Here is a 57,671-nt window from a genome sequence, read left to right on the forward strand (position 1 = left end):
CAATATCGCGAGGTAGAGCAGTAGGTAGCTCGTCGGGCTCATAACCCGGAGGTCGCACGTTCGAGTCGTGTCCTCGCAACCAACAGAGAGAATCACAATAGTGATTCTCTTTTTGTTTTATTTTGTATCTTTGATTATGGCAAAAATCCTAAAAATATATCCGCAGAATCCTCAGGAAAATCTGATTGACGAAGCTGTAAAAACACTCCAAAACGGTGGTGTCATTATTTATCCGTCAGACACTATCTACACCATTGGTTGCGATATCTATAATCACAAAGCCATGGAAAGGTTGGCGCAGATCAAAGGAATCAAGCTAGACAAACACCAGTTTTCGATTATCTGTAATAACCTCAGCCACCTCTCCGAATTTACAAAACCGATAGAAACTTCCACATTCCGCTTCCTTAAAAATCATCTCCCCGGTGCGTTTACCTTTATTTTGGATGCCAACAGAAACCTTCCGACGACTTATAAAGGTCACAAAACCGTAGGAATCAGGGTACCAGATCATATTGTTCCGCAAATGATTGTTGAGAAACTGGGTCATCCTATTGTTTCCTCTTCCATTCACGACGATGATGAAATCCTTGAATATTCTACAGACCCCGAACTGATCGCCGAAAAATATGACAAATTGGTAGATATTGTCATCGATTCTGGTTATGGAGACAACGTCGCCTCTACCCTTGTAGACTTAACTTCTGGCGAGCCGGAGATTATCCGTCAGGGAAAAGGTATTTTATAATATTTTGATTATCTGGGCGTCTTATCCGCCTTCCGCTCCCACTCTTTTTGTTCGGCATAGCCGTTCACAAAAAGGAGTTCCGCTCAAGTCGGGACGCAGTTACAACGTCTTTTGAAACATTTGAGATCACAAACAATGAAATTTATATCCTCGCCCGCCAAGCTGATGAATGTGGAAAACACCACCGAATTCCTTAGAAACACTACACCAAAATTCATCAAAGATGCAGAATTGATTCAGTCTTTCCTTAAAGAAAAATCACCAAAATTTTTGTCAGAATTGATGGAAATCTCACCCAAACTGGCTGATGAAAACTGGGAACGCAACCAGAAATGGTCTGCCAAACCAACGGCAAAAAATTCAGCACCGGCCATGTTTGCCTTTACCGGAGAAGTTTACAGAGGTTTAGACGCCAAAACATTGGATGAAAAAGCAGTACAATACCTCGAAAAAAATTACAGAATCCTATCCGGGCTGTATGGACTTTTAAAACCTTCGGATAAAGTGATGCTTTACCGTTTGGAGATGGGAAGGCCTTTCCAGTTTGATCATTACAAAAACCTATATGCTTTCTGGACTGAAAAAGTGACAGACCAACTGAATTCTGAACTTAAAAAAAACGAACTACTCATTAACCTGGCCAGCAACGAATACGGAAAAGTAATTGACCGCAAGAAACTGAAAGCACAAGTCATTGATTTTGATTTTAAACAAATCCAACCGGACGAAAAGCTGAAAACAATCGTTGTTTATACCAAACACGCCCGAGGGCTGATGCTGCGTTTCTGCGCAAAAAATAATGTGCAAACTTTGGATGAACTCAAGGCTTTCAATGAGGAGAATTATCTTTTTGATGAGAAATTATCCACAGAATCCAAACTGGTTTTTACAAGGTAATAATGAAACTTTCTGACATCAAAATCACTATTCGAAAAGAACTTTCTGAGCTTTATTCCCCATCTGAGATTGAGGAATTGTTTTCTATTTTCTGTGGACATTTTCTTGAATTGAACAAAATCCAATGGCGACAGAACCTTGATAAGGAATTATCCGACGAAGATTCTAAAAAATTTCAGGATGCCATTTTTGAGTTAAAAAAAGGAAAACCTTTTCAGCAAATTTTGGGCGAAACAGAATTTTTTGGAATGAAGTTCTTTGTAGACGGGAATGTCTTAATTCCTCGTCCTGAAACCGAAGAATTGCTGGAATTAGCTATTGGAAAGATAAAAGATTCAAGGTTCAAGGTTCAAGAAAGGCTCCCTCTCTCCAACACTCAAATTAAAATTCTTGATATTGGGACAGGATCTGGCATTATCCCCATTGTTTTGAAGAAACATTTTCCGGATGCGGAAATTACAGCCATCGATATTTCTGAACAAGCTCTGGAAGTTGCGAAAAAGAACGCCCTCTTTCACCAGACTGAAATCAATTTTTTTAAAAAAGATTATCTACATGAACCACTGAGTGGCATCTATGACATTATCATCAGCAACCCTCCTTACATTGGGATTGAAGAAAATACGGAGATTGAAAATCAGGTGAAAGGATTTGAGCCCAACCTGGCACTTTTCTCACCTACTTCTGACGCTTTGATCTTTTACAGAAAAATTGCGAAAGACGCTGAAAAATATCTTTCTGAAAATGGAATGATATTTCTGGAAATTAATCAGAAATTAGGATTGGAAACTTTGGAACTGTTTCGTGGTTTTTCTCATTCTGAATTAATAAAAGATATTTCGGGTAACGATCGGATGATTTTTGTATGGAAATAAATAAGCGTGAAGCAGGGATGCTGAAAAAACAGTCCCAGCCTGAACCTAGCCCCGATGGGAACGGCATCCTTTTTTGTTGGGGTGAGGCGGCGGAGCGAAGCGGAGCCGACCGAGCCGCCAACAAAAAAGATACAGTGGACAGCGGGCACCAACGTGGAAAAAAACCGAAACGTTGTGCTCCTAAAATCCTTACCCAATCCTTTTGTTCACAAAAATCTGATAAGCCAAATAAATAAGGGGTAAAGCCATAACGCCCAGATAAACAGCATTCTGAACCGCCACCTGTGGATAAATTGCCACGGCATAAACCAACCCGAAAAAAGCACCGCCCAAATGTGCCGCATGCCCAATATTATCGTTCACCCTTGGATTAAGCATCATGTAAACCGAATAGCCAAAATACAAAGCCCCAAACAAATAGCCCGGGAGAAAATTGACTTCGATCTCTTTGGGAGCGAGGGCCACGGCCGCAAACAAAACCCCGGAAACACCGCCGCTTGCGCCAATAGCTGAGTAAAAAGGCACATTTTTGTACACAATAAGGCAAAACAAATTGCCCAAAACAATAGAAGCAATATAGATGATTAAAAATCCCACGACCCCGAAACCATAAATGGCAATGGGCGCAAAGAAATAAAGCGTTAACATATTGAAAAACAAGTGCATCCAGTCGCCATGCAAAAAGCCGGCAGACAGCAACCTAATGTATTCTTTTTTCCTTTGGATAGCCCCAACCTCGAATTTATATTTCTGAAACACTTCGGGTTTTTGGAAACCAATATAACTGGTGATGCAGGTAATGGCTATGATGATAATGAGGACAATATTCATTTTTAATTGTTGTTTAGTTTGATTCTTCTTCGAAGAGGTTACCGATGGTTCCGCCGTCATCATCCAGGTCATCTTTTGGATGATTTTCCGTTATGATTTCTTCTTCCTCCACAATCTCAGGCGGTTCCGGAATGGTGATATTGATATTTTTAACTTTATCTTTTGTAAGCTGATTTCCGATGGCTTTGATGCCTTTAACCGTTATAAAATCGTCTAAGTCTACCGTTTCGGGATCTTTTTGCCTGTCTTTGATTTTCGGAAAAACCAGTTCTGCTGTGGCACCGCTTTCCGTAGTCACAAACTCGATGAAAGATTTTGGGTTGTCATTGGCAAAAAAGGACTGGATATTAGGCGTAGCCTCTAGGAGGAAACGTTTAACAAAATATTTGTCTTTCTCGCCATCAAAATAGATGCAGGTAATGGGCTGCGCTGGGTTCCATTTTTGAAGGATGAGATAATCATCGTCAAAACGGTTCATCAGGTCAAACGAAATCAATTTGGCTTCGCCTTGGGAATTAATGGTCAATATCTTATCATCACCTTTAAAACTTCCGAGCAAAGTCCCGCGGCCATCAGCATTTAAACGCCTTACCGAATCATCGAACCAAATTTTCCTTGGGGCCAATGTGGAAACACCTTCTTCTTTGAGGTCTACTTTTTTCACCGCATATTTGGTGACCAGATTTCCTTTGGAATCACGGCCTTTGATAGCCAGTTCGGAGAAGTCAATATCGATTTTATTTTTCCTGACTCTAGCATTGGGTTTCAATAGAACCGAAACGACTTCGGCTTCGCCATTTGGGTTAGCGGAAAAATACAGCATCTCCGAACCTTTTTTATCAGAGGCCAGTTTATAGTCGGTATTTCTTGTAACACCCGTCACCGAGAACCGTTTCATATAGAAAGGGCCTTCGCGGCCTTCGCGGTAAATCATATTATAAACCGTACGCTTGTCATTCTTTTTCCAGATGGCTACATGCACAATATTTTTCCCTATAAAAGTCTTGCCTTCTACTTTTACCACCTTCATGGTGCCATCTTTCTGGAATGTGATAATGTCATCAATATCAGAACAGTCAAACAGGTATTCGTCTTTTTTGAGGGAGGTTCCTATAAAACCTTCTTCCCTGTTGACATAGAATTTTTCATTGGCAACGGCCACTTTTGTAGCGTCTATCGTATCGAAAATCCTCAGTTCTGTTCTTCTTTCTTTATCTTTTCCGTATTTTTTCTGGATATTGGTGTAATAATCAATAGCGTAAGGGATTAGGTGTTCCAGGTGGTATTTTACCTGTTCGATCTTGCCTTCCAAAGCCAATATGTTTTCTTTGAATTTATCAAGGTCAAAACGGGAAATCCTCTTGATACGGATCTCTGTCAGCCTCACAATATCTTCTTCGGTAACGGCTCTTAGTAGATGTGCCGTGTGTGGCTTCAATCCTTCGTCAATAGTTTTAATCACTTCTTCCCAGGATTTCACCTCTTCTATATCATGATAAATCCTGTTTTCGATAAAAATCCTTTCCAGTGAAGAAAAATGCCAACTTTCCTGAAGCTCGTGCAGTTCTATCTCTAATTCTTTTTTAAGCAAAGAAACGGTGTGGTCTGTATCATGTTTAAGGATATCGGAGACCGACAAAAACATCGGTTTGTCACCCACAATTACACAGGCATTGGGCGAGATCGGCACTTCGCAATCTGTAAAAGCATAAAGCGCATCGATGGTTTTATCCGGGGAAACGTCGGGATGAAGGTGGATGTTGATCTCCACATTATCAGACGTGTTATCTTCTATCTTCTTTATTTTGATCTTACCTCTTTCGTTAGCCTTCAGGATACTGTCTATCAGGTCGCCCGTGTTTTTTGAAAAAGGAAGTTCTGTAATGGTAAGCGTATGTTTTTCTTTCTGAGAAATCCTGGCTCTTGCCCGTATTTTCCCACCTCTTTTCCCATCATTATAACCGGCAACATCTAGCATGCCACCTGTAAGGAAGTCTGGATAGAGTTCAAATTTTTTACCTTTGAGATAAAGGATGGAAGCCGTAATAAGTTCATTGAAATTGTGAGGCATAATCTTGGTAGAAAGCCCCACGCCAATCCCTTCTACGCCTTGCGCCAGCAACAGCGGGAATTTCACAGGCAAATCAACCGGTTCGTTATTCCGTCCGTCGTAAGATTTTGTCCAGTGCGTGGTCTTTGGGTTAAAAACAACATCTAGGGCAAATGGTGTTAACCTCGCCTCGATATATCTTGCCGCCGCCGCCGAATCGCCAGTGTAGATATTGCCCCAGTTCCCCTGCGTGTCGATCAACAGTTCTTTCTGCCCTAGTTGCACCATGGCATCGGTAATAGAAGCATCACCGTGTGGGTGGTACTTCATGGTATTCCCAACAATGTTGGCTACTTTGTTATAACGACCATCTTCTAGCTCGCGCATAGAATGCATAATCCTGCGCTGAACCGGCTTGAAACCATCAAAAATAGAAGGAATCGCCCTGTCTAGGATAACGTAAGAGGCATAATCTAAAAACCAATCTTTATACAGTCCGGAGACTTTTTTCAAACTTTCTTCGTTGTGTGTACTTTCTTCCATCAATCTGTAACTGTATTATCTTGCTTTCGGTTTTCTGAATTGTTTTTAACAACTTTATTTAGTGAAAATTTCAAGTCTTCTATCTGTTTTTTGTTAAGATAAGAAATTTCGTACTTCAGGATAAGAACCTGATTTTTTTTGCTGAGGATATAAACATATAACCGTTTGAAAAGTAAAATGTTGATAATATTGTATTTGACAACCTTATACTTGGGAAACTCATCTTTAGCATCGCGTTTTGCAAGCAGATAAAGGATATGGCCATTCCTGAAGTTGAGTGCCTCACCATCGCTGTCATACTCAAAAATCGGCCGTCCCATCATATAGAGGAATGCGAATAAGACCAATGGTATAACCAATAAAATCCAAGATCTGCTGCCAAAAACATCAAACTTATTGATTTCCAATATATAAGCAATCAAACCAAGTAAAAAAACAATCCCGCCCAATGCGTAGATGAAACTGTAAAATGGTTTCTTTTCTCTGTTACTAAGTCGCATGTTAAGCCGATTCTAAAGTTTTTTTCTTATCAATTTCGCTGTCATCTTCTACTACCAGGTTATCAAGGATGAACAGTTGCCTGTCCGGTGTATTTTTCCCCATGTAGAATTCCAGCAGCTGATCAATTGTCTGATCTTTTCCCACAACAACCGGCTCCAGGCGAATATCTTTTCCGATAAAATGCTTAAATTCATCCGGAGAAATCTCTCCCAAACCTTTAAACCTTGTAATCTCCGGGTTTTTACCTAGTTCGTTAAGTGCTTTTAAACGTTCTGCATCGGAATAGCAATATCTTGTTTCTTTCTTATTTCTAACTCGGAAAAGGGGCGTTTGCAGTATATAAAGATGCCCGTTTTTTATCAAATCCGGGAAAAACTGAAGAAAAAATGTGATCATCAATAATCTGATGTGCATCCCATCCACATCGGCATCTGTTGCGATGATGACATGGTTGTAGCGCAAATCCTCCATACTTTCCTCGATATTGAGCGCCGCCTGCAACAGGTTAAATTCCTCGTTCTCATAAACCACTTTTTTGGTAAGCCCATAGCAGTTTAAAGGTTTGCCCTTCAAAGAAAAAACGGCCTGCGTTTCTACATCCCTGGATTTTGTGATAGACCCAGATGCTGAATCTCCTTCGGTGATGAAAATCATTGTTTCTGACTTTCTGGCAGCTTTTTGATCGTTATAATGATGGCGGCAATCGCGCAGTTTTTTGTTGTGCAGAGACACTTTTTTAGCGCGCTCCCTAGCCAGCTTCTGAATCCCGGAAAGTTCCTTCCTTTCCCGCTCAGAAATAAGGATTTTCCTGAGGATAGCTTCGGCCGTTTCCGGATTTTTGTGAAGGTAGTTATCCAGTTTATTTTTGAGGAAATCCAGAATAAAAGTTCGAACTGTAATGCCGCCGGGCTCAATCTCATTAGATCCTAACTTGGTCTTGGTCTGAGATTCGAAAACCGGCTCAATGACTTTAATAGAAACCGCTGCAATGATTGATTTTCTAATATCTGCCGCTTCAAAATTTTTGTTATAGAAATCCCGGATAGTTTTTACAAATGCTTCGCGAAAGGCATTAAGATGCGTCCCTCCCTGCGTTGTGTTTTGCCCGTTAACAAATGAGAAATATGTCTCGGTCTGCGAACGGTCAGAATGGGTAATTGCCACTTCTATATCCTCATCTTTTAGGTGGATAATGGGGTAAAGAATATCACTTTCCAACTCTTCTTCCAGGAGATCTTTGAGCCCGTTTTCTGAAAAGAATTTTTCTCCGTTGAAAACAATTGTTAATCCCGGGTTCAGGTAGGCATAATTACGCAACATGCGCTCCACATACTCTTTCCTAAACTTGAAATTGACAAAAATTTCGGTATCCGGCACAAAACTGATTTCGGTACCGTTACGATCTGATGAATCTGCTTCTGGAAAATTTTCTTTAATAATACCTTTTGAAAATTCCGCTACTTTTACGCGGCCTTCCCTTACAGATTTTACCCGGAAATATTCAGACAATGCGTTTACGGCTTTTGTACCAACACCATTAAGACCGACCGATTTTTTGAATGCCTTGCTGTCATACTTACCACCGGTATTCATTTTTGATACGGCATCTACCACCTTCCCCAATGGTATGCCGCGGCCAAAATCCCTTATGGTAACTTTGCCCTCATCCATTTTGATTTCGATGCGTTTGCCGGCTTTCATCACAAACTCATCGATCGAGTTATCTATGATCTCCTTTAACAGGATATAAATACCGTCATCTGCAGAAGAACCGTCGCCCAATTTCCCTATGTACATGCCCGGACGCAGGCGTATGTGCTCCTGCCAGTCCAGCGTTCGGATATTGTCTTCGGAATAGTTTGCAGAATTAACTTCACTCATATCAGTCTCAATTTGAAAATAATGATTAAAAACCAGTAACTCACAAATTTAACGAAATGGAATTTAATTTGAAAATTTTTATATTTATTTTTCAGTAATAATAAAAAACCGAGCGATTGCCCGGTGTATTTAAATCAGATTAACAGTAAGCTTAGTTACCATCTATCAATCCTCCTAATTTCCCCAAGATACTGCCTTCCTCTTTTGAGCCACTACGACCATATTGAAGAATTTTACCTGCCAAACGACTGATGGGCAAGGTCTGAATCCACACCTTTCCCGGCCCTCTAAGCTGCGCAAAGAACAAACCTTCACCTCCGAAAAGAGTATTTTTGATGCCACCAATCAACTGAATATCGTAAGATACAGATTGCGTAAATGCCACAATACAACCCGTATCGATCTTAAGAATTTCGCCAGGCTGAAGTTCTTTTTCCATCACATAACCGCCACTGTGAACAAAGCACATCCCGTCTCCTTCCAACTTTTGCATAATAAAACCTTCGCCACCAAAAAGCCCCGTTCCCAATTTTCTCTGAAACTCAATCCCAATGGAAACGCCTTTGGCAGCACAGAGAAAACTGTCTTTCTGACAAATGATTTTCTCGCCATAATCAGATAAATTGAGTGGAATAATCTTCCCGGTATAAGGCGCAGCAAAGGAAACGTGACGTTTTTGCGAACTGAAGTTTGTAAAAACCGTCATAAAAAGGCTTTCCCCGGTCAGCATCCTACGACCAGCTGTAAATAATTTGTTCATCAATCCGGAGTTGCTACCATCACCAAACATAGTTTCCATATTGATGCCGTCATTCATCATCATAAAACTCCCCGGCTCTGCAATAACAGCTTCGTTAGGATCCAGTTCTATCTCCAAACATTGCAACTCCTCGCCGTAGATTTTATAATCAATTTCGTGATTTTTCATTTTTTTAGGTTTTTATGGTTAATTCCGATTTTGAAATCTACTAAAACCAAAAGGGATATTAACTCAGTTTTTTATAAATAATCGATAATTTTTTCCAAGGCAATGCCCCGTGAAGCTTTGAGCAGCACATTGCTCTGTTGCACAGGATGTTTTACCAAATAATTAATCAGCTCATCGGTATTTTCAAAAGAGTTACCTGCTTCATTCACCATTTTGAAGTTGGGACCAACCGTAATGATTTCATCAAAACCGCTTGCTTTTGCCAAATCCAGAATATGCTGATGTTCCTGATGACTTTCTGTACCCAACTCCAGCATATCACCAATAATAATCAGTTTGCTGCCTTCAAAAGTTTTAAAATTTTCCAATGATGCCTGCATGCTGCTTGGATTGGCATTATATGTATCTAAAACCAGCGTAAAATGACCTTTTTTCTGAATCTGTGAACGCATATTGGAAGGGAAATAATTTTCCACAGCATCTTTTATCGAAGCCAAATCAATCCCAAAATAAAGACCAAGTGTGACTGCAGCACAGATATTATCATAATTATAATTCCCCGTAAGATTAGAAAAAATATTTGTTTTCTGATAGTCAACGCCTACAAAGTGAGCTTTGTAAACAGGTTGATAATGGTAATCTGATATATCTGCCCCAAATGTGATTTTGTTTGGATAATCCTCTGTTTTCTGTTTCTGAATAGGATCATTCTGATTAGCTAAGATCTTCTGCTCATGAGACATGAGATAATCGTAAAGTTCTGACTTGCCTTTGATAACACCTTCGTAACCACCGAAACCTTCCAGATGGGCTTTACCAAAATTGGTAATGTAACCAATAGTCGGTTTTGCAATTTTACACAAAAACTCTATCTCTTTCTGGTGGTTCGCGCCCATTTCTACCACGGCAATCTGATGTTGCTCTCTCACCGACAAAATTGTAAGCGGAACACCAATATGATTATTAAGATTACCTTTTGTGTACTGAACATTGTATTGCGCTGTCAAAACAGCACTAATCAATTCTTTCGTAGTAGTTTTACCATTGCTTCCTGTAAGCCCTATCACCGGAATTGATAACTTGTCTCTGTGATAAATAGCAAGATTCTGTAAGAACTCTAATGTAGATGGAACATAATAGATATTCTGTTGAGGGTCGGAAAATTTTTTATCTTCAACTATTACTGCTGATGCACCCTTTTCAATAGCTTCGGAAGCTTTCTCCGCTGCATTATAATTATAACCTGAAAATGCAAAGAAAAGATCTCCGCGCTCTATCTTTCTGCTGTCTATTACAATGCGGGAAGACTTCAAAAAAAGAGAATAAAACTCGTTAACATTCATAATTCAAAAATATTAAAATGCACCCATATAAAAACAAAAAACAGCAGAAAAATCTGCTGTTTTAATATCATTAATTTTAGATATTATCTTTTTGTACGGGCTGATTTGGTATTTTTAGCATCCTGTGCTACACGGAAGCCAATCCATCCATAACCTTTTGTCTGGTTTTTGAACCTTCTCTGTCCCGGATCTAGCCAATAAGCAGAATCTAACCAAGAACCACCTTTTACTACCCTGCTGTAATCATTAATTTGCGAGGTTGCAGGTTTTTTATCCTTTTGCAAAACCACATTACCGTTTTTATCAACAATAAACTTAGGTTTTACAGAGTTGTACATATTAAAATCTGTACTGTCACTAGGTGGCGTTCCCCCAGAATCAAGAGAAGACTGATAATCACCATCTCTATAGTTCCTGTTATCTTCTACCACTTTTCTTTCAAATTCGCCAGGGAGACCTTTGTACACCAAACGGCCATCTGCCAAAGTATCGTATTTAATCTCAGTATTGCCTACTTTTTTATAAGAGCCATCCGCATTTTTCACCGCTTCTACAACAACATTTCCTCTGTAATAGTTGAAATCGCTGAATTCCTCATCGATCATTGGTCTGTAGATATCCGCTACCCATTCTGCAACATTACCATACATTCCGTAAATCCCCAAATCATTGGAAGGATATTTTTTAACATCAGAAGTGGTAGGCGAACCATCATTCTTCCAACCTGCAACACCGGAATAATCTCCACGTCCCATTTTGAAATTATCAAGATACATCCCTTTATCACGACCTTTCTTACCCTTTAAATTGGCAATTTCTGTGTTTTTACCCAAGTAATTGTTATATTCTCGGTTTTTCTGAAGCCCAAGCGCTGCAAACTCCCACTCTACTTCAGTAGGAAGCCTGAATTTTTCTACAATGCCAGAAGTGGCATTTCTATTGGCTGCAGCAATCTTTTCATTAGATGTCTTGATGCCACTTTTTTGTTGTAATTTTTTCTTATCAATATATGTATCTAGCTCTGCATCATTGGATTTAAACTTATCCATATTGAAAGTAGAACCAGCCGTAGCCGCTTTGTCTGCGGAATAGATATCTTTTGATATCACACCTTGCCTCATTAGAGCTTTCTCATTGGCTCTTTCTGTAAGCCAATCACAATATTTTGTAGCCTGCAACCAAGAAACACCTACTACAGGATAATAATCCCATTCTGGAGATCTGAAGTATGTCTCGGAGTAATCATTTCTTGAAAGCTTATTATTCCAAACCAATGTATCCGGCAAAGCGCCTGAATAGATATGTTTAAAACTAGGATCTGACGAAGGAAAAACAAACTTCAGCCAAGTAGTATACTCTCTGTATTCTGAATTGGTAATTTCTGTATCACCAATGAAAAACGAGCTTACCTGCATTCTTCTTGGTGTATTGTTCCAATCATGCATTACATTGTCTTCTACCAACCCCATTGTAAAGGTACCACCTTCCACATAAACCATTCCTGGCCATGCTTTAGGCTTCTGTTGTTTGCCAGAGAAGAACCATCCGTCTTTTTCGTTAGGTTTCCACCCGGTTTTACTTACAAAGCCTTTTGTGCCACCACCTTTTTTGGTACCGCCACCACCACAACTCACGAGCAGTATAGACGCACCTAAAGTAATTACAGAAAACAACCTAATTTTTTTCATAATATAATATAGAAATTTTCAGAGTACAAAGAAAAGGAAATTCTTTAATTAATCAAATATTGCATCCTTTTTTTTGATTAAACGCAATTAAATTATTTTTATTATATATCATTTTTTTAAAAAAAACGTTTATTTTGTAATCTTAATAAAAATGTTGATGAAATTAAAGCTTTATACTGTTTTTTTATGCCTCCTTTCTGCATATTTTTCCGCTCAAACAATTACTTTGCAATGGGAAGGTTATAAGGAAAACGATTATGGTACGGAGAAGGTTATTTATCCATTTTTTTCAAACCATGGTTATATTGTCGATAATAATTCTGTGTATGTCACGCTAAGCTATCCTACCGAAAGCCAAATTAATATAGATAAACTGCAGTGGCAGGAACTTTCAGCCAAGGATATTAAAGATCTTAGTGTTAATTCACTATCTGCTACACCATCGGTGAGTATCAGCTACTATTTTGACGACCAGCAGAAGCAAAATGCAAGTATAAAGGCTGAAGCCCTAAAAGCTGAAAATAACAAAATCTACAAACTGGTTTCTTTTGAAATTGTAAAATCAGAAAAAAAAGTAGCGGCACTTTATAAAAAGGGATCCAATAAATCTGGCAGTACAGATAATCCACTAAAATCGGGTACTTTTTACAAAATAAGAGTTGATAAATCAGGTGTTTTCAAAATCACCAAGCAGTTTTTGCAGCAAAATGGTTTGAATCCTTCCAGCATCAATCCAAAAAATTTCCGAATCTATGGCAATGGAGGTTTGATGCTACCTGAATATAACAAAGACAATCGTTACAGCGCACTACAGCAAGATGCGATTCAGGTTGTTGGAGAAGAAGACGGGGTTTGGAATGACGGAGATTATGCCCTTTTTTATGCTCAGGGACCCAATGGTTATAACCTATTTGGATCGGGCAACCGAAGAAAGGATTACCGAAGTGATAAATCCAAAAACGTAGTCAACATCTACGACAATTATGCTTACTATTTTATCAACTTTGATATTGGCCCCGGAGACCGAATATCAGATTTAGATAATAAAGTACCCAATGAGCTTATCAAGCGGTATGATGACTATCAATACATTAATGACGAAAAATATAATCTCGTAAAGGTAGGTCGTATATGGACAGGTGATGTGATAGCGGGATCAAAAGAACTAACTTTTACTACCAAGAGCCCCATACAAGCAGATGATGTCATCAGTTTCAAAACACAGATTATTGCTTATACAGCACAGTTGGGTTCGGCAACATTGTCTTTTAATGGTAATTCTATAACAAAGAATATAGGTGCAAAAGATTCTGATTATTTGCCGTTGCAGCAGCAAGGCTCAATATCCAACGTGACAGGCAATGCCTTAAAATTCAATTACTCTATCAACACAAGTTCTAATCCTAATGCTGCATTTTATTTTGATTATGCAGAAGTCCAATATAAAGAGGATCTAACATTTAATGGCACTCAAATGAATTTTCGTTCTTTTGACATTGATGAGAATACCAACAACCTATATGGTTTCTCTTTAAACAATAGTGCGGGTGCAGAGCAAGTTTGGGATGTTTCCGATGTCACCAGACCTAAAAGAATGGTTAATAAAAATAATCAGAATAATGTATTTAATTTTGGTTATTTGGCGAGCAGCGATGTTTTCAACAATGAGTTTACAGCATTCAAGAGCTCAGCTGCGTTTGAGCCTGCTTTTGTTGGTAAGATAGTCAATCAAGATTTGGCTTCTCTTAGTAATATAGATTACCTCATCATTACGCAGCCTTCTTTTATGTCACAGGCAGAAAGATTGGCAGCTTACCATCGCTCTAACGATAGCTATAATGTTCAGGTGGTAGATGTCAACAAAATCTATAACGAATATAGCAGTGGCGGCAAAGATATTACAGCAATTAGGGATTTTATCACAAAACTTAATACTCCTGCCGGAACCCTAAAATATGTATTACTATTGGGAGATACATCGTATGATTTTAAAAACAGAATATCACCCAATACAGATATACTGCCAAGTTACCAAAGCGAATACAGTGCAGATGTAAAAAGCAGCTATGTCACCGATGATTACTTCGTTATGACTGCACCACAAACTGCTGCCGACATTTCCCAGATTTTACCAGACTTACCTATAGGACGATTACCGGCTGCGAATATTCAAGAAGCTAAAACTCTTATAGATAAAACATTAGCCTATTACAATGCGTTACCCGGGCAATCTAATCCTTTCGGAGAATGGCGTTTAAAGCTTGATTTTGTAGCGGATGATGACTTTGATGGTTCGGGACCTGGTAATATACCAGGACCATTTCACAATCTGGTAGATTACTCGATCAAGCAAACATTTGAAACCAATACCGATAAACCAGAGTACAACATTAAAAAGCTTTATCTAGATGCTTTTCCTGCGGTAACCAGTGCAGGAGGACAACGTTTTCCGCAGGTCAATCAGGCAATTAGCAATGATGTGGGTAACAGTCTTTATCTATTCTACTTTGGGCATGGTGGCGTCAATGGCTGGGCTCAGGAACGGGTATTAACCTCTGCAGAAGTTCAGGGGTTTAATAATTTCACCCCGGTTTATAGCCGTTTTCCTCTGGTATCTACCATCACCTGTGAGTTTACTCTGTGGGATGACCCTGCTACCAATTCCGTTGGAGAACAAATGATAAAACATGCAACAGGTGGTGCTGCCACAATGATTACATCCAGCCGCGCTATATCTGTGGATTACGGCAGAAAACTAACTCCTCTCTTCACTGAAAGCCTTTTTAAACTGGATCCGGTGACAAAAGATTTCGCACCATTGGGAGATGCGCATCTGGCAGCCAAAAGACAATATGCGGCCACGTATTTTCCTGGTAACCCTACCGCATCTGTTACGGATCACCTTCGGGTTAATTTTTTAGGAGACCCCGCTATGAAACTTAGCAGACCAAAAAATCTCATTACAATAGACCATGTAGATTCACCGGATCCAACTAAAATTAGAGCGCTTGATTTTGTAAAAGTGACCGGCCACATATCAAAAGTTGATGGAAGCCCTGATAATAGTTTTAACGGACGTGTTGCAATTAATATTTTTGATAAAAAAATCACAAAAACAACCCTTAACAATGATAATCTTCCCGGATTGGCCAATAAACTGACTTTTCAGGAAGAGCCGAGTGCCATAGTAAAAGCTTCTGGAAAAGTAGTAAACGGTCAGTTTTTAGTTGAATTTTATGTTCCAAAAGATATTAACTATACTGTTGGAGAGGGTCGCTTGATGGCTTATGCCGATAATTTTGAGAGCAAGGGCGCCGGATCTGGAAAAAGTAGTTTTGATGTGTTCGCAAATAAAGCCACAATAGTTGGCGACATTAATCCCAATGGTATTAATGATACAGAACCCCCTACTGTCAATCTTTATATGAACAACATCAACTTTGCAAATGGTGGCATCACAAACCAAAACCCAACATTGCTGGCATGTGTTAAAGATAATATGGGAATCAATTCCACAGGATCCGGTATTGGTCACGATATTACATTCGTTTTGGATGGTGATGTTGTGAATACGACAGCTATTAATGATTACTTTTCCTCTGGAGATGGGAACGGCTGCACCAGTAATCTGGCAGATTATCAAAAAGGTTCTGTGACATTCCCACTTAAAAACCTTAAACCCGGGGAGCACCAGTTGGTTTTTAAAGTTTGGGACATCAACAATAATTCCACCTCATCTACGTTAAACTTTATAGTAAAAGATGAATCTGAAAAAAAACTGATTGTTAACAGGCTGCTCAACTGGCCAAATCCTTTTACCAACAAGACCTACGTACAGTTTGAACATAATTGTGATGACATCCTAGATGTGAATGTTCAGATTTACACTATTACGGGGAAAATTGTGAGAACCATGTCTGCAACGGTATCCGCAGAAAAATCCCTGGAGGGATTTAGGACACCGAGACAGGCGATAGAATGGGATGGTAAAGACGATTTTGGCGATACAGTAGCTAAAGGAACTTATATTTTTAAGATCTTTGCACGCAGCCAAAACCAGGAAAAATGTACTGGAGGTGCGACTGCGGTTGAAAAAATGGTATTACTAAAATAAAAAATAAACATATTGGTAAACTTTACCTTAAAAGAAAAAAAATGAATTTCACAAAACGACTATTTTTAGGTTTGGGACTTGCTGCAGGTGCTGTAGCGTATGCCCAAAGTAATCAAACCGTACTAACCGGTGCAGTTTTCTTACGAGTATCTCCGGATGCCAGATCCGGTGGTATGGGTGATCAAGGTGTAGCTACAAGCACAGACGTTTTTTCACAATATTGGAATGCTGCAAAATATCCTTTCAGCAAAGTATCTTCGGGGGTTGGTCTTAACTACACGCCGTGGTTAAGCAAAATCACCAATGACACTTTCCTATTTTATCTGCCTTTTTACACCTTTATTGGTGATGATGAACGCTCTACTATTAGTGCGAGTATCAATTACTTCAATATGGGAGAAGTACAACTAAGCGAATTACCAATTGGAGGATCTGGGGAACCCATTAACCTGGGAACTTCTACCCCAAATGAATTCTCTGTAGATGTTGCTTATGCCTTAAAATTATCAGACAACTACTCCATGGCTGTTACCGGTAAATTTATAAGATCAGATATTGGAGGTGGTTTCAATTCCAATAGTACGTTAAAAGCGTCTAACACTTTTGCAGTAGACGTTTCTGGTTACTATATGTCTCCTAAGCATGAAAGTATCAGCGGTTACGAAGGCCGTGTAAAAGGTGGATGGTCAGTACAAAACCTGGGTCCAAGACTAGATTATACCGGAGATGAAAATTCAAGGTCTTATCTTCCTACCATCGCGAGATTAGGGATTGGATATGATTTATTAATTGATGACCAGAACCGTTTTAGCCTTAGTGGAGAAGCATCCAAACTCTTAGTTCCCGGACCAGATCAGACAACGGGAATTATCCCGAATGTAGGAGTGATGGAAGGTATCGGCAAATCCTTTAGTAACAAAAAAAGTATCATGTTCAGTGGTGCTGCAGAGTACTCCTATGATGATGCCTTTGCACTGCGTGCCGGTTATTTTGCAGAATCTCCAGAACAAGGTTCTCGCCAATATGCAACTGTGGGCGTAGGTCTTAAGTACGCATCATTTGGTTTGGATCTTTCTTACCTCATCAACACTTCCAAAATTAATACAGCACTAGACAATACACTTAGATTTGGCCTAACTTGGAATATTGGCAGCGAGACTTCCAATGCACAAGATTATTAAGCATAGATTAATTTTCGAAACATCATTTGCCAAAGCCTTCGCTTTGGCATTTTTTTTTGTTAACATTCAGCTGTTAACTTGTCAAAGACGCTTCCACAAGATTAGTTTGTGTAAATTTGCAATATGAACTATAGTTCCGAACTCAAAAAATTTTTAACAAGCCAATATATCTATTCCGGAGCAAGAATTGCGCTGGCGATAGTAATACCCAGCATTATTCTGGCGCAGTTTGGCTTGCTGAAAGAGTTTTTCCTTTTTCCGCTCGGGACAAGCTTCGTAGGACTTACGGATCAGCCAGGACCTTTTATAAGAAGGCGAAATACGCTCATCATATCAGTCATCACATTTTCGTTAATAGCCATCATCGCCAGCCTTGTTAAAGTTTCACCTATTGCTGTATATCTGGAGATTATTATTTTCGGGTTCTTTTTCTCGATGATTGGTGTATACGGATCGCGGCTCGCAACATTTGGATCATTATCCTTAGTCGTACTCAGCATCTTTATAGACGGTCATCTTACCGGTGATGATATTATTAAAAGCACCGTTATATTTTTCCTGGGATGCTCTTGGTTTTTTGCGGTGTTTATGGTAGTTTCAACATTACAACCCTACAAACTGGCGGGTCAGGTGGTGGGAGAAAATTATCTTGAATTAGCAGATTATCTGCGCATAAAAGCTAAATATTATACTAAGAATCCTGATTTTGACACCCTACTCAACCAATTGATTGCGCAGCAGATCAAAATCAAAAACCATCAGGAAGACACGCGGGAAATTGTTTTCAAAACACGGAAAATCGTTAATGAGTCTACTACGCAGAGTCGAATACTGATGTTGATGTTCCTCAATTCGATTGATTTGTATGACAAAATGCTGACCACCGAGAATGATTACAAGAGAATGCACGAGATGTTTGGCGACACTACACTTCTCGAAAAAATTCATGATTTTCTTTTGACAATGGCTAATGAGATTAGCAACCTAGGCATCGCTTTGCAAAGTGGCTCCCCGTTTAAACAAAGCGCCAATTTTGATGCATCTCTCAAAAGTATCTACGATGAGTTTTTTGATTTTCGGGCCAGTCATTTTTCGCCACAGGCTATGGAAGACTTTATGATGATGCGCCTCATCATCATGCGGGTTACAGAAATTACCGACGAGGTAAAAACTATTATGAAGGTCAATTCCCAAGATGTTAAACTGGCAAAAAGTTTATCTTCGGGCTTGGATTATTCTAAGTTTTTGCCCAAGGAGGAAAAACTGAATTACAAAATCTTTATCTCTAACTTTTCACTCAACTCCGGTCACTTCCGACACGCAATCCGCGTGACTATTGCCCTGTTGATTGGATATATCGTTTCTAAGTTTGAAATATTGGGTATAGGACATTCTTACTGGATTCTTATCACCATTATAGCCATTTTGAAACCGGCCTATGCCACAACCAAACACCGCAACCTGCTGCGGCTCTATGGAACATTGATTGGCGCGCTTGTGGCCTATGCTGTTTTATATTTTGTAAAAGAACCTGCGGTCCTTCTTGTAGTAATGCTAAGCAGCATGATAATGTGCTTTAGCCTGCTGAAGTCCAATTATTTTTGGGCCGTTCTTTTTATGACAATTTACATCTTCATGTCCTTCAACTTTCTGCGGCCGAGTAATGTCAATTTGATTTTTAAAGACCGTTTGCTGGACACCATGATTGCTGGTGCAGTCACCTTTTTGGTTGCTTATTTTATCCTGCCGGTTTGGGGACATACACAGAATATTGATCTGATGAAAAAATCATCGAGAAGCAATTTGGATTATTTCCGCTTCGTGATTGATCACTTCTTGGTGAATGACATTAAAGATGAAGAGTTCCGGCTAAAGAGAAAAAATGCCATTATAGACCTCGCTAACCTATCCGACAACTTCCAGAGAATGATCTCCGATCCCAAAAATCAGCAGCGGAAACTGGAAACCGTCCATCAATTTGTTACTACAACGCACCTGATAACGGCTTATACAGCATCGCTGTCCCAATATGCCAAATCCGGACACAGCTTTCCGGAAATTGATTTTGAAAAATGGAAAATCAAGATATCGGCAGAGATGTTGCGCACTTCAGCACTGCTCTATAAAAAGGATTTGGATGAGCAAACACGTTCACAAAGTCATATAAAACCAGAGGACCATGTGACCGACCTGCTAGAAAAACGACGCGCAGAATTGGAAAGCCAAGCACTTTCTAACGAAAAAACCTTTACCATAACCCATCTTACAGAGATCAAAAATATCAGGGAATTGCTGGAGCTAATCTACGATGTTGCCAAAGACCAGCGTAAAATTATTGAACAATACCTCTCCTATATCTCAAATCCAGAGGTTACTAAGGTTAGGGTGTAAATTGTTGTAATAATTTTGCGAAAGTTTCAAATCTCTTCTACAATCGCCAAACAGTAGTTCTCAAAAAATGAAATTTTTGCGTTGAAAAAATCCTCATTGTTATCATCATACACTCTGCTCTTTACACAAAAGCTGTTTGACAGGGCAAATGGTAATACCTCGTAATGCTTTTTGAGTGACCAATGCTTGCTGTGGTGGATTTTGTAAAGGGCCTCTTTCACACTCCATATTGCAGTCAAATAATCAACCTCTTTATGATGGTTTATGTAGCAGTCTTCATTAAGGATGAATTTGTGCCTGATTGCCTTTATTTTTTCTTTACGCTTTTCCAAATCCACACCCACTTTGTTTTTGGATACAGCTACTGCAGCCATAGGAAAAGAATGGCTTACAGAAATGTTGAAATTATTTGGAACAAGGTAGGGTTCGCCATTCTCTTTATAAAGGATTTTGTGATGAGGCAAAATGGTTTTCAGCATTTTCCGCACCATTAGTGTTTCCGCAATTTTATTTTTATGATATCCCAAAACCCTTTCTTTTTCTTCAGCTGCCAACAAAATATTGGCATCAAGCGGTTCATCTCTGTCATAATGCCAAATAAGCAATGTTACAGAATCTGAGGAAAAATCTTTGTAAAGTGGCATGTTGTCTTAAAATGCTAAAATTACAAAAATGGAGAAATCCTACAAAATTTAGCTTTGGTAAAAAAACTCCTTAAAAATGCCTTAAAAATACATTGTTAAGATTATTTTAACACAGTTGCGTAGTAAATTTGCGGCATAGAATGAGAAAGGGAATTGTTTATCTGCTAATGAGTATATTTCTGCTATTTGTAGCAGAAAACAGCCATAGCCTTGATATTCAAACTGATAATAGCAGTATGACTATCAATTTACATTTTTTTTCTTTTTCAAAAAAAATTCACCTAAATCAATCTTTTTCTAAAAATACAGCTAAGCATATTGCTGATTCTGTAGATTTTACAGAAGACAATGCTTTTGGTAGAGCCAATACTGATCTGATGTCATCAGCATTATTTGCTTTATCAGTAACCTCCGTCATTTTTTTGATTAGCAGAGCGTACTTGTGCTGTTATAATGTTGTCATTTTATTTCCCAGTTCTATTAAACGGTACCTACTCCTCAGGTCTATCCAAATCTAGAATGATGGTGTAATGTAACATATCATTTGCTTAACATATTTTACATTATTTTCCCATACCTTTGCCGAATAATTATAAAACCAATAGATTTATTTACATTTATAATATTATTCGTTCGTAATTCAATTAAAAAAAATAAATTTTATCAAAAATGAAAAGAGTCACATTTACTCTTATTCTCAGCAGTTTGCTGATCATCTTCAGTTGTAAGGAAAAGAAAGAAGAAAAAGAAGAGGCTACAGTCTATCCCTCTACCACGCCGGTACGTATGGACACTGTTATTACCAAAGACTACGTGGCCCAAATACAATCCCTTAAAAATATAGAGGTGCGTGCACAGGAAAAAGGCTTCCTTGAAAAAATATATGTGGATGAGGGGCAATATGTACATGCCGGACAAACGCTGTTTAGAATTATGCCGCAAATTTATCAGGCGGAACTGATGAAGGCACAGGCTGAAGTGGCACAGGCCAAGATAGAACTTCAAAATGCCAGCACGCTAGCCAGCAACAATATCGTATCTAAAAATGAGCGCGCGATGGCTAAAGCAAAATTGGATGCTGCCAATGCAGAGGCAAGACTGGCAGGTATTCATCTCAATTTCACCACCATCAAGGCACCTTTCTCTGGGTTTATCAACAGGTTACCTCTAAAATTGGGAAGTCTTGTGAACGAAGGCGATCTGCTTACCAGCCTATCCGACAATACGGGTGTTTACGCTTATTTTAATGTTTCGGAACCTGAGTATCTTAATTATCAAATGCATTCTTCAGAAAGGGGAAGTAATCAAGTTGCCCTCATTATGGCCAACGGAGAAGCGCTACCAGATAAAGGCACCATTACCAATATAGAAGGTGAGTTTGATAACGAAACGGGAAATATTGCCTTCCGTGCCAAGTTTCCCAACCCAAATCAATTGTTGAGAAATGGCGAAACCGGTAAAGTACAGATGACGGTACCTCTTAAAAATGCAATGATTATCCCACAAAAAGCCACTTACGAAATACAGGATCAGACTTATGTATTTGTGGTGGACAAAAACGGAAAAGCGCAATCAAGAAACGTTAAAATCGCATACGAATTGCCAGACATCTACGTGATTTCATCAGGCTTGGATTTAAATGATAAATTCCTTCTGGAAGGTGTACAAAAGGTAAAAGATGACCAAAAAGTACAAACCAAGCCACAGGATCCGAAAAAGGTACTCCAATCCCTTAAACTGGAAGCTAACTAGAAACATAACGGATATTGTAATATTGATGAATAATGAGATTCCACTCAAATTTCATCAACCAACATTTATCTTCTAACAATATAATTTTTTATGTTTAAAAAATTTATTCGCAGACCTGTTCTGTCGATCGTGATCTCACTGATCATCGTCTTTTTGGGGATTTTATCTATGCTAAAACTCCCTGTCACCCAATTTCCGTCCATCTCTCCGCCAAAAGTAAATATTGTTGCAGATTATCCCGGCGCCAATAATGAGTTGATGATCAAATCTGTAGTGATTCCCTTGGAAAGAGGCCTTAATGGTATTCCGGGGATGAAATATATGGCTTCCAGTGCCGGAAATGATGGTGAAGCTAACATTCAGGTGGTTTTTGACCTTGGCACAGATCCCAATGTAGCGGCCGTCAACGTACAAAACCGTGTATCATCGGTTGTTAACAAGCTACCGCCTCTTGTAGTGCGGGAAGGTGTTAAAATTACCCGAGAGGAGCCCAACATGCTCATGTATATCAACTTGTACAGTGATGATCCAAAAGCGGATCAGAAATTTCTCTTCAACTACGCCGATATCAATGTGATGTCTGAACTGAAGAGGATAAACGGTGTTGGCTTTGCTGACATCTTGGGAACCAGAGAATATGCAATGCGTGTATGGCTGAAACCTGACCGTATGACTGCCTATGACATTTCATCTGATGAGGTAATGCAGGCTCTTAATGAGCAAAGTATCGAAGCTTCTCCTGGTAAAACGGGAGAGAGTTCCGGTAAACGGTCTCAGTCTTTCGAATATATTTTGAAGTATCCAGGTCGTTTTAGCAATGAGAAGGATTATGGCAATATTATTCTTAAATCTAACTCAAACGGCGAATTTGTGAGGCTGAAAGATATTGCAGATATAGAGTTTGGTTCATCCATGTACGACATCTACTCTACCCTGAATGGGAAACCTTCTGCGGCAATTACTATCAAACAATCTTATGGATCTAACGCCAGCGATGTTATCAAGAATGTAAAAGGGCTGATGCAGGATCTTCAAAAAACAAGTTTTCCGAAGGGAATGCATTATGAAATCAGTTATGACGTTTCGCGCTTTTTGGATGCGTCTATAGAAAAAGTAGTGCATACACTTTTTGAAGCTTTTATCCTTGTGGCAATCGTTGTATTCCTCTTCTTGGGCGACTGGCGTTCCACACTTATACCCACTATTGCCGTACCGGTATCATTAATAGGAACATTTGCCGTGATGTCCGCTTTTGGAATTACGCTGAATCTAATTTCCCTATTTGCATTGGTAATGGCCATCGGGATTGTGGTGGATGACGCCATTGTGGTGATTGAGGCCGTCCATGCGAAGATGGAGGAAAAAAATCTCTCGCCGCTCAAGGCGACAGAAGAGGCCATGCACGAGATCAGTGGCGCAATTATCGCCATCACATTGGTAATGGCTTCGGTATTTATCCCGGTAGCATTTATGTCAGGTCCGGTAGGGGTATTTTACCGTCAGTTCTCTATTACCATGGTTTCCTCTATTATTTTATCGGGAATTGTTGCCTTAACTTTGACGCCTGCACTGTGCGCCCTGTTCTTGAGAAGTCACCATGGCAAAGAACAAAAACCGACTCCTATCAACAGATTCTTACATGGTTTCAATAACCTTTTCACAATTGGTGCTGGTAAATATCACAATTTGCTTACAAAAGTGGTTACCCGTAAAATGGTTACATTACCCTTGTTGCTGATTTTTTGTCTCGGCATATTTTTCATAAGCAACAAACTTCCTACAGGATTTATCCCTAGTGAAGACCAAGGGATGATCTATGCTATTATCCAAACACCTCCGGGATCTACATTGGAAAGGACAAACCAAGTTGCTTTGCAGCTTCAAAAAGCATCCGAAGGGATAGACGGAGTATCTTCAGTTTCATCATTGGCAGGATATGAAATCTTGACAGAAGGAACCGGCTCTAACTCGGGAACTTGTCTTATCAACTTAAAAAGCTGGGAAGACAGAAAAGAATCTGCATCAGAAATTATAGAACAACTAGAGAAAAAAGCGAAAGAAATACCTGGTGCCAATATCGAATTCTTTCAACCGCCATCCATTCCTGGCTACGGTGCTGCAGGTGGTTTTGAGTTGCGACTATTGGATAAAGCCGGTAGTGGCGACTATCACAAAATGGAAAAAGTGAGTAATGATTTTGTAAAAGAGCTCAAAAAACGTCCAGAGCTGGGTTCTGCCTTCACCTTCTACTCTGCCAGTTTTCCGCAATATATGCTTAAAATAGATAATGATCTCGCCGAGCAAAAAGGCGTAAGCATAGAAAAAGCAATGGATAACCTTTCCACATTGATAGGATCTGATTACGAAACCAGTTTCATCCGTTTTGACAGGCCATATAAAGTAATCGTACAGTCGGGCCCACAATACAGGGCCTTACCTAGCGACATCCTCAAACTTTATGTGAAAAATGACCAAGGTCAAATGGTGCCATACTCCGCATTTATGCATCTGGAAAAAGTGTACGGATTGTCTGAAATGACAAGGCATAATATGTATAATTCTGCTGAAGTAAGTGGGACACCTGCGCCGGGATACAGTTCTGGAGATGCGATAAAAGCCATTCAAGAAGTGGCTGACAAAACTCTTCCAAGAGGATTTGGTATCGACTGGGCTGGTATTTCAAAAGATGAAGTATCCCGAGGCAACGAGGCCATCTATATCTTCCTCGTATGTCTTGGTTTTGTTTACCTCATTCTTTCTGCACAATATGAAAGTTTTGTATTACCATTACCTATTATTTTCTCTTTACCTACAGGGATTTTCGGAGCCTTCCTCTGCCTTTACCTTTTAGGTTTGGAAAATAACATCTATGCCCAGGTGGCCATGGTGATGCTCATCGGGTTACTGGGGAAAAACGCGGTATTGATTGTCGAATTCGCGGTTCAGAAGAAGGCTGCCGAAGGTTTATCTACACGGGATGCCGCTCTGGAAGGTGCAGCACTGCGTTTCCGTCCGATTTTGATGACTTCGTTCGCTTTTATTGCGGGTCTTATTCCATTAGCATTGGCTACAGGGCCAGGCGCAGTAGGTAACAGAACAATTGGTACGGCAGCAGCGGGAGGAATGTTAATCGGTACAGTATTCGGGCTAATGATTATTCCGGGATTATATTACATCTTTGCTAATCTGGCCGCTAAAACCAAATTGACTTACTACGAAGAAGAACATCCATTTACAGAAAATACAGAACCATACAAGCATGATGGAAAATTTGAAGATCAATAAAAACATAATACGCACCGCATTCATTTCATTAGTATTGATTGGATGCAAAGCCCCGATGGCTACCAAAGTCCAGGATCGGATTAAGGAAACCTTGCCACAGAACTTTGAGAATAGTCAAAATAATTCTCAAAGTAACTCGGGAATTACCCCTTGGAAAGAATTTTTTACCGATAAAAACCTAGTCAATCTGATTGATGAGGCTCTTAAAAATAACCAGGACCTACTGATCACCCTTCAGCAAATTGAAATGGCAAAAAGTGATGTTCTGTATAAAAATGGACGTCTTAAACCTACAGTTGCAGCTAGACTGGGTGCCGGTATTTCAAAAAGTGGACGTTATACTTCTCAGGGAGCTGGTGATGCATCTACAGAAATGGAGCCCGGTAAAGCTGTCCCAGAGAACCTCGGAAGTTTTTCTGGAGGACTGGTCGCAGACTGGGAAGTAGATATCTGGCACAAGCTGAGAACCGAAAAGAAATCAGCCGTTGCGCACTATCTGTCTACGGTAGAAGGAAAGAATTTTGTACTGTCTAGCCTTATTGCAGAAGTGGCTGACAGTTACTATGAATTGCTCGCATTCGATAATCAGTTGGACATCATCCATCAGTATATCGACTTACAGAAGAAAGCCTTGGAAATCGCAAAAATCCAAAAGCAGGCGATGGCTGCCACGGAATTGGCGGTTAAAAAATTCGAAGCAGAACTGGCAAAATCCAATGCAACGGAATATGATCTGAAGCAGCAAATTACAGAAAAGGAAAACGAAATCAATGCGTTGCTGGGGCGTTACCCACAACCTATTGTAAGAGCCAAAGAAAGTTTTATGGGTATTGTTCCGCAAACGGTTTACACAGGGATTCCTTCCCAACTTTTAGCCAACAGACCGGATATTAAACAGGCCGAGCTGGAGCTGGAAGCGGCTAAACTGGATGTAGAAGCGGCCAGAAAAGAATTTTACCCAAGCTTGGACATCAATGCAACATTAGGACTTGAGGCTTTTAAACCTTCGTACCTAGTAAAAATGCCGGAATCTATGGCTTATAATTTGGCAGGTGAGCTGGCGGGGCCATTAATTAATAAAAGTGCCATTCAGGCTCAGTTTAAATCTGCTGATGCAAGACAAATTCAGGCACTGTATGAGTATGATAAAACAATTTTAAGCGCCTATTTGGATATTACCAATCAAATGTCGGCAATCAAAAACCTGGATCAATACTACCAGATGAAAGCCAAAGAATCCAAAGCTTTGGAAGAAGGCATCGATATTGCCAACCAACTTTTCCGAAACTCGCGTGCCGATTATCTGGAAGTGTTGATGAATCAGCGCGATGCCCTAGATGCCAAAATGGAACTGATAGATGCCAAGCAAAGACAGCTAAGCACGGTGGTAGACATTTATAAAAGCTTAGGCGGCGGCTGGAAATAAAGAAGCATTCATTTTTTCTCTCTAGAAAGAAAGGCTTAGTTTGTAAAAAACTAAGCCTTTCGCATTTAACAAGAAAAATCAATTGTAGTCGATTTAAAATAAATAACATTTATAACATGCTCAATCATAATAAGAGCTATCCTTTCTGTTTTTGTATCTTGATTATAAGTTGTAATTTTGGACTTTAATTTTCAATATATTTTAATTGTAGATATGATTACAACAACACAATACGTTCCTTACAAAGTTAAGGACATTTCCTTAGCCGAATGGGGAAGAAAAGAAATTACTTTGGCAGAAGCCGAAATGCCTGGTTTAATGGCCATCCGTGAAGAATACGGACCATCTCAGCCACTTAAAGGCGCTAGAATTGCAGGATGTCTTCACATGACCATCCAGACTGCCGTTTTGATAGAAACTCTGGTAGCTTTGGGTGCAGAAGTGACTTGGTCTTCTTGTAATATTTTCTCTACCCAAGACCATGCTGCTGCTGCTATTGCTGCTGCCGGAATCCCGGTTTATGCATGGAAAGGTCTTAATGAGGAAGAATTTGACTGGTGCATCGAGCAAACACTTTTCTTTGGAGAAGACAGAAAACCATTGAACATGATTTTGGATGATGGTGGAGATTTGACAAATATGGTTTTTGATAAATATCCTGAGTTTACTAAAGATATCAAAGGACTTTCCGAAGAAACAACAACTGGCGTTCACCGACTTTACGAAAGAATGAAAAACGGCACATTGGTCATTCCTGCCATCAATGTTAATGACTCTGTAACCAAATCTAAATTTGATAACAAGTATGGATGTAGAGAATCTGCAGTAGATGCCATCAGAAGAGCGACTGACGTGATGTTGGCAGGCAAAAGAGTGGTTGTTTGCGGATACGGCGATGTAGGTAAAGGAACTGCGGCATCTTTCCGAGGAGCTGGTTCTATTGTTACAGTTACAGAAATCGACCCTATCTGTGCGCTACAAGCGGCAATGGACGGTTATGAAGTAAAAAGACTAGACACTGTTGTTGACAACGCCGATATCGTGATTACAACAACTGGTAACTTCAACATTGTAAGAGGTGAGCATTTCAAAAAAATGAAAGACAAAACCATCGTTTGTAACATCGGCCACTTCGATAACGAAATTGATATGGCTTGGCTAAATGCCAACTATGGTGCTACAAAATCAGAGGTAAAACCTCAGGTGGATATTTATACTGTAGAGGGCAAAGAAATCATCATCCTTGCAGAAGGCCGATTGGTAAACCTTGGCTGTGCTACTGGTCACCCGTCTTTTGTAATGAGTAATTCGTTCTCTAACCAGACATTGGCTCAGATCGAACTTTGGACGAATTCTGCAGCTTATGGAAACGAAGTATATATGCTACCTAAACATCTGGATGAAAAAGTAGCTGCACTTCACCTTAAAAAATTGAGCGTAGAGTTGGAAACGCTTTCCCAGGAACAGGCTAACTATATTGGGGTATCTGTAGAAGGACCTTTTAAACCAGAATATTACAGATACTAATGTCTGCAACATAAGATCATTGTACAAAATACTGTATTTTTAATCTTTCAGTATAATCAGAGCAAGCTATTTTGCTCTGATTTTTTTGTGGAATAACCAATAAAAAATCCACCAAACAAGTGGTGGATTATATCTTTTAAAGAAACAATTTTTATTTTGTCCGCTCGATGATTTTTTTAACCGCTTTTGCAACAGCTTCGGCATCAATCTGATATTTTTTCATCAGTTCAGCCGGTGTCCCCGATTCTCCAAAAGTATCGTTGACAGCAACAAATTCCTGAGGCGTTGGTCTTCTTCTGGCCAACATTCCGGCAACTGATTCGCCTAGACCTCCCAAATAATTATGCTCTTCTGCAGTTACTAGTTTACCAGTTTTCTCTACAGATTTCAGGATAATTTCCTCATCCAATGGCTTAATTGTATGGATATTGATGATCTCACAAGATATCCCTTCCTTTTCCAGTTCTTCCGCCGCCAATAATGATTCCCAAACCAAATGCCCGGTTGCTACGATGGTTACATCTGTACCTTCCTGCAAAAGAATCCCCTTTCCAATTTCAAAAGGCATATCTTCCGGAATAAAGACAGGAACTACAGGACGCCCAAACCTGAGATAAACAGGGCCATTATGTTCTGCAGCAGCCAAAGTTGCAGCCTTGGTCTGGTTATAATCGCAAGGGTTGATGACCGTCATGCATGGTAACATTTTCATCATCCCTATATCTTCCAAAACCTGATGCGTAGCACCATCTTCGCCCAAAGTAAGACCTGCGTGTGATGCCGCAATCTTAACATTTTTGTTGGAATAAGCGATGGATTGCCGAATCTGGTCATAAACCCGAGACGTGGCAAAATTGGCAAAAGTCCCAGCAAAAGGGATTTTCCCGTTAATAGTAAGTCCAGCTGCAAGACCCATCATATTGGCTTCAGCAATCCCAGTCTGGAAAAAGCGTTCTGGTGCTTTTTCTATAAATTTCTCCATTTTAAGAGAGCCAATAAGATCCGCACAAAGTGCCACAACATTGGGGTTTTTATCGGCCAACTCCGCCAAACCAGCTCCGAAGCCAGATCTTGTATCTTTTTTTTCTATGTATGTATATTTCATTTTGTTATAATTGATGGATGGTAATTGATAAATGATTTTTAGAGTGTTTAAAAATCATTATTATTTCTTTTAATAATCAGATAATTCGTCCAATGTCAATTGTTGCAAAGCTTTTTCCAATTGTTCATCATTAGGCGCTTTCCCATGCCATGAGTGGCTTCCCATCATATAATCTACACCTTGTCCCATCTCGGTATGCAGCAGGATTACCACTGGTTTTCCTTTTCCTGTTTCGGATTTTGCTTTATTAAGAATAGCGATGACAGCTTCCAAATCATTACCATTTTTCTCTTCCAAAACCAACCATCCAAATGCTTCCAGTTTGGCATGAAGGTCGCCTAAAGACAATACATCATCTGTATCACCATCAATCTGTCTTCCGTTATAATCTACTGTTGCGATAATGTTGTCAACCTTCTTGGCTGCTGCGTACATAAAAGCTTCCCAAACCTGGCCTTCCTGAAGTTCGCCATCGCCATGCAGTGTGTAAACCAATGCCTTATCATCATCAAGTTTTTTACCCTGTGCAGCACCTAAAGCCACAGACAAGCCCTGACCTAAAGATCCCGAAGCTACACGAATCCCCGGCAAGCCCTCATGCGTAGTGGGATGGCCTTGCAATCTGGAATTCAACTTTCTGAATGTAGCTAATTCTGCTACCGGAAAGAAATCAAATCTGGCCAGCGTGCTGTAAAATACGGGTGAAATATGGCCATTGGAAAGGAAAAAGAGATCTTCATTTTTACCTTCCATTGTAAATGGGAGTTTATAGTTCATAATGTCACCGTACAATGCCACAAAAAACTCTGTACATCCCAAAGATCCGCCAGGGTGGCCACTATTAACGGCATGAACCATTCTCAGAATATCTCGTCTGATTTGTGTAGAAAGGCTTTTCAGCTCTTCGATTGATTTGCTCATTTTTTTAGATTTACTTTCTGGCGAAAATACGACTTTTTTATGAGGTCAAGAAATGATCTTTGATGGCTTCTATATACAAAAAAAACCGCTCAAAAGAGCGGTTCAGTTTTATTGGAAAAGCAAAATTACTTGCTAAACTTGTAAGTTAAACCAAACTGAAATACACCATTTCTGGATGCATCTCCTTCGTTATTCTTAATAATATCGGTAGCACCAGCTACGTATCTTAAGTTAGCACCAAAATTAGATGTAAAATCATAACCTGCACCAAGACCTACTCCGAAATCAAAACCGTTTAGAGAGTTTTTAATATCTAAAGAATTGCCACCTGCTTTAGTTTTTGCGCTAATTAAAAAACTAAATTCTGGACCAGCTTCAAGGTAAAATTGTGGTGTTGCTTTGTATTGGAACATCACAGGTACAGAGATATAATCCAAGTTAGCGGTAGCATCTACAGGGCCTTTAGATTTTGCACCTTTTCCGTTGTAAAGAACTTCTGGCTGGATGTTGAAAGATTCTGCTAAAGGAACATTTACAAAAGCACCACCATAGAACCCAAATTTTGATTTGCTTTCATCGGAATGCGAAATACTTGAAATATTTCCGCCTGCTTTCAAACCAAAAGTTTGAGCATTAGACAAACCAAAAACTGCTACTGCAGCAGCTAAAAATAATTTTTTCATAGTTGTTATTTTAAATTATTAATAATGAATTTTAATTTTATTAACATTCAATTAATACTGCAAAATTAAAATTATATTTTGAAAAACATCAACATTTGTGAAAATTTTACTTTTTCTCGCTGTTATTGTAAGCCACAATAATCTTTTTAACCACGGGATGACGTACCACATCTTCTTCTGTAAGATGCACAAATCCAATTTCTTCCACATCTTTCAGGATATGCATGGCTTCTTTGAGTCCACTCTGCTGCTTTGGCGGTAAATCAATCTGGCTAGGATCTCCGGTGATAATAAACTTGGCATTCATCCCCATCCTTGTCAGGAACATTTTCATTTGTGAATGAGTGGTGTTCTGTGCCTCATCCAGAATAACGAAAGCTTCATCCAATGTTCGCCCACGCATAAAAGCCAATGGCGCTACTTCTATCACCTTCTTCTCAATAAATCCTTCCAGCTTCTCATGCGGAATCATATCGCGCAGAGCATCATACAAAGGTTGCAAGTAAGGATCCAACTTTTCTTTTAGGTCACCAGGCAAAAACCCAAGGCTCTCCCCTGCTTCCACAGCCGGTCGCGTGAGTATAATTCTTTTAACCTCCTTATCCCTAAGGGCGCGGACTGCCAGTGCAACACTGGTATAAGTTTTCCCTGTACCAGCCGGGCCAATGGCAAAAACCATATCTTTTTTCTCAGAGGTTTTTACCAGTTTTTTGAGGTTAGTGGTTTTAGCCTTGATAACTTTACCATTTACACCTTTTACGATAATATCCTGGTCAAACACCAATTGTTTTTCTGAATCATCCTTCAGTCTTAACAAAGACTCCAGATGTTTGAGGTCTATCGAGTTATGTTTGGTTATATAGGCAGATATGTCATCTAGTTTTTGCTTCAGCAGGTCCAGCGTTTCGCGGTTCCCCATTGCAAAAATAAAATTATCCCGGCCGGTAATCTTAAGCGTTGGGAAGCTGGATTTTATCAGATTGAAATTCTGGTTCTGAACACCATAGAAGGTTTTACTGTTGATCCCTTCCAGTTCATAAGTGATTTCGAACATAAAAATTATTAGTGATTAGTCTAACAAATATATGAATAGATTTGGGATCTGATGCTTCTTTCAAATTTGAATTATATTAAATTTGCATCAAAATCAAATTATATGTCCGTCATTACACTTACCTCAGATTACGGTCTTGTGGATCATCGTGTTGCCAGCATCAAGGGGAAAATCCTAAGCTGGAACCAGGATGTAAAAGTTGTGGATATCAGCCACAGCATAATGGCTTATAATCTTTTACAAACGGCCTACATTGTGCGGAATGCTTACAAATTCTTCCCAGAAGGCAGCATCCATATCATTTCGGTAGACAGCTTTTACCATAAATCAAGGCGCAATATTATCACAAAGATTGATGGTCATTATTTTATCTCTGCCGATAATGGCATCACTAGTCTTATCTTTTTTGACATAAAGCCCGAAGCAGTGTACGAAATTACCCTAAATAACCGTTTTGACGACAAAGTAAGTTTTCCCTCTACCGATATTTTTGTACCAGCGGCTATGCATATGTTCAGCGGTGGCTTACCCGAGGTAATTGGGCGGAAAATAAAAACCGTTAAACAGATTTCCTTTCCAAGGGCTGTGTATAACGAAAACGAAAAAATGATTGCCGGCGAGGTGATGTATATTGATAATTTTGGCAATGTAGTTTCTAACATCAGCCGTAAGTTTTTTGAAAAACACGCTTCTTTATCCACAGGATATACTATAAAATTCAGGAATATCGCGCTTATTAAAATCCTTGACCAATATACCGATGTGGTATCGGATTGGGAACGGGAACCGGAGTTTCATGGGAAGTCTTCTGTAATCTTTAATGATGCGGATCTTCTGGAAATTGCCATCTACAAAGGTAGCCCCAACAACGGTGCATCTAGCCTGTTTGGTCTGAGTACCGGAGAAAAAATCTATGTGGAGTTTGAATGAGTATAATACTTTCCATTACACTATCTTTGCAAAAAATCCGTTGATGCTTTATCTTATAATCAAGGCCATTCACATTATTTTTATGGTAAGTTACTTTGCCGGGATTTTCTATCTCGTGAGGTTATTTGTCTATTATAAAGATACCGATGAGTTTGATGAAGTTAAACAACAGATTCTCAGAAAACAATACAGCTTTATGGCAGTCAGGCTTTGGAATATCATTACCGTTCCCGCCGGAATCCTAATGTTATTAAGCGGATTAACTATGATTTTTCTCAATTCCGGATTACTAAAAACGCCTTGGTTTCATCTGAAACTGACATTTCTGGTCGGCCTTGGGATTTACCATTTTTGGTGCTGGAAACGCGTGAAGGAACTGAAAAACCTCAACGGGAAAATACTTTCTATCCCCAATATCAAACTCCGACAGTTCAACGAGATTGCAACTTTTATTCTATTCGCGGTTGTTTTTACAGTCATTCTCAAATATACCGTTATCGAATATTGGTGGCAACTCTTACTCGGATTTTTCGGGATCATTATTTTGATAACTTCGATTGTAAAACTGGTAAATAAGAATAAAGATAAAAGATGATAGACAGATAGATGATAAACCAATTATAAAACACTGCAACTCTCAAACTCCAATGCACTCAAATCCTAACACCCTCAAACTCTACAACTCATCTATGATAGCAATATTCAAAAAAGAACTTTGGAATTTCTTCGGAAACTGGAGCGCGTGGCTCATTATTGCCGCATTCAGCATTATCTCTGCATTATTCCTGTTCTTCTTCGAGAACAATTTTAATATTTTCGAGATTGGAAGCGCCACTTTACAAAGTTTCTTTGTGCTGTCGCCTTGGTTGTTTTTGTTCATCATTCCGGCTATCAGTATGCGGACTTTGGCCGAGGAAGAGCAATCCGGCACTCTGTTTTGGCTGTTTTCGCAACCGGTGAAAATCACCGAAATCGTTGGCGGAAAATTCCTTTCCGTTTGGTTGGTTGGCGTTTTGTGCCTGTTGCCGAGTTTGGTTTATTATTACACGGTTTACGTTTTGGGCGTCCCCGAAGGTAATATTGATGGAAGGATGACATTGGGCAGTTACATCGGTTTAATTATTCTGATTGCCGCTTTTTCTGCTGTTGGAGTTTTAGCTTCGTCGTTATCATCCAACCAAATCATAGCTTATCTATTGGGCGTTTTCCTTTGTTTCATTTTATATTTTGGAATCGAGCAATTGGCGAGTTATAAACTATTGGGAGGTGCCGATTATATATTACAGAATATTGGATTTTATCAGCATTTTCTGGCGTTTACACGCGGTCAGGTAGACACGAGGGATGTTTGCTATTTCCTTTTGGTTATTGGCATTTCACTATTTTTAGCAAGTAAAATTGTTGAGAACAAAAAATAAAATTGATTTGAATCAAAACCCCATTTTGAGTTTTAAACTATGAACGGGTTGAATATTTGAAGTTGTAAAAATGAATAAAAAATACATTCCACATATAATTGCGTTAATCATCGTTTTGCTTGGTGCGTTCGGCGTTTTTTACAAACGTTTTGACCTCACGGCAGAAAAAAGATACACATTGTCTGATTCCACGATTAAGGTTTTGGAAAACGTAAAAAAACCGATGACCATTGAGGTTTATCTGGAAGGCGATTTCCCGGCTTCTTTCAAACAGCTATCGAATGAGACCAAGTTTATGCTGGATGAGTTCCGAAAAATCAATCCAAAAATTGATTATAAATTCCGCGATCCAATTGCCGAAAAAATTCCGCAGGACACGCTGAAAGCAATGGGAATGCAGCCATCTATTCTCCCAGACATGAAGGATGGGAAAATTTCCGAAATCGTGATGTTTCCTTATGCTGCTATCAAATACAATGGTCATGGTACTTCGGTTCCTTTAATTGTTCAGCAATCCGGCATTGATGCCGCAACGCAACTTAGCAAATCCATAGAAAACCTAGAATATAATTTTGCCTCTACCATCAAAGGGATGACGGAAGAAACGGCGAAAAATATTGGTTTCCTAGTCAATCAGCAAGAATTGGGACCGGATGAGTTCCGCGGATTTATGGATCTGGCGATGGAGAATTACAATATTGGTCCAATAATTCCTGAAAACAAAACCGAACTTTCTCTGGCCGATGTCCCAAAACTGAAACAAATGGATGCTTTGGTCATCGCCAAACCTAGGAAAGCGTTTACCGATACCGAAAAAGTGATCCTTGACCAATACATTATGAATGGCGGAAAAACGCTGTGGATGCTGGATGCGGTAAATGCCGAAATGGACACACTTTTCCAAGCCAAAAAAATTATGGCTTACCCAATTGACCTTAACCTGACGGATTTTATGTTCAATTATGGTTTAAGGATCAATCCGGCATTGACCAAGGATATGAAGAAATCGGCGTTGGTAAGAATAGTTTCGGGTGAGGTGGCCGGCAATCCGCAATACAGCAGCTTTCTTTGGCCATATTTCCCGCTTGGCATTGCAGAATCCAAACATCCGATTACCAAAAATATCAATCCTGTCAAATTTGAATTCCCAACGTCGATTGATACATTGGGCGGTAGAAAAAATATCAAAACCAAAGTCCTTTTTGAATCCAGCGAAAGGACAACAAGCAAAACAGTTCCCAATTATGTAGCACTTTCCGAGATCGTGCGTGCAGACAGTATTGGTGAGATGGAGCGCCCTACCCCGCCGAAGATTTTTGCAGTGGCTTTGGAAGGAAAATTTACTTCTGCTTATGCGACAAGAAGTGAAAAAAATACATACCCGGGTTTCAAAGCACAAAGTCCTGAAAACAAAATGCTGGTAATTGCGGACGGCGATATTGCCCGAAACCAAATCTGGAAAGGCCAACCGCTTCCCTTGGGCGAAGATCTGCTAACCAAAGAGCATTACGGCAATGCACAATTCCTGAGAAATGCTTTAGATTATCTCTTGGACGACAGCAACATTATGGAACTCCGCGACAGAACTATTGAAGTGAGATTGCTCGACCGCCAAAGAATCGATCAGGAAAAATCGGAATGGCAATGGATCAACCTTCTTTTACCTTTAGGAATCCTTGGCACTTTAGGTGCCGGATTTTATTTCCTGAGAAAAAAAATATTTTCGTAAACACAACATTATATTTGTCATTTTAAGAAATCTCTAAGATTCAGATTTCTTTGAAATAACAAATTTTAAATTAAAGTCATACAATGAAAAACCTTATACTTGCTCTCATATCCGGCCTTTTGCTTGCCATTTCTTGGCCGACATATGGGATCCCTTTTTTTATATTTTTTGCTTTTGTGCCGCTCCTCATGGCAGAACACAACATTGCAAAATTCAGTTCTGTTAAGAAAAAAAGGTTGGCAGTTTTTGGTTTATCGTTTCTCACATTTGTAGTCTGGAATGCCGTGACGACAGGCTGGCTCTACAATTCTAAACTTCCGGATGGTAGCAATTCTCTGTTGGCGGTTCTATTTCCGGTGCTTACCAACTCCTTTTTTATGGCTTTGGTTTTCGTTATTTATCATATTTATAAAAGAAGCCAAGGCACCTATTTCGGATTGGTGTTTTTTGTGGCGATATGGATGTGTTTTGAAAAGCTGCACTTGGTTTGGGAATTTACCTGGCCTTGGCTCAACCTCGGGAATGTTTTTGCCGAATATCATCAGTTTATACAATGGTACGATACTTTGGGCGCAACGGGCGGCAGTTTCTGGATTCTGATTTGCAACGTTCTGGCATTTTACACCATAAGAATCTGGGAAGCCGGAAGAATTAGAAAATCATTGATCAAAAATGTTTTGATGACAGTAGGTTTTATTGTTTTACCAATGGTTATTTCTTTGGTTAAATACTATAATTATTCTGCAAAACCAATCGGGACAATCAATGTAGCGATGCTGCAACCTGCACTAGACCCTTACAATGAAAAATATCAGAAAGACAGTTTGACGATTGAAAGTGATTTGTTGAAATTGGCTTCAGATAATTCAGTTTTACAAAATGATAAAAAATCAAAAATCGATTTATACCTCGCTCCGGAAACATCACTTCCCGGCAGTGGAGGCTTCAGCGAAAGAGGTTTCAATAACAGCCTTTTGATTAATAATGTCAAAAATTTCCTTTCCCAACATCCAAAATCCGTTTATGCAGGTGGTATTTCCAGCTATTATGTTTATAAAGATGATGAGGAAAAACCGGTAACCGCTAGTTATCTGGATAGGCAGGGCATTTGGCTGGACGAGTATAATTCAGCAATTCAAATCCTGCCAAACAATCAACAGCCCGAAGTTTATCACAAAGCCATGCTGGTTCCAGGCGTGGAGATTTTCCCTTACATCAATTTCTTCAAACCCATTTTAGGTAATGTGATGCTGGATTTAGGCGGAACAACTAGGTCGCTAGGTGTTTCCAAAGAGCGTAAAGTCTTCGCCAATCCTTACAACATATCTGTAATTGCGCCTATCATTTGCTACGAAAGTGTTTACGGCGAATATGTGACCGATTATGTGAAAAAGGGCGCGAACCTGTTGACTATTATGACCAACGATTCCTGGTGGGGTTATTCGCAGGGACATAAGCAGCTGCTAGTTTATGCCAAACTGCGGGCAATAGAAACCCGACGCGAAATTGCCAGAGCCGCCAACAGCGGAACAAGTGCGCATATCAATTCCCGTGGTGATATTGTGGATGAATTGCCTTATGGCGCAAAAGGTGCTTTAACAGCCAAAGTCAACCTGATGGACAAAGAAACATTCTATACAAGAAGTGGTGATTTTCTTTCCAGAATCTGCCTTTTTGTAATTGGTGCTTTGCTGCTTTTTATCCCGGGAAGAAAATATTTGGCAATGAAGAAATAAGTTGGAGTGTTTGAGACTGGGAGAATTATAGAGATGTTAAAAACTCAAGTTCTCTTGAACTCTCAAATTCTCTAACTCAAAGATTCGGCAAATATCTTTCTTTAATAACATTGAGATGATGAATATTGTGGCCAACTGTAAGTTTACCAATGGTTTCTACATTAATATCATTCCCGTTCACTTTTCCGGAAAGTTGCAGTGCTTCTTCAGGGAGTGTTTTGAAGAAAATAAAAGATTGTTTCCTGGTGAGTTTATATTCTTTAATCAGGCTTTTCAGCGTACGGTTCTCTGCATACGAATGATTAGCCCAAGCTTCTTCATCAAATCCCGAAACCAGCGACTGGTCATTTCTGGAGAATCTCAAAGCACGGTAAGCAAAAACTTTTTCTGTGTCAATCAAATGTTGCAGCAATATTTTTAAGCTCCATTTCCCTTCTGCATAAGCATAATTGGACTGATCTTCAAAAAGTTTTTCATAGATGTTGAGCGTTTCTTTGCCCACAATTTTCAGCTCGTCCAGCCAGTCTTCCGAAGGAATCAGGTCAAGATAACGCTGGATGTATTTTTCAAATTCGGTCATAGTTTGGTTGTCGGTTGATAGTTCTTGGTTGATGGTTTTTTGATTTTAAAATATCAGGCTAAGAAGTCTTTGTGTCTACAATCTATTAGTCTCTCATTTTTAAGTCTATTCCACTTCCCATTCATAAAAATTCACCTCATCATATTTTTTGAAGCCAGCATTGGGATACAAGTGATTTCCAATTGTATTTTCTTTCCCAGTTTCCAGGTACATTCCGCAGGAATTGGAAGTCCTGCAAAGGTCTTTCGCCTGTTCGATCAAAGCTTTGGAAAATCCCTTTCCCCGAAAATCGGGGTTAACAAACAGATCATTCAAAAGCCAATATCGCTTCATCCTTGTCGATGAAAATAGCGGATACAATTGAACAAAACCAACCAATCTCCCAGACTCATCCGCAACAAATATTTCGGAATCTTTGTTCACAATTCGCTCGGATAAAAAATTTTTAGCACCGGCTAAATCGGATGGTTTATGATAAAACACACGGTATTCGTCAAACAACTGAGACAGTGAATCCAAATCGTTTTCTGTCGCTTTTCTGATGCTATTCTTCATCTTCATACTGCTCCAGGTAATAGCTGAATGTAAAACCTTCCAACGAATCTTCGGCATCTTCCAGCATGGTCAGCAGATCTTCAAAAGTTTCCAATTGATCCACACTCATATTGACAAACTCGATGTGAAGCGGCATTTCCAGTTCGCCAGAAATGACATCGTAAAGTGCATCCAAATTATCCCCGAAATAGTCCGGCAATTCTAATTTGGTTTTCAATTGTTCGTAAAAATCTTCATAATCGCCAATGTCGACGAAATCAATATAGACTGTTTTCATAATTTTTTCCTGAATAAAAAGTGCTTCAACTTTTATATTATTACCGAAAGCAAATTTCGATTATTTTTATCAATGCTTCCCGTTTTGAAGCAAAAAATTTATCCTGCAACCAACTCCTTTCTTTTTGTCAAAAACCTGATCCTGAAAATCAACAGCAAAGAAAACAGCAGCCACAACAACACAAGATGAACAATGGTTGGCAGATTATCCGAAAGTGAACCACCCTCCTGAACCACCGAGATGTAAGCTTTCAAAAACGGTGAAGTAGGCAAAAGGTCTGAGCAGAACTGGATGAAACCGGGCAAAGCCAGATATGGCATCGAGTAACCGGTAATCATAAAAATGGGGTAAGATGAAAAAACCATCACCTGAAAAGTCAGTAATTTGCTTTTGAAAAAACTACCTAACAGCATCCCAAAAACAATCACCGTGGCAATGAAAAGTGCCGTTACCAAAGCTAAATTAACATAGCTACCCCTTACTTCTACACCAAAAACCGAAAAATTAACGACCGTAAAAAACAATCCAAAAATCATGAATACAAAAAAGTAAAGGAGGCTTTTGCCTACAATGATTTTTGAAATATTTTTCCCGGATAAATCATACAAACCACCCAATTTCTTTTCTTCCCGCTCCGATGCAAAACTTGCCGCCACACCAATGAGCAAAGTCTGCTGAAGGATAATAGCCAGTAATCCCGGCAGTAAAAAGGAACCGTAAGTCATATCGGGATTATAGAGCGGCCGGTAATCTAAGTTAATCGGATTGGTCATTTTCAGCGCCTCGTCATCGCTCATCCCCTGTTTATTAAAATACGTTTTCCGTACACCGGCGCCCAACGTCAGGCAAACTTTGGTAACTGTACTCAGCAAATCACTGGATGGGAGAAAACGTGAGGCATTGAGGACGACATTTACGTTCGCCTGCTTTTGTGACAATAATAATTTTTCCAAATCTTTCTGAATATAGAAATAGCCCTGAACCTCGTCCCTATACATTTTTTCTTTTGCATCATCCAAATCTGTAGCAGGAATAATATCAATGATAGACGTGGAATTGAGTTCGCTGGTCAACGTTCGTGAAATAGCGGTTCCGTCAGCATCTACCAAGGCCAGCTTTACTTTTTCTTCGCCTTTGTTAAGGTAAATACTGCCATACATAAAAGCATAAAGAATGGGTGCCAGAAGCAAAATCAAAAAAAGGCTCGCATCTTTTGAAACATTCCGGATTTCTCTCTTCAATATGTTGAAAACGGCTTTCAATGTTGATTTTTTAGGTAATTGTTAATTTTCCTTTGAAAAAGTATGATAGCGAGAGGAAATGTAATTCCTGTAAACAGCAATAATTTATAAACTTCGGGCATCGCATAATTCATCGGTAACTGCATAAAATATAATTTGATAAAACCATCCAAAAAGTGCGTATAAGGCATTATATCAGAATAAACCTGGTCATACCACGGCATTGCCCACCTCGGGAATGTAAACCCGCTAAACACAAAAGCTGGCGATGTAAAAAACAAAGCCACATCCGTCACAAAAAGAAGATTGTCAGACAGAGCCGACAGCATCATCCCAATCCCAATGCAGGCCAAAGCCATCAGTGTATAAATGATGAAAAAATTAAAATCCGTTCCTGGTTTTCCCAAGTCGTAAACAGGAAAAACTACCCAGGCAATCAATACAAAAAGTATCCAGGCGATACACAGGTGCGCCAACATTTTGCCCATTACAATCTGCGATGACGAGTGCGAAATCTGCAAAAGTTCGTCAATGGTATTTCTTTTAAATTCGAGGTTGAGGATAAGAACTGCAGCTACAATCAATGCCATCTGCAGACCAACAGTAATCAGGCCGGGCGTGAGGTACAGTTTGTAATTAAAATCCGGATTGTATAAAATGGTGGAATTAAGCTTTATAGGCTGTACAAGCGCATTGGCAGTTTGCGCAGGCATCCCTTGCTTTTCGGCTTTTTGTAGCACTACGGCCAAGCCACCTTTGATGATAATCTCTGCTGCACCTTTATAAATCATCTTTGCCGGCACCAGATAAGCACCGTTGGTGTACAGCGTCACATTGGTCTGGTGATTTTTTTTGGCATCTGCTTCCATATTTTTGGGAAAATGAACCGCCCCAAAAATGTGACCTTCTTTCATCAGTTTCTCAACCTCAGCATTGCTGAAAACCGTATGCGTAAAATGGATATTCTCGTTTTGCTCCATCATATCCGTCAACGTCCGCGAGACGGAAGATTGGTCTTCGTCCCAAACAGCCATCGGGAGTTCTTTTGCAAACTGTTTCTGATAGATCAATCCATAAAAAAAGAAAATCACTGGCGGAATGATCAGCAAAACCACATAGAAATTAGGAATCGAAAATATCCGTTTCCATTCTCTGATGATGATTTGGCTGATGGTTTTCAAGCTTGTTTTGATTTAAATAAAGAAAAAACTTTAGTCCAGAATAAGCTGGGCAGTCATTCCGGAGCGTAAGCCTTTTATGGCATTAATATTTTCCGGTCTTACTTTGATCTGGAATGTCCTAAGTTCGAATTCACCGTTTTGCTTCTCGGGCACCCAATCGGCATAGCCCAGAGCAGGCGCCAATTCCGCCACTTTTCCTTTAATCGATTCCGGCGTGCAGCCCGGGATTTTCATCGTCACCACACTTCCTTTTTCTATTTTATTGATTTGATTTTGCCTAAGGTTAAATTTCACAAAATAGGACTGGTCTTTTTGAATGGTCATCATTGGATAACCGGCATTCACCATCTCACCCTGATTGGTAATCATTGTAGAAATCTTGCCGGAAACAGGTGCTTTGATGGAATTGTTATCCCTAATCTGTTCGGCTAATTTTTCTCCACTTTTGGCCTGATTAAGCAATGCCTGCGCCGAATTTTTAAGTTCTTTATTATTGCCACGGTGCAAAAGCTGAACATTAAGGCTGGCAGTTTCTAATTCTTTTTGTGCCGCTTTATATTTGAAATAGACAATATCCCTTTCCTGGCCTGAAACAACACCTTCCGAATACAAATTTTGGAAACGGCTGTAGGTTTTTGACATCAAGTCCATCTGTTGTTGGGCAATCTGCTGTAGGTTTTTTGCCGAAGCCAACACTTCCGGTTCCACACCACGGTTCACCTTATCCAACTGATTTTGGGCAATCACCACCGCATCAGAAACCTGCGCCTGAATTGTTTCGATCTCGGATGTTTGCAGTTGGGCCACCACTTGCCCTTCCTTCACCTCATCGCCTTCCTTTACCAAAAGCGAAAGTACACGCCCGGGAAGCGAAGCGGAAACATCGATAAAATCGGCATCCACCATTCCAATCACCGCATTTTTATCACTGTCCGAGGATTTGTTTTTCAGCAAATAAATCAATGCAATAGCCAGTACAAGCAGCGGAATGAAGACGGCCCAATAATTTTTTATAAAGTTTTTCATCGTTTATTTTTCAGGTTAAGGGATGTAGTTGGTTATGTTTTCCGGATTCCCGTTGATATAAAAATAAGTCGCCAAAGCGGTCTGATAAGCCACAACCGAAGTGTAGTACAACTTTTCGGCTACATATTGCAATTGCAGCGCATCGTTAACATCTTTTACAGAAGAAAGGCTGTTTTCCATCCTTTTCCGTACCATTTCGGTGGTTGTATAAGTCTGCTGCCGCGATGCATCCAGCGTTTCGCTTTGTTCCTTAAGGCTAATCAATTTATTTTCGGCAATTTTGGTTGCCAGATTGACTGATTTCTGTTTCTGCTCAATCAGCAAGTCCGCTTCTTTTACCAAAGATTGGGAAGCAAGGTTTCGGGATTTGCGCTCGGGATCAAACAGCGTCCATTGCATCTCGACACCTACCAGCCAAGGCGGCGTAATGAGTGGCAAATCTTTACGGAAAAACTGCACATTACCAATCGCGAAAATATTAGGTTTGGATAGTGATTTTGTAATATTAAGACCGGTTTCGGCTTCTGTTTTTTTACTTCTAAGGAGCCTGAGGTCGGCATTATTTTCCGAAGAGGAAAAGGCAGGAAGCACCGTATTCTCTGCAAGTTTTTCATTGATCTCTATAGGTTCTTCCAGAGAAATCCCCATTAAATCTTTCAGCATCAGCAAGGCATTTTGCTTTTCCAGGTTAAGGTTTTTCAGGTTGGTTTCTGCCTGCTTTTTAGCAATATCGGCCCAGTTTTTCTGGTAAGGCGGGATAATTTCTGCGGTTAATAGGTTGCCTGCATATTTTTCATTTTTATCCAAAGAAGCCACACTCTCCATCTGCTTGCCAATCATCGAATTAAGATACATAACTTGGATGTACTGCAACGCAATATTGTAAGCAGTAAGGTCTTTTGAAGTTTGCAGATTGGCTTTCCCACTTTCCACCTGCTGTTGCGAAAGTTGTTGCGAAGCCTTCAGTTTTCCGCCAAGGTAGATCGGTTGCCTTACCGCAACGCCAGCCAGAAAATAACTTTGCTTGGCAATTGCCGGATTATAGTTGGGGTAAACAGCACCAATAATATCTTTCGACGTTTGATAAATCACATCCTGAATCTGCTGAGAAAGCGGATTTCCCGTAATCTGCTGGTAAACCGAACTAGCAGCGTACACACTTTGGTTGGCCGTACCTTCTACAATCCCTTCTTTTACCTGTTGTAGATTGACTTTAATCGGTTCCCCGATATAATTGTATCCTGCTAGGAGGTCAACTTTTGGGAGGTTATTATTTTTATTGGATTGAAGAAGTTTTTCCCGCGTTTCCAGAGACTGCTCGGCCAGTTTGATAACGCTGTTGTTCTGCTGTCCTTTTTCGATGCACTGCTTCAGCGAATATTGGGAAAATGCCATTACAGAAACCATCAAACATACGGGAAATAGAAATCTTTTATACTTCATCTTTTGTAATAATTGCTTCTGCAAGGGAATTAGTCATCCTCAAATTTAATCAAAAAAAGTATTTTCCTTGCCAAGAAAAGCCTTCAGTTTTGATTTTATTGTTGATTAAATGTCTTGTAATGATCTTTCGTGAGCCAAACATCACCATTTTTAGTAAAAATAATGCGGTCTGCACCTCGGTTGCCACAGTTGTAATTGACATCGGCCTCATAGTATTGCTCACCTTTTGGCAACTGCTTTTCCCGGTTAGAAAAATGATCGCCTCCAATGGCTTTTCCCGGCAAAACGTCGCAAAGATTGCCTTTGGACGGAACCCAACCCTGCTTCTTAGCATTAGATTTTGTGATATAAAAATTCGGCAATTGGTGATTGGATTTCACATAAGAGATTACGTTGCTCTCGTCAGTCAATCGCTGTATTGAATTTTCATCATAAGAATTTTCAATATCCGACTCTTTATTAAACTTATTTTCAGATTTTACAATTTCGGTCTTCCGACTTCCTGCATCCGACTTCCTTTCGATTTTATAATTGGAAATTAGATACATTGTCAATATTCCGGCAAATGCACCGATGACGAAGAAAAAGAGGGTCTTCAGTTTTGGATTCATTGGTTTTATTTTCTAGGCTAAAATAATGAAAAGCTCTGTTTCTAAAGCCAAAAACCGAAAGTTTAAAAATAATTAATTCTTATCCTAATTTTTTTATATTTGGAATCAAAGATAAAAATATGGAAACCGCCACAATGGACAACTTAAAAATGATCGCCGAAACGGCCAAAGATTTTGCCGAAAAAAACATCCGCCCCAACATTATGGATTGGGACGAGAGCCAGACTTTCCCTGTAGAATTGTTTCATCAATTGGGAGAACTGGGTTTTATGGGCATTGTAATCCCAGAAGAATATGGCGGTTCCGGGCTCGGCTATCAGGAATATGTTACCATTTTGGACGAAATCTCCCAGGTTGACCCTTCCATCGGGTTATCTGTTGCAGCGCACAATTCGCTTTGCACCAATCATATTTATGAATTTGGAAACGAGGAGCAAAGAAGAAAGTGGTTACCACAATTAGCTTCGGGAAAAGTGATTGGCGCGTGGGGTTTGACTGAACACAACACAGGCTCCGACTCGGGCGGAATGTCTACCACTGCTGTAAAAGACGGCGACGACTGGATTATCAACGGTGCCAAAAATTTCATCACCCACGCCATTTCCGGTGATATTGCCGTGGTAATGACAAGAACAGGGGAAAAAGACGCAAAAAATAATTCCACAGCTTTTGTTCTGGAAAAAGGGATGCCGGGTTTCTCATCGGGGAAAAAGGAAAACAAATTAGGAATGCGCGCTTCGGAAACAGCAGAATTAATTTTCGACAACGTCCGTGTTCCGGATTCAAACAGATTAGGTGAAGTGGGAAGCGGATTCAAACAGGCGATGAAAATTCTGGACGGTGGCCGTATTTCTATCGCTGCACTAAGTTTGGGAACTGCAAGAGGTGCTTACAAGGCCGCTCTTAAATACGCCAAAGAAAGGCATCAGTTTGGTAAAGCGATTTCAAATTTTCAGGCTGTTAATTTTATGTTGGCAGATATGGCCACAGAAATTGATGCTTCAGAATTGTTAATCCGAAGAGCGTCTGACCTCAAAAATGCCAAGCAAAAAATGACCCGCGAAGGCGCAATGGCAAAGCTTTACGCATCCGAAGCCTGCGTCAGAATCTCGAATAATGCGGTTCAGATCTTCGGTGGTTATGGTTATACCAAAGATTTCCCGGTTGAGAAATTCTACCGAGATTCTAAACTTTGCACCATTGGCGAAGGCACTTCTGAAATACAGAGACTAGTGATAGGACGAGATATTACGTCTTAAAAATAAGGTCAAAAAATATTTAATTTTATAAATGCTGTCTCCTTGGGCGGCATTTTTTATATTTGTTAAAATTTTACAAAGACAATGGAAAAAATAGATAGTCTGAACCAAGTTGCAGAATTTCATAAAACCTTTAATGCACCCATTTTGGATACACCACAGATTCCTTCCCCGCAAAGATCTGCTTTGAGAGTCAGCCTTTTACAGGAAGAATTGGATGAGTTAAAACAGGCCATTGCAGACAACAACCTTGTGGAAGTGGCGGATGCGCTTTGCGACTTGCAGTACGTGTTAAGCGGTGCTGTTTTGGAGTTTGGTTTGGGCGAAAAATTTGTAGAATTATTTAATGAAGTTCAGCGTTCCAATATGTCGAAGGCGTGCGATAATGAAGTGCAGGCGCAGGAAACTGTAGAATTCTATAAAGATAAAGGGACTGATGCCTACTATGAAAAATCCGGCGATAAATACAATGTACATAGGGTTGCGGACAATAAGGTTCTCAAAAACAAATATTATTCTGCGGCTTCTTTAGCAGATATTATAAAAAGCTAACTTGTAGTGTACACTAGAAAAGGTTACTGATTTTTATGATTTTGCGGCCTTAAAATATTTTCAACACATAAAAACAACAATGAAAAAAATATCAATTTTATTAGGTATCGTCTTATTGACATCTATTAATTCCTGTGCACAAAGAGTGATCGTTAACCGGGAAGTAGAATCCCAAAAAGACGGGAAAATGCTTTTGGGAACCCAGACACTTGACCAGTTCCACAAAGAACCTTACAAAACCTGGTTTGATGAAGAGTACAACCGCTACCAGATAGATGAGCCAAGCCTGGCAGAACTGAAAAAAGAAAAACTGAACAGCTATAGTCTTGTGGTTTTTGTTGGCAGCTGGTGCAGTGACAGCCATAGGGAATTTCCGAGGTTGATAAAAATCCTAGATGCCCTAAAATACAATACTGATAAAATGCAAATTATTGCCGTAAACCGTAAAAAAGAATCCCCGGCAGGTGAAGAAGGTTTGTATAACATTAGCAGAGTGCCAACGATTATTGTAAAAAAATACGGAAAAGAGATCGGAAGAATCACAGAAATGCCAGAAACGGGATTTTTGGAAAAGGATTTGCTTAACATTCTGAAAAAAGACAATTCGGGTTTGTTTAAATAATTATCCTTACCCAAAATTCCTCTCCAAAGGAGAGGGACTTGCAATGTCCAATTGTTTCTGAAAATTACAAATCAATGAATAAATACACAGGACTTCTTTCTTTCATTTTCGGGATTATCTTAACGGTTTTTGTTTTCCTGACGTGGCGGAGTTGTCACAAAAAAGATGAGGCATCCGTAATCAATCAAGATTATTACCTCATCACCAACCAAATCCAGAAAATGAACAAAATGGTGGTGCTGGAAAAGGATTTTTCAAGTTTCCAGACCCATAAAAGTGCTGCGGCAAAAGTAGCAGGATTTGAGATCTTACCACGTGAAATGGTACTTTACACTACCGCCAAAGCTCAGGTTTCCTATGACCTGAAAAGAATGAAGATTGATGTAGATACCGTTAACAAAAAAGTTATCATCAATGAGTTGCCTCAACCGGAAATCAAGATTTATCCGGATGTCAAAATTCATTTTATGGATGATTATGCCATCAATCGTTTCAGTCAAAATGACATCAACGGCATTATGGAATCTGCCAAAAAAAATATGGCAAAAAGCGTTAATCAGGATAAACTGAAACAGGAAAGTAAAAAACAACTGAAAGAAAATCTCAATGATATTTTTGTTTTGGCAAAAGCCTTGCATTATTCCGTAGAGGATAAAACGAACACGTTTCCCTCTGCCGAATTATAAAAAAATACCGTTATGAGTACAGATAAAAAAGAAAAAAGCAACGCTGCAGAACATAAAGCGCAGACCGAGGATTTTAAAAATATCCCTGCCGCATCTGACAAGCAAAACCCGCCGGATATTGATAAAAATGACATTGCCAAAAGTTCAAAAATCAACAAGGACGGCAAGACTGATAATACAGATAAGAAGTAATCTTTACGAAATCAATAACCAAACCTTTCATTTTTTGAAAGGTTTTTTTTGTATATCAAAAATAATTGTATATTTAGTACCGGAAATCACCGTTATAAAAAACTGATTTCCACTGTGTTCTTACTTTTTTGTTTCACCCATAAATTACAATTATGTCTTATACTGTTATAGGACTTTTTCCAAATCAGGTGGAAGTTGACAAAGTCCTCTCAAAATTAGAAAACGCAGGTTACTACGATTACAGTATTTCTCATTCCGAAGAAGAAATCCTGAAAAATGTAGACATCAGAAAGAAAAATGGTTTTTGGAATTGGTTTTTTGACGATGACATTATAGAACTCCCCCATTTCGAATACGCACATACCCATTATAACACCATACAAATTGACCTGAAAACGGAATACGACGCTTATGTAGTGAAAAATATCCTCAACAGGAATGGTGCAATGGCTGTCGAAGAAAAGATGACGATACCCAATTTGGATGAGAAAAAAGCTCAAATATTTTCAGAAATTGCCAAGGCTAAAATTATTGCTAAGGCCAAAAATAATTTGTTCTTTATCAACAATCGCAAACCGCATCACATCCATCAGAAACGTATTCCTGATGAAATTGACAGTTTGGGGACGACCAAATTTTATTAAATTTCAATTGCTATTGGTATTCATTTACACAAAAAACACAGGTGCTGAAACAAGTTTTTCCATTTTTTAACCCGAACCTTTCAATTTTTTGGAAGGTTTTTTTATCAACAAGATGATTAAGTCTTAAATAAAAGTTAAAAATCACCAGATCACAATGATTGCCATGCTTTTTGTTGGTGATTGTACAAATATGTTTAACTCCAAAAAAATTAAATTATGCCTTATACAGTTTTTGGGATTTTCACCAATAAAAAAGAACACAGCAATGTAATTGAAAAATTAGAAGATGCAGGACTATATGATTATACGGTTTCGCATTATGAGAAAACAACTTTGGACAATGTAGAAGATAATGCAAAAAAAGGATTTTGGCATTGGCTTTTTGACAACAATGATTTGGAAGAGGACCGCTACCAGTACGCCAGCGTAGGCAGTGATACTATTACTGTTTATACAGATACCGAGGAAGATGCCAATGCCGCCAAAAATATCCTAGACGAGAATGGTGCTATTGACATCGAAGAAAAAACCAGGGATTACATTTCCGGAAAATATAAAGATGTAGATAGTGGCTATCCAATCTCGGAGAGCAAACGCGCCAGGATTATTGCAAAAGCCAAAAACAATCTTTATTTCACCGAAACGCCCAACGCCAACCAGCCTGCTGCCGGTGGTACGGATACCATTGATGCCTCTTTGGGTGTGGATGAAGAATCTTAAAATATGCAATAAATACAAAGAGCCGAATTTCTTCGGCTCTTTTATTTTTTTTAGTTTTTGTTAAACAATCGTTGACTTGCCTAACTTAATATTTTCGTAATTGTAGTAAGGTTTTTCTGAAAACCGTATATAATCTGCTATAAAATCACCTACTTCTGATGTAGAACAATGCTGCTCCGCATTGAGATCAACAGTTACATAACGGCTGTCTATAGCATGGTCTACACTTTCCCTGAGTTTCTCTGCAGCCTGATCCAGCTTTAGGTAATCTAGCAACATTGCGGCACTTAAAATTGATGCAATAGGATTGGCGATGCCTTGTCCTTTAGCCTGGGGATAAGACCCATGAATTGGTTCAAACAGTGCATTTTCTTCGCCGATAGATGCAGAAGGTAATAAACCAATAGAGCCTCCAATAACACTGGCCTCGTCAGAAATAATATCACCAAACATATTTTCCGTAAGAATGACATCAAATTGTTTTGGGTTGAGGATCATCTGCATCGCGGCATTGTCCACAAACATATAATCTAGGGCAACATCCGGATATTCGGCAGCGATTTCCTGACAGATTTTCCGCCACAATCTGGATGTATCCAAAACGTTGGCTTTGTCAATCAACGTTACTTTTTTTCTTCTCTTCTGCGCATCCTGAAAAGCCAAATGTGCAATCCGCACAATTTCTTCTCTGGAATATTTGCAAAGATCATAAGCATACTCGCCATTTTCATCGGTAAATTTTTCACCAAAATAAATGCCGCTAATCAACTCACGATAGATCTGGATATCTGTCCCATCTACAATTTCCTTTTTTAACGGGCTTTTTTTGACGAGCGATTCATAGGTTTTTATAGGCCTGATATTGGCATACAGACCCAAATCTTTCCTTAACTTCAGCAAACCTTGCTCCGGGCGGACTTTGGCAGCAGGATTATTATCAAAAGCAGGATCGCCTATCGCACCAAATAACACGGCGTCAGAATTTTTGCATAATTCCAGCGTCTCGTCCGGCAACGGATTTCCTGTTTTATAAATCGCTTCCGCACCCATTAATCCATAATCAAACTGGAACTGGTACTGAAAGGCTTCGCCAATAACTTTCAAAATTTTTACACTTTCGTTGGTCACTTCCGGGCCAATGCCATCGCCTGGCAAAACGGCAATTTTATAAATCCTGCTCATATACTTTTTGTGTTTTCTGTTCAAATAATTTTATAGCGCCTTTTTTGCTCGTTAAGAAATCGATGTCGTCATAACCATTCATCAGACATATTTTTTTGTAAGAATCGAGTTCAAATTGTTCTGTTTTCCCATTGAAAGAAATGGTTTGTTGCTCAACATCCACTGTTATTTCTGTTGCCGGATTTTCTGTAACCGAAGATAAAAGATCTTTAAGAAAACCCTCGGAAACTTGCACAGGAAGCAAGCCATTATTCAACGCATTTCCACGGAAAATATCTGCAAAATAACTGGAAACAACCACTTTGAAACCATAATCTGTCAACGCCCAAGCCGCATGTTCCCTGCTGCTGCCACACCCGAAATTATTCCCTGCAACCAAGATCTCACCAGAGTATTTTGGATTATTCAGAATAAAATCTGGATTCGGTTCATTGGTATGAACATTATATCGCCAGTCCCGGAAAAGATTTTCGCCAAAACCTTCTTTGCTGATACTTTTCAGGAAACGCGCCGGGATAATCTGATCCGTATCGATGTTTTCACTCGGTAGCGGAACAGCCTGAGAATTGATTAAAACTAATTTTTGCATATTCTTAATTCAATGTTCGATAGTAAAACTTCATTCTTAATTCAAATTTTCAAAAGCCGGGATCCTTCCTTCTACTGCGACTTTGGCAGCGGTTAAGGGACTTGCCAAAAGTGTTCTTGCACCTTGCCCTTGACGGCCTTCGAAATTCCTGTTGGAAGTGGAAACACAATATTCACCTTCCGGGATTTTATCTTCATTCATTGCCAAACAAGCAGAACATCCTGGCTGACGGATTTGGAAACCGGCATCGTTAAAGACTTTATCCAAACCTTCTTCATAGATCTGTTTTGCTACTTTTTGCGAACCCGGAACCAGCCAAGCCACAATATTTTCGGCTTTATGCTTTCCTTTGACATAGTCCGCGGCAGAACGGAAATCCTCAATCCTCGCATTGGTACAGCTTCCTATGAAAACATAATTCACTTTGATATCCGATATTGCCTGTCCGGATTCTAAGCCCATATATTTCAAAGCTTTTTCTTCAGATTCGTTTTGAGCGGTTGGGATTTTAGAATCAATCGAAATGCCCATTCCCGGGTTGGTTCCGTACGTAATCATTGGTCTGATGTCTTCTGCTGCGAATTCAAATTCTTTATCGAAAACCGCATCAGCATCCGATTTTAAAGTTTTCCAATATTCCAGTTTTTCTGCCCATTCTTCACCTTTTGGAGCGAACACCCTTCCTTCTACATAATCGAATGTAGTTTGATCCGGTGCAATCATCCCGCCTCGTGCTCCCATTTCGATGCTCATATTACAAACCGTCATCCTCCCTTCCATCGACATTTCTTCGAAGACATTTCCTGCATATTCACAAAAATATCCAGTTCCTGCATCGGTGCCGATCTTCGAAATTATATAAAGGATTACATCTTTGGGCTGAACGTCTTTGTTGAGTTTGCCATTCACAGAAACGCGCATCGATTTTGGTTTATTCATCAGCAGACACTGGCTCGCAAAAACCTGCGCCACCTGACTGGTTCCAATCCCAAACGCAATAGACCCGAAAGCCCCGTGTGTGGATGTATGACTGTCTCCGCAAACAATGCTCATTCCCGGCTTTGTAAAGCCTAATTCCGGCGCAATGATGTGAACGATGCCCTGATATGGATGTCCAAGACCAAATAATTCGATGTTGTTTTTTTTGCAGTTTTCGGTTAATTGCTGAACTTGTGTTCTTGACAATTCGTCTTTGATAGGCAATTCCTGTCCCAAAGTTGGAACATTATGATCTGCCGTTGCAACGATTTGGTTAGGACGGAAAACTTCCAGATTCCTCGATTCCAATTCGGCAAAAGCCTGCGGGCTTGTTACCTCGTGGATCAAATGCTTGTCTATATAAATCACCTGAGGACCGTCGGGAACCGTTTCTACCACGTGTGCGTCCCAGACTTTATCAAATAATGTTTTGTTTTGGCTCATTTTATTTTATCCAATTTTTTGAGTAAAAGATTTGATCATAAAATTCAAATCCTCATTATTAACTTCCTTCTTAGTATCCGCAATTTTCAGGAATTCCTGATACAAAAAATCCAACTCTACTTTTGTCACATCAAAACCGATGTTTTTGAATCGGTAAGCCAAAGCAGAACGCCCGCTCCTGGCCGTCAAAACAATGGATGACTCATTGATTCCCACTTCTTTTGGGTCAATAATTTCGTAAGTTTCCCTGTTTTTGATTACGCCATCCTGATGAATCCCCGAACTATGCGCAAATGCGTTGGCTCCCACAATGGCTTTGTTTGGCTGAACCGGCATTCCCATTAATTCTGAAACCAAATAGCTCATTTCGTTCAACATTTTAGAATTAACATCGGTATAGAAATTAAGGTTAGGATGCTGTTTGATAATCATCACCACTTCTTCCAAAGCCGTATTCCCAGCACGTTCGCCCAGTCCGTTAATCGTACATTCGATTTGTCTGGCGCCGTTAATAATTCCTGAGATGGAATTGGCAGTTGCCATTCCCAGATCATTATGACAATGGCAAGATAAAATTGCTTTGTCAATATTTTTTACGTTATCTCTTAGGTATTTGATTTTTCTCCCATATTCATCCGGCAAACAATAGCCTGTTGTATCCGGAATGTTAAGAACCGTTGCACCGGCCTTGATGACTTCTTCACAAACTTTTGCCAGAAAATCGTTATCTGTTCTCCCAGCATCTTCAGCGTAAAACTCTACATCATCTACAAAATTCCGGGCATATTTTACAGCTTCTACAGCACGTTCTATAATATTTTCCCTTGTCGAATTAAATTTGAATTTGATGTGAGAGTCGGAAGTCCCAATTCCAGTATGTATTCTTGGTCTTTTTGCAAATTTCAAAGCTTCGGCAGCCACTTCTATATCTTTTTTGTTGGCTCTCGTAAGACCACAAACTTTGGCATTTTTTACAATTTTCGAAATCTCCTGCACCGACTGAAAATCGCCGGGACTGGAAATAGGAAAACCAGCTTCTATGACATCAACACCCAAAAAATCGAGCTTTTCGGCAATCACCAATTTTTGCTCCGTATTCAGCTTACAGCCCGGCACTTGTTCCCCATCTCTCAGCGTTGTATCAAAAATTTCAATTTTTTCAGGATTCATAATAGAGTTTTTATCTAATTTTGATATTCAAAAGTAGAATTTGATTAATTGGATACTTTGGAATTATATTTAAAAATACAATATTCAATAGTTGCAGAATAATTTATAATTATTTAGTTATCAGATATTTAAACATTTATTTTTTACAATGTCAGAATTACAGAAAGACTTTCTATTTGTACTCATCAAGTCCCTCTCCACCTCGGAAAAGAGGCAGTTTAAGCTGTATGTGAACCGCCTTGGTATTAATGTGGACGCCAAATTCCTTCTGCTTTTTTCTGAACTCGACAAAATGAAAGAATATAGCGAGGACATTATTCTTGAGAAAAAAATATCCTCAAAACAACAGTTGTCCAACCTAAAAGCGCATCTTTACAAGCAAATCCTGATCAGCCTGAGACTGAATCCCAGTCATCAAAATAACAGGATCCAATTGCGGGAACAGCTGGATTTTGCCAATATCCTTTATCAAAAAGGTCTACACAAACAGGCTTTGAAAATCCTCGACAAAGCCAAACAATCTTCCCTTGAATTGGATGAGAAAACCATTGCCTCCGAAATTATCGAACTGGAAAAAGTTATTGAATCACAATTCATCACAAGAAGTATCGACGGGCGCGCTGATGAACTGATCCGCCAATCCCGTGAGGTAAGTCAACAAAATGCGTACGCAACAATATTATCTAATCTCTCCCTGAAATTGTACAGCGAAATGCTGACACACGGCTATATTAAAAATGACGAAGACCGCGAAAAGATCATCGACTTTTTTGATAAAAAACTGGCAAAAATTGATCTCGAAAAACTGAATTTTACCGAAAAACTTTGGTATTACAAGGCACACGTCTGGAAAAACCAACTATTGCAGGATTATAAATATACTTTAAAATATGCCTATCAATGGGTGGAGCTGTTTCATCAGAATCCGGAAATGATCAAAAGCCATCCCGTTTGGTACATCAAAGGGAATACTTACCTCTTCAAAACCCTCTTTATCTACGGCAGTATCCAGGGAATCGAGAAAAGTTTTGAAAAATTCAGTGATGTGGTCAAGTCGGAGATTTTTGTACATAATGAAAATTCGCAGTCGTTGATTTTCCTAAATTATTACAATACCTTGATGAATTTATACTTCATTAAAGGTGATTTTTTCAAAGGGACAAAGCTGGTTCCAGAGCTGGAACTGAAGATGGAAAAATTCCGGGATAAGATTGATGAGCACCACTTTTTGGTTCTTTATCTCAAGATTGCATCGATGTATTTTGGTAGCAAAAATTATCAAAAAACAATTGACTATGGTTTAAAAATCATCAATTCGAAAGGCAATGTGCAGGACGATTTGCTCTTCCACACCAGAATACTGATCCTAATGGCTAAACTGGAAGCCGGGCTGGATGATGACTATGATGAGTTTGTAAAAAACACGCTTAAGTTTGCCCGAAAAATGAAGAACCCATCTGAACTCCACTTCGAGATTATTACGTTTTTTGGAAATATCAATGATAAAAATCCATTGGAACAGAATAATGCTTTTAAAGAATTTGACCAGCAACTGGAAAAATCGGGTGAAAACCGCTACGATAAAAGGACATTGCTGTATATAGACATCCATGGATGGATCAAATCAAAAGTCAGGAATGTGGATGTCATCGATATTATAAAAGAGAAAGTTAAGACCAAATAATGTCTGTTTTTCTTTAAAAAATCACTATTTTTGCATCTTAAAAAATTCAGCCATAATGCTAAAAATTACACTTCCTGATGGCAGCATCAGAGAATATGAAGGAGCAGTTACTCCGCTGCAAGTTGCGCAAAGTATCAGTGACGGTTTGGCCAGAAATACCATCTCGGCTATCGTTAACGGAAAACAAACCGAAGTAGAAACCACCATCACGGAGGATGCTACGGTGCAACTACTGACGTGGAATGACGACATGGGTAAAAAAGCATTTTGGCATTCCTCTGCTCACCTTTTGGCTCAGGCCATTATGGAGTTTTATCCCAACGCCAAGCTGACCATTGGGCCTGCCATTGCCAACGGTTTCTACTACGATGTAGATTTCGGCGGAGAGCCATTGTCTGAAAAGGACTTTGAAAAACTGGAGAAAAAAATCATTGAAAATGCTAAGAAAAACTCCACGTTTAACCTGCGCGAAGTTTCCAAAGCAGACGCACTGAAGGAATATGCAGACAACCCTTTTAAAACAGAATTGATTGACAACCTGAAAGACGGCGAGATCACTTTTGTAACGCACGATAACTTTACAGACCTTTGTAGAGGTGGACACATCCCTTCCACAGGTATTGTAAAAGCCGTAAAAATATTGAATGCAGCCGGTGCCTACTGGCGTGGTGACGAGAAAAACCCACAACTTACCAGAGTTTACGGTATATCTTTCCCAAAACAAAAAGAATTAACGGAATATCTTGAAAGGCTGGAAGAAGCTAAAAGAAGAGACCATAGGAAACTGGGGAAAGAACTGGGAATTTTTGCATTTTCGGAAAAAGTGGGACAAGGCTTGCCACTTTGGTTACCTAACGGAACCAAACTGAGAAGGAAACTGGAAGACTTCTTGTCAAAAGCACAGAAAAAAGCAGGCTACGAATTTGTAATGACGCCACACATTGGTGCCAAAGAATTATATGTAACATCCGGCCACTGGGACAAATATGGTGCAGATAGTTTTCAGCCTATCAAAACGCCCAACGAAGGCGAAGAGTTTATGCTCAAACCAATGAACTGCCCACACCACTGCGAGATCTACAAAACATCACAGTGGAGTTACAAAGATTTGCCTAAACGATATGCAGAATTTGGGACTGTTTACAGATATGAGCAATCCGGAGAATTGCATGGCTTAACCAGAGTCCGTGGTTTTACCCAGGATGATGCACACCTTTTCTGTACACCAGATCAGTTGATGGACGAATTCAAGAAAACGATTGATTTGGTTTTGTATGTTTTCGGTTCATTGGGATTTGCAGATTTTACCGCTCAGATTTCGTTAAGAGACCCAGAAAACAAACAGAAATATATTGGTTCTGATGAAAACTGGGAAAAAGCAGAACATGCAATTGTAACTGCAGCCACAGAAAAAGGACTGAGAACAGTTACCGAGTACGGAGAAGCAGCTTTCTATGGCCCAAAACTGGACTTTATGGTGAAAGATGCCTTAGGAAGAAGCTGGCAGTTGGGTACCATTCAGGTAGATTATAATTTGCCGGAACGGTTTGACCTTTGGTACACAGGTAACGATAACGAGAAACACAGGCCAGTAATGATCCATAGAGCGCCATTTGGTTCTATGGAAAGGTTCATTGCCATCCTTATAGAAAATACTGCCGGAGACTTCCCGCTTTGGTTAAGTCCGGAGCAATTTATCATCTTGCCGATAAGTGAGAAATATGTAAACTATGCAAAAAAAGTTTCACAATTATTGGAAAATCACGATATTAGCGGCCTGATAGATGACCGAAATGAGAAAACCGGTAAAAAAATCCGTGATGCCGAATTGAAAAAAATACCTTTCATGCTGGT

Annotated in this window: 49 protein-coding genes and 1 tRNA gene (1 of these 50 running past the window's edge); 25 read left to right on the forward strand and 25 right to left on the reverse strand. The window is 39.5% G+C overall.

Going from position 1 to position 57,671, the window contains the following annotated elements; all coding sequences use genetic code 11:
• Window positions 1–6 precede the first annotated feature (6 nt).
• The 4 genes from AC00Y6_RS00005 (at window position 7) to prmC (ending at window position 2,520) form a co-directional block, all read left to right on the forward strand.
• Window positions 7–82: transfer RNA gene (locus AC00Y6_RS00005), tRNA-Met, on the forward strand.
• Between the two features lie 54 nt (window positions 83–136).
• Window positions 137–748, forward strand: coding sequence for an L-threonylcarbamoyladenylate synthase (locus AC00Y6_RS00010; RefSeq protein WP_474488574.1), 612 nt, complete (start codon window positions 137–139; stop codon window positions 746–748).
• 135 nt (window positions 749–883) lie between these two features.
• Window positions 884–1,645, forward strand: a complete 762-nt coding sequence (yaaA, locus tag AC00Y6_RS00015) for a peroxide stress protein YaaA (protein WP_474488575.1) — start codon at window positions 884–886, stop codon at window positions 1,643–1,645.
• 2 nt (window positions 1,646–1,647) lie between these two features.
• The gene (gene prmC, locus AC00Y6_RS00020; RefSeq protein WP_474488576.1) at window positions 1,648–2,520 is read left to right on the forward strand and encodes a peptide chain release factor N(5)-glutamine methyltransferase; all 873 of its coding nucleotides are present in this window, start codon (window positions 1,648–1,650) and stop codon (window positions 2,518–2,520) included.
• A gap of 189 nt (window positions 2,521–2,709) precedes the next feature.
• Here prmC and AC00Y6_RS00025 read toward each other — a convergent pair whose 3' ends face one another.
• From AC00Y6_RS00025 to gldJ, 7 genes are all read right to left on the reverse strand, one after another.
• Complete coding sequence (locus AC00Y6_RS00025) at window positions 2,710–3,351, reverse strand: rhomboid family intramembrane serine protease (RefSeq protein ID WP_474488917.1); 642 nt, start codon at window positions 3,349–3,351, stop codon at window positions 2,710–2,712.
• Window positions 3,352–3,364: 13 nt separating this feature from the next.
• Window positions 3,365–5,944: a DNA gyrase/topoisomerase IV subunit A gene (locus tag AC00Y6_RS00030; RefSeq protein ID WP_474488577.1), complete on the reverse strand. Its 2,580-nt coding sequence runs from the start codon at window positions 5,942–5,944 to the stop codon at window positions 3,365–3,367.
• Window positions 5,944–6,444, reverse strand: a complete 501-nt coding sequence (locus tag AC00Y6_RS00035; RefSeq protein WP_474488578.1) for a hypothetical protein — start codon at window positions 6,442–6,444, stop codon at window positions 5,944–5,946. Before AC00Y6_RS00035 ends, AC00Y6_RS00030 begins: the two co-directional genes overlap by 1 nt.
• A gap of 1 nt (window position 6,445) precedes the next feature.
• Entirely contained in the window at window positions 6,446–8,326 is a 1,881-nt protein-coding gene (locus AC00Y6_RS00040) for a DNA topoisomerase IV subunit B (protein ID WP_474488579.1), read from the reverse strand.
• Window positions 8,327–8,477: 151 nt separating this feature from the next.
• Window positions 8,478–9,254, reverse strand: coding sequence for a TIGR00266 family protein (locus AC00Y6_RS00045; RefSeq protein ID WP_474488580.1), 777 nt, complete (start codon window positions 9,252–9,254; stop codon window positions 8,478–8,480).
• Between the two features lie 71 nt (window positions 9,255–9,325).
• The gene (locus AC00Y6_RS00050) at window positions 9,326–10,597 is read right to left on the reverse strand and encodes a UDP-N-acetylmuramoyl-tripeptide--D-alanyl-D-alanine ligase (protein ID WP_474488581.1); all 1,272 of its coding nucleotides are present in this window, start codon (window positions 10,595–10,597) and stop codon (window positions 9,326–9,328) included.
• Between the two features lie 83 nt (window positions 10,598–10,680).
• Entirely contained in the window at window positions 10,681–12,285 is a 1,605-nt protein-coding gene (gene gldJ, locus AC00Y6_RS00055; RefSeq protein WP_474488582.1) for a gliding motility lipoprotein GldJ, read from the reverse strand.
• Between the two features lie 157 nt (window positions 12,286–12,442).
• On the opposite strand from gldJ, the gene porU reads away from it, so the two are divergent.
• The 3 genes from porU (at window position 12,443) to AC00Y6_RS00070 (ending at window position 19,971) form a co-directional block, all read left to right on the forward strand.
• Window positions 12,443–16,399, forward strand: a complete 3,957-nt coding sequence (gene porU / locus AC00Y6_RS00060) for a type IX secretion system sortase PorU (protein WP_474488583.1) — start codon at window positions 12,443–12,445, stop codon at window positions 16,397–16,399.
• Window positions 16,400–16,440: 41 nt separating this feature from the next.
• Window positions 16,441–17,580, forward strand: a complete 1,140-nt coding sequence (gene porV / locus AC00Y6_RS00065) for a type IX secretion system outer membrane channel protein PorV (RefSeq protein ID WP_474488584.1) — start codon at window positions 16,441–16,443, stop codon at window positions 17,578–17,580.
• A 123-nt stretch (window positions 17,581–17,703) separates the two neighbouring features.
• A complete protein-coding gene (locus AC00Y6_RS00070) occupies window positions 17,704–19,971 on the forward strand; it encodes an FUSC family protein (RefSeq protein ID WP_474488585.1) in 2,268 nt (755 codons plus the stop codon).
• Window positions 19,972–19,997: 26 nt separating this feature from the next.
• Here the strand turns inward: AC00Y6_RS00070 and AC00Y6_RS00075 are convergent, their stop codons facing one another.
• Together AC00Y6_RS00075 and AC00Y6_RS00080 are read right to left on the reverse strand one after the other, a co-directional pair.
• On the reverse strand, window positions 19,998–20,615 hold the full coding sequence (locus AC00Y6_RS00075; RefSeq protein ID WP_474488586.1) for a 4'-phosphopantetheinyl transferase family protein: 618 nt from the start codon (window positions 20,613–20,615) through the stop codon (window positions 19,998–20,000).
• Between the two features lie 286 nt (window positions 20,616–20,901).
• Entirely contained in the window at window positions 20,902–21,033 is a 132-nt protein-coding gene (locus tag AC00Y6_RS00080) for a hypothetical protein (protein WP_476589231.1), read from the reverse strand.
• Between the two features lie 251 nt (window positions 21,034–21,284).
• Here AC00Y6_RS00080 and AC00Y6_RS00085 point away from each other — a divergent pair, with 251 nt between their 5' ends.
• The 4 genes from AC00Y6_RS00085 to ahcY all read left to right on the forward strand — a co-directional run bounded on the left by AC00Y6_RS00085 (window position 21,285) and on the right by ahcY (window position 28,605).
• Window positions 21,285–22,367 carry an efflux RND transporter periplasmic adaptor subunit gene (locus AC00Y6_RS00085; RefSeq protein WP_474488587.1) on the forward strand — a complete coding sequence of 361 codons (1,083 nt, stop codon included), beginning with the start codon at window positions 21,285–21,287 and terminating at the stop codon, window positions 22,365–22,367.
• Between the two features lie 90 nt (window positions 22,368–22,457).
• Window positions 22,458–25,652 carry an efflux RND transporter permease subunit gene (locus tag AC00Y6_RS00090; protein ID WP_474488588.1) on the forward strand — a complete coding sequence of 1,065 codons (3,195 nt, stop codon included), beginning with the start codon at window positions 22,458–22,460 and terminating at the stop codon, window positions 25,650–25,652.
• On the forward strand, window positions 25,627–27,078 hold the full coding sequence (locus AC00Y6_RS00095) for a TolC family protein (RefSeq protein ID WP_474488589.1): 1,452 nt from the start codon (window positions 25,627–25,629) through the stop codon (window positions 27,076–27,078). Before AC00Y6_RS00090 ends, AC00Y6_RS00095 begins: the two co-directional genes overlap by 26 nt.
• A gap of 213 nt (window positions 27,079–27,291) precedes the next feature.
• Window positions 27,292–28,605, forward strand: coding sequence for an adenosylhomocysteinase (gene ahcY, locus AC00Y6_RS00100; protein WP_474488590.1), 1,314 nt, complete (start codon window positions 27,292–27,294; stop codon window positions 28,603–28,605).
• A gap of 151 nt (window positions 28,606–28,756) precedes the next feature.
• Here ahcY and AC00Y6_RS00105 read toward each other — a convergent pair whose 3' ends face one another.
• From AC00Y6_RS00105 to AC00Y6_RS00120, 4 genes are all read right to left on the reverse strand, one after another.
• Window positions 28,757–29,710, reverse strand: coding sequence for a transketolase family protein (locus AC00Y6_RS00105; RefSeq protein ID WP_474488591.1), 954 nt, complete (start codon window positions 29,708–29,710; stop codon window positions 28,757–28,759).
• A gap of 69 nt (window positions 29,711–29,779) precedes the next feature.
• Window positions 29,780–30,631 carry a transketolase gene (locus tag AC00Y6_RS00110; protein WP_474488592.1) on the reverse strand — a complete coding sequence of 284 codons (852 nt, stop codon included), beginning with the start codon at window positions 30,629–30,631 and terminating at the stop codon, window positions 29,780–29,782.
• A 125-nt stretch (window positions 30,632–30,756) separates the two neighbouring features.
• Window positions 30,757–31,314: a porin family protein gene (locus AC00Y6_RS00115; RefSeq protein WP_474488593.1), complete on the reverse strand. Its 558-nt coding sequence runs from the start codon at window positions 31,312–31,314 to the stop codon at window positions 30,757–30,759.
• Window positions 31,315–31,420: 106 nt separating this feature from the next.
• Complete coding sequence (locus AC00Y6_RS00120; protein ID WP_474488594.1) at window positions 31,421–32,368, reverse strand: PhoH family protein; 948 nt, start codon at window positions 32,366–32,368, stop codon at window positions 31,421–31,423.
• A gap of 102 nt (window positions 32,369–32,470) precedes the next feature.
• On the opposite strand from AC00Y6_RS00120, the gene AC00Y6_RS00125 reads away from it, so the two are divergent.
• The 5 genes from AC00Y6_RS00125 to lnt all read left to right on the forward strand — a co-directional run bounded on the left by AC00Y6_RS00125 (window position 32,471) and on the right by lnt (window position 38,181).
• On the forward strand, window positions 32,471–33,298 hold the full coding sequence (locus tag AC00Y6_RS00125; protein WP_474488595.1) for an SAM hydrolase/SAM-dependent halogenase family protein: 828 nt from the start codon (window positions 32,471–32,473) through the stop codon (window positions 33,296–33,298).
• Window positions 33,299–33,341: 43 nt separating this feature from the next.
• Entirely contained in the window at window positions 33,342–33,893 is a 552-nt protein-coding gene (locus AC00Y6_RS00130) for a CopD family protein (RefSeq protein WP_474488596.1), read from the forward strand.
• Between the two features lie 94 nt (window positions 33,894–33,987).
• On the forward strand, window positions 33,988–34,716 hold the full coding sequence (locus tag AC00Y6_RS00135) for an ABC transporter permease (protein ID WP_474488597.1): 729 nt from the start codon (window positions 33,988–33,990) through the stop codon (window positions 34,714–34,716).
• A gap of 70 nt (window positions 34,717–34,786) precedes the next feature.
• Window positions 34,787–36,445, forward strand: coding sequence for a gliding motility-associated ABC transporter substrate-binding protein GldG (gldG, locus tag AC00Y6_RS00140; protein WP_474488598.1), 1,659 nt, complete (start codon window positions 34,787–34,789; stop codon window positions 36,443–36,445).
• An 83-nt stretch (window positions 36,446–36,528) separates the two neighbouring features.
• Complete coding sequence (gene lnt, locus AC00Y6_RS00145) at window positions 36,529–38,181, forward strand: apolipoprotein N-acyltransferase (protein ID WP_474488599.1); 1,653 nt, start codon at window positions 36,529–36,531, stop codon at window positions 38,179–38,181.
• 76 nt (window positions 38,182–38,257) lie between these two features.
• On the opposite strand, the gene AC00Y6_RS00150 is transcribed toward lnt, so the two are convergent.
• From AC00Y6_RS00150 to AC00Y6_RS00185, 8 genes are all read right to left on the reverse strand, one after another.
• Window positions 38,258–38,761, reverse strand: a complete 504-nt coding sequence (locus AC00Y6_RS00150) for a DinB family protein (RefSeq protein WP_474488600.1) — start codon at window positions 38,759–38,761, stop codon at window positions 38,258–38,260.
• Window positions 38,762–38,866: 105 nt separating this feature from the next.
• Complete coding sequence (locus tag AC00Y6_RS00155; RefSeq protein ID WP_474488601.1) at window positions 38,867–39,316, reverse strand: GNAT family N-acetyltransferase; 450 nt, start codon at window positions 39,314–39,316, stop codon at window positions 38,867–38,869.
• The gene (locus AC00Y6_RS00160; protein WP_474488602.1) at window positions 39,306–39,593 is read right to left on the reverse strand and encodes a barstar family protein; all 288 of its coding nucleotides are present in this window, start codon (window positions 39,591–39,593) and stop codon (window positions 39,306–39,308) included. The genes AC00Y6_RS00155 and AC00Y6_RS00160 overlap by 11 nt, the downstream gene beginning before the upstream one ends.
• A 98-nt stretch (window positions 39,594–39,691) precedes the next feature.
• Window positions 39,692–40,834, reverse strand: coding sequence for an ABC transporter permease (locus tag AC00Y6_RS00165; protein ID WP_474488603.1), 1,143 nt, complete (start codon window positions 40,832–40,834; stop codon window positions 39,692–39,694).
• 17 nt (window positions 40,835–40,851) lie between these two features.
• On the reverse strand, window positions 40,852–42,015 hold the full coding sequence (locus AC00Y6_RS00170; protein WP_474488604.1) for an ABC transporter permease: 1,164 nt from the start codon (window positions 42,013–42,015) through the stop codon (window positions 40,852–40,854).
• 30 nt (window positions 42,016–42,045) lie between these two features.
• Complete coding sequence (locus AC00Y6_RS00175) at window positions 42,046–43,041, reverse strand: HlyD family secretion protein (protein WP_474488605.1); 996 nt, start codon at window positions 43,039–43,041, stop codon at window positions 42,046–42,048.
• Window positions 43,042–43,056: 15 nt separating this feature from the next.
• Window positions 43,057–44,484 carry a TolC family protein gene (locus AC00Y6_RS00180; protein ID WP_474488606.1) on the reverse strand — a complete coding sequence of 476 codons (1,428 nt, stop codon included), beginning with the start codon at window positions 44,482–44,484 and terminating at the stop codon, window positions 43,057–43,059.
• A gap of 95 nt (window positions 44,485–44,579) precedes the next feature.
• Window positions 44,580–45,095 (reverse strand): ribonuclease domain-containing protein, encoded by a 516-nt coding sequence (locus AC00Y6_RS00185; protein ID WP_474488607.1) that lies wholly within the window; start codon window positions 45,093–45,095, stop codon window positions 44,580–44,582.
• Window positions 45,096–45,214: 119 nt separating this feature from the next.
• Between AC00Y6_RS00185 and AC00Y6_RS00190 the strand changes: the two genes are divergently transcribed.
• From AC00Y6_RS00190 to AC00Y6_RS00220, 7 genes are all read left to right on the forward strand, one after another.
• Complete coding sequence (locus AC00Y6_RS00190) at window positions 45,215–46,354, forward strand: acyl-CoA dehydrogenase family protein (protein WP_474488608.1); 1,140 nt, start codon at window positions 45,215–45,217, stop codon at window positions 46,352–46,354.
• 84 nt (window positions 46,355–46,438) lie between these two features.
• Window positions 46,439–46,906, forward strand: a complete 468-nt coding sequence (locus AC00Y6_RS00195; RefSeq protein ID WP_474488609.1) for a pyrophosphohydrolase domain-containing protein — start codon at window positions 46,439–46,441, stop codon at window positions 46,904–46,906.
• Between the two features lie 79 nt (window positions 46,907–46,985).
• A complete protein-coding gene (locus AC00Y6_RS00200; protein ID WP_474488610.1) occupies window positions 46,986–47,528 on the forward strand; it encodes a TlpA family protein disulfide reductase in 543 nt (180 codons plus the stop codon).
• A 74-nt stretch (window positions 47,529–47,602) separates the two neighbouring features.
• A complete protein-coding gene (locus tag AC00Y6_RS00205; RefSeq protein WP_474488611.1) occupies window positions 47,603–48,214 on the forward strand; it encodes a DUF4230 domain-containing protein in 612 nt (203 codons plus the stop codon).
• 12 nt (window positions 48,215–48,226) lie between these two features.
• Complete coding sequence (locus AC00Y6_RS00210; protein WP_474488612.1) at window positions 48,227–48,406, forward strand: hypothetical protein; 180 nt, start codon at window positions 48,227–48,229, stop codon at window positions 48,404–48,406.
• A gap of 152 nt (window positions 48,407–48,558) precedes the next feature.
• Window positions 48,559–49,050 carry a hypothetical protein gene (locus tag AC00Y6_RS00215; protein ID WP_474488613.1) on the forward strand — a complete coding sequence of 164 codons (492 nt, stop codon included), beginning with the start codon at window positions 48,559–48,561 and terminating at the stop codon, window positions 49,048–49,050.
• Window positions 49,051–49,266: 216 nt separating this feature from the next.
• Window positions 49,267–49,770 (forward strand): hypothetical protein, encoded by a 504-nt coding sequence (locus AC00Y6_RS00220; RefSeq protein WP_474488614.1) that lies wholly within the window; start codon window positions 49,267–49,269, stop codon window positions 49,768–49,770.
• A gap of 60 nt (window positions 49,771–49,830) precedes the next feature.
• Here the strand turns inward: AC00Y6_RS00220 and leuB are convergent, their stop codons facing one another.
• From leuB to AC00Y6_RS00240, 4 genes are read right to left on the reverse strand one after another with little or no spacing between them, the layout of a single operon-like run.
• A complete protein-coding gene (gene leuB / locus AC00Y6_RS00225; protein WP_474488615.1) occupies window positions 49,831–50,952 on the reverse strand; it encodes a 3-isopropylmalate dehydrogenase in 1,122 nt (373 codons plus the stop codon).
• Window positions 50,936–51,541 carry a 3-isopropylmalate dehydratase small subunit gene (leuD, locus tag AC00Y6_RS00230; protein ID WP_474488616.1) on the reverse strand — a complete coding sequence of 202 codons (606 nt, stop codon included), beginning with the start codon at window positions 51,539–51,541 and terminating at the stop codon, window positions 50,936–50,938. Before leuD ends, leuB begins: the two co-directional genes overlap by 17 nt.
• A 36-nt stretch (window positions 51,542–51,577) precedes the next feature.
• Complete coding sequence (gene leuC / locus AC00Y6_RS00235) at window positions 51,578–52,963, reverse strand: 3-isopropylmalate dehydratase large subunit (protein ID WP_474488617.1); 1,386 nt, start codon at window positions 52,961–52,963, stop codon at window positions 51,578–51,580.
• Between the two features lie 6 nt (window positions 52,964–52,969).
• Complete coding sequence (locus tag AC00Y6_RS00240; RefSeq protein ID WP_474488618.1) at window positions 52,970–54,133, reverse strand: 2-isopropylmalate synthase; 1,164 nt, start codon at window positions 54,131–54,133, stop codon at window positions 52,970–52,972.
• Window positions 54,134–54,281: 148 nt separating this feature from the next.
• Here AC00Y6_RS00240 and AC00Y6_RS00245 point away from each other — a divergent pair, with 148 nt between their 5' ends.
• Both AC00Y6_RS00245 and thrS read left to right on the forward strand, forming a co-directional pair.
• The gene (locus tag AC00Y6_RS00245; RefSeq protein ID WP_474488619.1) at window positions 54,282–55,817 is read left to right on the forward strand and encodes a restriction endonuclease subunit S domain-containing protein; all 1,536 of its coding nucleotides are present in this window, start codon (window positions 54,282–54,284) and stop codon (window positions 55,815–55,817) included.
• A 55-nt stretch (window positions 55,818–55,872) separates the two neighbouring features.
• On the forward strand, window positions 55,873–57,671 hold the 5' portion of the coding sequence (gene thrS, locus AC00Y6_RS00250) for a threonine--tRNA ligase (protein WP_474488620.1). Its footprint extends 139 nt past the window's final position; the window shows 1,799 of its 1,938 coding nt (coding positions 1–1,799); the start codon lies at window positions 55,873–55,875; the stop codon falls past the right edge of the window.

The sequence above is a fragment of the Epilithonimonas sp. genome, from assembly GCF_056329745.1.

Bases quoted from the DNA above. Each gene is read 5' to 3' on its own strand.
- AC00Y6_RS00185 (WP_474488607.1), bottom strand. From the start codon at position 45,095: ATGAATCCAAAACTGAAGACCCTCTTTTTCTTCGTCATCGGTGCATTT.
- AC00Y6_RS00160 (WP_474488602.1), bottom strand. From the start codon at position 39,593: ATGAAAACAGTCTATATTGATTTCGTCGACATTGGCGATTATGAAGAT.
- gldJ (WP_474488582.1), bottom strand. From the start codon at position 12,285: ATGAAAAAAATTAGGTTGTTTTCTGTAATTACTTTAGGTGCGTCTATA.
- prmC (WP_474488576.1), top strand. From the start codon at position 1,648: ATGAAACTTTCTGACATCAAAATCACTATTCGAAAAGAACTTTCTGAG.
- AC00Y6_RS00035 (WP_474488578.1), bottom strand. From the start codon at position 6,444: ATGCGACTTAGTAACAGAGAAAAGAAACCATTTTACAGTTTCATCTAC.
- AC00Y6_RS00180 (WP_474488606.1), bottom strand. From the start codon at position 44,484: ATGAAGTATAAAAGATTTCTATTTCCCGTATGTTTGATGGTTTCTGTA.
- yaaA (WP_474488575.1), top strand. From the start codon at position 884: ATGAAATTTATATCCTCGCCCGCCAAGCTGATGAATGTGGAAAACACC.
- AC00Y6_RS00040 (WP_474488579.1), bottom strand. From the start codon at position 8,326: ATGAGTGAAGTTAATTCTGCAAACTATTCCGAAGACAATATCCGAACG.
- AC00Y6_RS00215 (WP_474488613.1), top strand. From the start codon at position 48,559: ATGTCTTATACTGTTATAGGACTTTTTCCAAATCAGGTGGAAGTTGAC.
- leuD (WP_474488616.1), bottom strand. From the start codon at position 51,541: ATGCAAAAATTAGTTTTAATCAATTCTCAGGCTGTTCCGCTACCGAGT.
- AC00Y6_RS00075 (WP_474488586.1), bottom strand. From the start codon at position 20,615: ATGCCACTTTACAAAGATTTTTCCTCAGATTCTGTAACATTGCTTATT.
- AC00Y6_RS00025 (WP_474488917.1), bottom strand. From the start codon at position 3,351: ATGAATATTGTCCTCATTATCATCATAGCCATTACCTGCATCACCAGT.
- ahcY (WP_474488590.1), top strand. From the start codon at position 27,292: ATGATTACAACAACACAATACGTTCCTTACAAAGTTAAGGACATTTCC.
- gldG (WP_474488598.1), top strand. From the start codon at position 34,787: ATGAATAAAAAATACATTCCACATATAATTGCGTTAATCATCGTTTTG.
- AC00Y6_RS00125 (WP_474488595.1), top strand. From the start codon at position 32,471: ATGTCCGTCATTACACTTACCTCAGATTACGGTCTTGTGGATCATCGT.
- leuB (WP_474488615.1), bottom strand. From the start codon at position 50,952: ATGAGCAGGATTTATAAAATTGCCGTTTTGCCAGGCGATGGCATTGGC.
- AC00Y6_RS00090 (WP_474488588.1), top strand. From the start codon at position 22,458: ATGTTTAAAAAATTTATTCGCAGACCTGTTCTGTCGATCGTGATCTCA.
- AC00Y6_RS00120 (WP_474488594.1), bottom strand. From the start codon at position 32,368: ATGTTCGAAATCACTTATGAACTGGAAGGGATCAACAGTAAAACCTTC.
- AC00Y6_RS00080 (WP_476589231.1), bottom strand. From the start codon at position 21,033: ATGACGGAGGTTACTGATAAAGCAAATAATGCTGATGACATCAGATCA.
- AC00Y6_RS00030 (WP_474488577.1), bottom strand. From the start codon at position 5,944: ATGGAAGAAAGTACACACAACGAAGAAAGTTTGAAAAAAGTCTCCGGA.
- lnt (WP_474488599.1), top strand. From the start codon at position 36,529: ATGAAAAACCTTATACTTGCTCTCATATCCGGCCTTTTGCTTGCCATT.
- AC00Y6_RS00115 (WP_474488593.1), bottom strand. From the start codon at position 31,314: ATGAAAAAATTATTTTTAGCTGCTGCAGTAGCAGTTTTTGGTTTGTCT.
- AC00Y6_RS00070 (WP_474488585.1), top strand. From the start codon at position 17,704: ATGAACTATAGTTCCGAACTCAAAAAATTTTTAACAAGCCAATATATC.
- AC00Y6_RS00155 (WP_474488601.1), bottom strand. From the start codon at position 39,316: ATGAAGAATAGCATCAGAAAAGCGACAGAAAACGATTTGGATTCACTG.
- AC00Y6_RS00010 (WP_474488574.1), top strand. From the start codon at position 137: ATGGCAAAAATCCTAAAAATATATCCGCAGAATCCTCAGGAAAATCTG.
- AC00Y6_RS00210 (WP_474488612.1), top strand. From the start codon at position 48,227: ATGAGTACAGATAAAAAAGAAAAAAGCAACGCTGCAGAACATAAAGCG.
- porV (WP_474488584.1), top strand. From the start codon at position 16,441: ATGAATTTCACAAAACGACTATTTTTAGGTTTGGGACTTGCTGCAGGT.
- AC00Y6_RS00110 (WP_474488592.1), bottom strand. From the start codon at position 30,631: ATGAGCAAATCAATCGAAGAGCTGAAAAGCCTTTCTACACAAATCAGA.
- AC00Y6_RS00050 (WP_474488581.1), bottom strand. From the start codon at position 10,597: ATGAATGTTAACGAGTTTTATTCTCTTTTTTTGAAGTCTTCCCGCATT.
- AC00Y6_RS00220 (WP_474488614.1), top strand. From the start codon at position 49,267: ATGCCTTATACAGTTTTTGGGATTTTCACCAATAAAAAAGAACACAGC.
- leuC (WP_474488617.1), bottom strand. From the start codon at position 52,963: ATGAGCCAAAACAAAACATTATTTGATAAAGTCTGGGACGCACACGTG.
- AC00Y6_RS00095 (WP_474488589.1), top strand. From the start codon at position 25,627: ATGATGGAAAATTTGAAGATCAATAAAAACATAATACGCACCGCATTC.
- AC00Y6_RS00175 (WP_474488605.1), bottom strand. From the start codon at position 43,041: ATGAAAAACTTTATAAAAAATTATTGGGCCGTCTTCATTCCGCTGCTT.
- AC00Y6_RS00045 (WP_474488580.1), bottom strand. From the start codon at position 9,254: ATGAAAAATCACGAAATTGATTATAAAATCTACGGCGAGGAGTTGCAA.
- porU (WP_474488583.1), top strand. From the start codon at position 12,443: ATGAAATTAAAGCTTTATACTGTTTTTTTATGCCTCCTTTCTGCATAT.
- AC00Y6_RS00085 (WP_474488587.1), top strand. From the start codon at position 21,285: ATGAAAAGAGTCACATTTACTCTTATTCTCAGCAGTTTGCTGATCATC.
- AC00Y6_RS00130 (WP_474488596.1), top strand. From the start codon at position 33,342: ATGCTTTATCTTATAATCAAGGCCATTCACATTATTTTTATGGTAAGT.
- AC00Y6_RS00200 (WP_474488610.1), top strand. From the start codon at position 46,986: ATGAAAAAAATATCAATTTTATTAGGTATCGTCTTATTGACATCTATT.
- AC00Y6_RS00245 (WP_474488619.1), top strand. From the start codon at position 54,282: ATGTCAGAATTACAGAAAGACTTTCTATTTGTACTCATCAAGTCCCTC.
- AC00Y6_RS00150 (WP_474488600.1), bottom strand. From the start codon at position 38,761: ATGACCGAATTTGAAAAATACATCCAGCGTTATCTTGACCTGATTCCT.
- AC00Y6_RS00135 (WP_474488597.1), top strand. From the start codon at position 33,988: ATGATAGCAATATTCAAAAAAGAACTTTGGAATTTCTTCGGAAACTGG.
- AC00Y6_RS00240 (WP_474488618.1), bottom strand. From the start codon at position 54,133: ATGAATCCTGAAAAAATTGAAATTTTTGATACAACGCTGAGAGATGGG.
- AC00Y6_RS00195 (WP_474488609.1), top strand. From the start codon at position 46,439: ATGGAAAAAATAGATAGTCTGAACCAAGTTGCAGAATTTCATAAAACC.
- AC00Y6_RS00105 (WP_474488591.1), bottom strand. From the start codon at position 29,710: ATGAAATATACATACATAGAAAAAAAAGATACAAGATCTGGCTTCGGA.
- AC00Y6_RS00190 (WP_474488608.1), top strand. From the start codon at position 45,215: ATGGAAACCGCCACAATGGACAACTTAAAAATGATCGCCGAAACGGCC.
- AC00Y6_RS00205 (WP_474488611.1), top strand. From the start codon at position 47,603: ATGAATAAATACACAGGACTTCTTTCTTTCATTTTCGGGATTATCTTA.